46 protein-coding genes, 1 pseudogene and 1 riboswitch (1 of these 48 running past the window's edge) are annotated in these 57,671 nt (G+C 71.1%); of the genes and pseudogenes, 15 read left to right on the forward strand and 32 right to left on the reverse strand.

Annotated elements, in window-relative coordinates:
- Window positions 1-207 precede the first annotated feature (207 nt).
- Entirely contained in the window at window positions 208-1,071 is an 864-nt protein-coding gene (locus tag AB0C02_RS26660; RefSeq protein WP_357551686.1) for a tetrahydrofolate dehydrogenase/cyclohydrolase catalytic domain-containing protein, read from the reverse strand.
- A gap of 11 nt (window positions 1,072-1,082) precedes the next feature.
- Window positions 1,083-1,164: riboswitch (ZMP/ZTP riboswitch) on the reverse strand.
- A 56-nt stretch (window positions 1,165-1,220) separates the two neighbouring features.
- Entirely contained in the window at window positions 1,221-1,640 is a 420-nt protein-coding gene (locus AB0C02_RS26665; RefSeq protein ID WP_357551687.1) for an ankyrin repeat domain-containing protein, read from the reverse strand.
- Between the two features lie 137 nt (window positions 1,641-1,777).
- On the opposite strand from AB0C02_RS26665, the gene AB0C02_RS26670 reads away from it, so the two are divergent.
- The 4 genes from AB0C02_RS26670 to AB0C02_RS26685 all read left to right on the forward strand — a co-directional run bounded on the left by AB0C02_RS26670 (window position 1,778) and on the right by AB0C02_RS26685 (window position 4,889).
- Window positions 1,778-2,305, forward strand: a complete 528-nt coding sequence (locus tag AB0C02_RS26670; protein WP_357551688.1) for a hypothetical protein — start codon at window positions 1,778-1,780, stop codon at window positions 2,303-2,305.
- 227 nt (window positions 2,306-2,532) lie between these two features.
- Window positions 2,533-3,162 carry a hypothetical protein gene (locus tag AB0C02_RS26675; RefSeq protein WP_357551731.1) on the forward strand — a complete coding sequence of 210 codons (630 nt, stop codon included), beginning with the start codon at window positions 2,533-2,535 and terminating at the stop codon, window positions 3,160-3,162.
- A gap of 198 nt (window positions 3,163-3,360) precedes the next feature.
- Window positions 3,361-3,828, forward strand: coding sequence for a VOC family protein (locus AB0C02_RS26680; RefSeq protein ID WP_357551689.1), 468 nt, complete (start codon window positions 3,361-3,363; stop codon window positions 3,826-3,828).
- Between the two features lie 251 nt (window positions 3,829-4,079).
- On the forward strand, window positions 4,080-4,889 hold the full coding sequence (locus tag AB0C02_RS26685; protein ID WP_357551690.1) for a methyltransferase domain-containing protein: 810 nt from the start codon (window positions 4,080-4,082) through the stop codon (window positions 4,887-4,889).
- A gap of 425 nt (window positions 4,890-5,314) precedes the next feature.
- Here the strand turns inward: AB0C02_RS26685 and AB0C02_RS26690 are convergent, their stop codons facing one another.
- The 3 genes and pseudogenes from AB0C02_RS26690 to AB0C02_RS26700 form a co-directional block, all read right to left on the reverse strand.
- On the reverse strand, window positions 5,315-5,494 hold the full coding sequence (locus AB0C02_RS26690; protein ID WP_357551732.1) for a helix-turn-helix transcriptional regulator: 180 nt from the start codon (window positions 5,492-5,494) through the stop codon (window positions 5,315-5,317).
- A gap of 50 nt (window positions 5,495-5,544) precedes the next feature.
- On the reverse strand, window positions 5,545-6,177 hold the full coding sequence (locus AB0C02_RS26695) for a DUF2975 domain-containing protein (RefSeq protein ID WP_357551691.1): 633 nt from the start codon (window positions 6,175-6,177) through the stop codon (window positions 5,545-5,547).
- 545 nt (window positions 6,178-6,722) lie between these two features.
- A pseudogene (locus AB0C02_RS26700) lies at window positions 6,723-6,836 on the reverse strand (IS5/IS1182 family transposase); the annotation flags it as partial.
- 250 nt (window positions 6,837-7,086) lie between these two features.
- Here AB0C02_RS26700 and AB0C02_RS26705 point away from each other — a divergent pair.
- Window positions 7,087-7,692, forward strand: a complete 606-nt coding sequence (locus AB0C02_RS26705; RefSeq protein WP_357551692.1) for a YdeI/OmpD-associated family protein — start codon at window positions 7,087-7,089, stop codon at window positions 7,690-7,692.
- Between the two features lie 145 nt (window positions 7,693-7,837).
- On the opposite strand, the gene AB0C02_RS26710 is transcribed toward AB0C02_RS26705, so the two are convergent.
- The 3 genes from AB0C02_RS26710 to AB0C02_RS26720 form a co-directional block, all read right to left on the reverse strand.
- Complete coding sequence (locus AB0C02_RS26710) at window positions 7,838-8,404, reverse strand: sugar O-acetyltransferase (protein WP_357551693.1); 567 nt, start codon at window positions 8,402-8,404, stop codon at window positions 7,838-7,840.
- Between the two features lie 97 nt (window positions 8,405-8,501).
- On the reverse strand, window positions 8,502-9,317 hold the full coding sequence (locus AB0C02_RS26715) for a hypothetical protein (protein WP_357551694.1): 816 nt from the start codon (window positions 9,315-9,317) through the stop codon (window positions 8,502-8,504).
- Window positions 9,318-9,617: 300 nt separating this feature from the next.
- Entirely contained in the window at window positions 9,618-15,116 is a 5,499-nt protein-coding gene (locus tag AB0C02_RS26720) for a carboxyl transferase domain-containing protein (RefSeq protein ID WP_357551695.1), read from the reverse strand.
- Between the two features lie 338 nt (window positions 15,117-15,454).
- On the opposite strand from AB0C02_RS26720, the gene AB0C02_RS26725 reads away from it, so the two are divergent.
- The 3 genes from AB0C02_RS26725 to AB0C02_RS26735 all read left to right on the forward strand — a co-directional run bounded on the left by AB0C02_RS26725 (window position 15,455) and on the right by AB0C02_RS26735 (window position 20,250).
- On the forward strand, window positions 15,455-17,425 hold the full coding sequence (locus AB0C02_RS26725) for an ABC transporter ATP-binding protein (RefSeq protein WP_357551696.1): 1,971 nt from the start codon (window positions 15,455-15,457) through the stop codon (window positions 17,423-17,425).
- A 171-nt stretch (window positions 17,426-17,596) separates the two neighbouring features.
- Complete coding sequence (locus AB0C02_RS26730; RefSeq protein WP_357551697.1) at window positions 17,597-20,032, forward strand: DUF6493 family protein; 2,436 nt, start codon at window positions 17,597-17,599, stop codon at window positions 20,030-20,032.
- The gene (locus tag AB0C02_RS26735; RefSeq protein ID WP_357551698.1) at window positions 19,999-20,250 is read left to right on the forward strand and encodes a hypothetical protein; all 252 of its coding nucleotides are present in this window, start codon (window positions 19,999-20,001) and stop codon (window positions 20,248-20,250) included. Before AB0C02_RS26730 ends, AB0C02_RS26735 begins: the two co-directional genes overlap by 34 nt.
- Before the next feature lie 63 nt (window positions 20,251-20,313).
- Here AB0C02_RS26735 and AB0C02_RS26740 read toward each other — a convergent pair whose 3' ends face one another.
- A complete protein-coding gene (locus AB0C02_RS26740; protein ID WP_357551699.1) occupies window positions 20,314-20,463 on the reverse strand; it encodes a hypothetical protein in 150 nt (49 codons plus the stop codon).
- Window positions 20,464-21,164: 701 nt separating this feature from the next.
- Between AB0C02_RS26740 and AB0C02_RS26745 the strand changes: the two genes are divergently transcribed.
- Window positions 21,165-21,989: an MOSC N-terminal beta barrel domain-containing protein gene (locus AB0C02_RS26745; protein ID WP_357551700.1), complete on the forward strand. Its 825-nt coding sequence runs from the start codon at window positions 21,165-21,167 to the stop codon at window positions 21,987-21,989.
- Window positions 21,990-22,049: 60 nt separating this feature from the next.
- Here AB0C02_RS26745 and AB0C02_RS26750 read toward each other — a convergent pair whose 3' ends face one another.
- Window positions 22,050-22,301 (reverse strand): hypothetical protein, encoded by a 252-nt coding sequence (locus AB0C02_RS26750; protein WP_357551701.1) that lies wholly within the window; start codon window positions 22,299-22,301, stop codon window positions 22,050-22,052.
- 475 nt (window positions 22,302-22,776) lie between these two features.
- On the opposite strand from AB0C02_RS26750, the gene AB0C02_RS26755 reads away from it, so the two are divergent.
- Complete coding sequence (locus AB0C02_RS26755; RefSeq protein ID WP_357551702.1) at window positions 22,777-23,451, forward strand: uridylate kinase; 675 nt, start codon at window positions 22,777-22,779, stop codon at window positions 23,449-23,451.
- Window positions 23,452-23,748: 297 nt separating this feature from the next.
- On the opposite strand, the gene AB0C02_RS26760 is transcribed toward AB0C02_RS26755, so the two are convergent.
- The 5 genes from AB0C02_RS26760 to AB0C02_RS26780 are packed head-to-tail and all read right to left on the reverse strand — an operon-like array spanning window position 23,749 to window position 29,228.
- Window positions 23,749-24,840 (reverse strand): hypothetical protein, encoded by a 1,092-nt coding sequence (locus AB0C02_RS26760; protein ID WP_357551703.1) that lies wholly within the window; start codon window positions 24,838-24,840, stop codon window positions 23,749-23,751.
- Between the two features lie 34 nt (window positions 24,841-24,874).
- Complete coding sequence (locus AB0C02_RS26765; protein WP_357551704.1) at window positions 24,875-26,032, reverse strand: SPFH domain-containing protein; 1,158 nt, start codon at window positions 26,030-26,032, stop codon at window positions 24,875-24,877.
- Window positions 26,033-26,077: 45 nt separating this feature from the next.
- Window positions 26,078-26,992 carry a sulfotransferase gene (locus AB0C02_RS26770; RefSeq protein WP_357551705.1) on the reverse strand — a complete coding sequence of 305 codons (915 nt, stop codon included), beginning with the start codon at window positions 26,990-26,992 and terminating at the stop codon, window positions 26,078-26,080.
- A 5-nt stretch (window positions 26,993-26,997) separates the two neighbouring features.
- Complete coding sequence (locus AB0C02_RS26775) at window positions 26,998-27,993, reverse strand: sulfotransferase (RefSeq protein ID WP_357551706.1); 996 nt, start codon at window positions 27,991-27,993, stop codon at window positions 26,998-27,000.
- Window positions 27,990-29,228, reverse strand: coding sequence for a glycosyltransferase (locus tag AB0C02_RS26780; RefSeq protein ID WP_357551707.1), 1,239 nt, complete (start codon window positions 29,226-29,228; stop codon window positions 27,990-27,992). Before AB0C02_RS26780 ends, AB0C02_RS26775 begins: the two co-directional genes overlap by 4 nt.
- A gap of 269 nt (window positions 29,229-29,497) precedes the next feature.
- Between AB0C02_RS26780 and AB0C02_RS26785 the strand changes: the two genes are divergently transcribed.
- The 5 genes from AB0C02_RS26785 to AB0C02_RS26805 all read left to right on the forward strand — a co-directional run bounded on the left by AB0C02_RS26785 (window position 29,498) and on the right by AB0C02_RS26805 (window position 36,861).
- Window positions 29,498-30,463 carry a hypothetical protein gene (locus AB0C02_RS26785; RefSeq protein WP_357551708.1) on the forward strand — a complete coding sequence of 322 codons (966 nt, stop codon included), beginning with the start codon at window positions 29,498-29,500 and terminating at the stop codon, window positions 30,461-30,463.
- Window positions 30,456-31,247 carry a sulfotransferase gene (locus AB0C02_RS26790; RefSeq protein WP_357551709.1) on the forward strand — a complete coding sequence of 264 codons (792 nt, stop codon included), beginning with the start codon at window positions 30,456-30,458 and terminating at the stop codon, window positions 31,245-31,247. Before AB0C02_RS26785 ends, AB0C02_RS26790 begins: the two co-directional genes overlap by 8 nt.
- A complete protein-coding gene (locus AB0C02_RS26795) occupies window positions 31,244-32,686 on the forward strand; it encodes a hypothetical protein (RefSeq protein ID WP_357551710.1) in 1,443 nt (480 codons plus the stop codon). The genes AB0C02_RS26790 and AB0C02_RS26795 overlap by 4 nt, the downstream gene beginning before the upstream one ends.
- Window positions 32,687-32,804: 118 nt before the next feature.
- Window positions 32,805-34,700, forward strand: coding sequence for a Xaa-Pro dipeptidyl-peptidase (locus AB0C02_RS26800; RefSeq protein WP_357551711.1), 1,896 nt, complete (start codon window positions 32,805-32,807; stop codon window positions 34,698-34,700).
- A gap of 271 nt (window positions 34,701-34,971) precedes the next feature.
- A complete protein-coding gene (locus AB0C02_RS26805; RefSeq protein ID WP_357551712.1) occupies window positions 34,972-36,861 on the forward strand; it encodes a Xaa-Pro dipeptidyl-peptidase in 1,890 nt (629 codons plus the stop codon).
- Between the two features lie 57 nt (window positions 36,862-36,918).
- On the opposite strand, the gene AB0C02_RS26810 is transcribed toward AB0C02_RS26805, so the two are convergent.
- The 17 genes from AB0C02_RS26810 to AB0C02_RS26890 all read right to left on the reverse strand — a co-directional run.
- On the reverse strand, window positions 36,919-37,521 hold the full coding sequence (locus AB0C02_RS26810) for a TlpA disulfide reductase family protein (RefSeq protein WP_357551713.1): 603 nt from the start codon (window positions 37,519-37,521) through the stop codon (window positions 36,919-36,921).
- Window positions 37,522-37,574: 53 nt separating this feature from the next.
- Window positions 37,575-38,024 carry a hypothetical protein gene (locus AB0C02_RS26815; RefSeq protein ID WP_357551714.1) on the reverse strand — a complete coding sequence of 150 codons (450 nt, stop codon included), beginning with the start codon at window positions 38,022-38,024 and terminating at the stop codon, window positions 37,575-37,577.
- Window positions 38,025-38,156: 132 nt separating this feature from the next.
- Window positions 38,157-40,202: a M6 family metalloprotease domain-containing protein gene (locus AB0C02_RS26820; protein WP_357551715.1), complete on the reverse strand. Its 2,046-nt coding sequence runs from the start codon at window positions 40,200-40,202 to the stop codon at window positions 38,157-38,159.
- A 216-nt stretch (window positions 40,203-40,418) separates the two neighbouring features.
- On the reverse strand, window positions 40,419-41,267 hold the full coding sequence (locus AB0C02_RS26825; RefSeq protein WP_357551716.1) for a sulfotransferase: 849 nt from the start codon (window positions 41,265-41,267) through the stop codon (window positions 40,419-40,421).
- Window positions 41,264-42,811: a flippase gene (locus AB0C02_RS26830; protein ID WP_357551717.1), complete on the reverse strand. Its 1,548-nt coding sequence runs from the start codon at window positions 42,809-42,811 to the stop codon at window positions 41,264-41,266. Before AB0C02_RS26830 ends, AB0C02_RS26825 begins: the two co-directional genes overlap by 4 nt.
- The gene (locus AB0C02_RS26835) at window positions 42,808-43,959 is read right to left on the reverse strand and encodes a Wzz/FepE/Etk N-terminal domain-containing protein (RefSeq protein ID WP_357551718.1); all 1,152 of its coding nucleotides are present in this window, start codon (window positions 43,957-43,959) and stop codon (window positions 42,808-42,810) included. Before AB0C02_RS26835 ends, AB0C02_RS26830 begins: the two co-directional genes overlap by 4 nt.
- Before the next feature lie 45 nt (window positions 43,960-44,004).
- The gene (locus AB0C02_RS26840) at window positions 44,005-45,492 is read right to left on the reverse strand and encodes an O-antigen ligase family protein (RefSeq protein WP_357551719.1); all 1,488 of its coding nucleotides are present in this window, start codon (window positions 45,490-45,492) and stop codon (window positions 44,005-44,007) included.
- 135 nt (window positions 45,493-45,627) lie between these two features.
- Window positions 45,628-46,929, reverse strand: coding sequence for a glycosyltransferase family 4 protein (locus tag AB0C02_RS26845; RefSeq protein WP_357551720.1), 1,302 nt, complete (start codon window positions 46,927-46,929; stop codon window positions 45,628-45,630).
- 140 nt (window positions 46,930-47,069) lie between these two features.
- Window positions 47,070-48,140 carry a polyprenyl synthetase family protein gene (locus tag AB0C02_RS26850; protein ID WP_357551721.1) on the reverse strand — a complete coding sequence of 357 codons (1,071 nt, stop codon included), beginning with the start codon at window positions 48,138-48,140 and terminating at the stop codon, window positions 47,070-47,072.
- The gene (locus AB0C02_RS26855; RefSeq protein WP_357551722.1) at window positions 48,137-49,555 is read right to left on the reverse strand and encodes a nucleotide pyrophosphatase/phosphodiesterase family protein; all 1,419 of its coding nucleotides are present in this window, start codon (window positions 49,553-49,555) and stop codon (window positions 48,137-48,139) included. The genes AB0C02_RS26850 and AB0C02_RS26855 overlap by 4 nt, the downstream gene beginning before the upstream one ends.
- Window positions 49,552-50,745 (reverse strand): metabolite traffic protein EboE, encoded by a 1,194-nt coding sequence (gene eboE, locus AB0C02_RS26860; RefSeq protein WP_357551723.1) that lies wholly within the window; start codon window positions 50,743-50,745, stop codon window positions 49,552-49,554. The genes AB0C02_RS26855 and eboE overlap by 4 nt, the downstream gene beginning before the upstream one ends.
- Entirely contained in the window at window positions 50,745-51,596 is an 852-nt protein-coding gene (locus AB0C02_RS26865) for a TatD family hydrolase (RefSeq protein WP_357551724.1), read from the reverse strand. Before AB0C02_RS26865 ends, eboE begins: the two co-directional genes overlap by 1 nt.
- Window positions 51,596-52,243 (reverse strand): EboA domain-containing protein, encoded by a 648-nt coding sequence (locus AB0C02_RS26870; RefSeq protein WP_357551725.1) that lies wholly within the window; start codon window positions 52,241-52,243, stop codon window positions 51,596-51,598. The genes AB0C02_RS26865 and AB0C02_RS26870 overlap by 1 nt, the downstream gene beginning before the upstream one ends.
- Complete coding sequence (locus AB0C02_RS26875) at window positions 52,243-53,199, reverse strand: sugar phosphate isomerase/epimerase family protein (protein WP_357551726.1); 957 nt, start codon at window positions 53,197-53,199, stop codon at window positions 52,243-52,245. The genes AB0C02_RS26870 and AB0C02_RS26875 overlap by 1 nt, the downstream gene beginning before the upstream one ends.
- On the reverse strand, window positions 53,196-54,065 hold the full coding sequence (locus AB0C02_RS26880; protein WP_357551727.1) for an SCO3242 family prenyltransferase: 870 nt from the start codon (window positions 54,063-54,065) through the stop codon (window positions 53,196-53,198). The genes AB0C02_RS26875 and AB0C02_RS26880 overlap by 4 nt, the downstream gene beginning before the upstream one ends.
- Complete coding sequence (locus tag AB0C02_RS26885) at window positions 54,065-55,210, reverse strand: inositol-3-phosphate synthase (RefSeq protein ID WP_357551728.1); 1,146 nt, start codon at window positions 55,208-55,210, stop codon at window positions 54,065-54,067. Before AB0C02_RS26885 ends, AB0C02_RS26880 begins: the two co-directional genes overlap by 1 nt.
- 263 nt (window positions 55,211-55,473) lie before the next feature.
- On the reverse strand, window positions 55,474-57,671 hold the 3' portion of the coding sequence (locus AB0C02_RS26890; protein WP_357551729.1) for a ThuA domain-containing protein. The gene runs 1,027 nt beyond the window's last position; 2,198 of the gene's 3,225 nt are visible here — the last part of the coding sequence; its start codon lies off the right edge, out of view — the gene reads right to left on this strand; it ends in the stop codon at window positions 55,474-55,476.

Consider the following 57,671-nt stretch of genomic DNA (forward strand, 5'->3'; position numbering starts at 1 on the left):
AGAGTGCAGCCCACCGCGATGCTGGTGCTCGAACCTCAGAAACCGCTCCGGATCTGCCACGCCATCAGGATGCCGGAACTCACCCCGTTGATACCGAACCAGACCGGTGCCGGCTGCGGACGGCACACTCTCATGCCGCTGGTCGGGCGTCCAGATACGTCGATGATTGGATGCGTCTCCCGGACGTGCGCGAGCCGGCTGCGCGCGTTAGGTGGTTGCGCGTTCGGCGGCGGCCACGGCGTTGCGGAACAGCATGGCGACCGTTGTGGGGCCGACGCCGCCGACGCGGGGGGTGATCGCGGAGGCCACCTCGGCGCAGGCTTCGTCGACGTCGGGTAGGAGGCGGCGGCCGGCGTACCGGACACCGGCGCCGATCACCACCGCGCCTGGGCGGACATGCTCCGGCTGGATGATGCCGGGAACGCCGGCTGCGGCGATGAGGATGTCGGCCCGACGGGTGTAGCGCGGCCAGTCCGGGACACCGGTGTGGATCACGGTGACCGCAGCGTTCGCGGTGGGGCGTTTCTGGGTCAGCAGGATCGCCAGCGGCCGCCCGATCGTCGCGCCGCGTCCGAGGATCACCACCTCACGGCCGGCGACGGGGATCCTATGGTGGTCCAGCAACGCTTCGATACCAGCGGGAGTGCACGGTAGAGGGCCTGGCATGCCCAGAGCCAGCCGCCCCATGTTGAGCGGATGCATACCGTCGACGTCCTTGTCGGGGTCCAGCGTCTGCAGCGCGGCGTCGTAGTTCAGGTGGTCAGGGATCGGATATTGGAGCAGGACACCGTGTACGTCCTTGTCGACATTGAAGCCGGCAATCACGTCGAGCAGATCGTCCTGGGTGGCGTCCGCGGGCAGGTGCCGGTGTGGCGAGTCGAAGCCCAACTCCGCCGCCTGCCGCTGCTTGATCCGGATGTACCCGGCGCTCGCGTCGTCGTCGCCGACCAGGATCGTGGCGAGGCTGGGCGTGACGCCTCGTCCCTGCAGGGCGACGACCCGCCGGGCGATGTCGAAGAGCACGGCCTCGGCCACCGGTGCGCCGGGCAGGAGTCGAGCGATCTGGGGCATGCGTACCTCCGAACGGCAGCCCAGGCGGTCGACTCCCGTGACAAGCTCCCCGATGGTCCAACCATCCCCGTGCCGCCAGTCGCTCTGACCAGCAGAATACCCGGCATAAATATCGACCAGCGCTCACACCCCGCGCGCGCACCTGCCGCCTATGGTGGTGTCGCGCCTGCGGCTTTGAGAAGCGCTTCCGTCTCGGAGTGGCCACTTCGGACGGCCCATTCGAGGGGCGACAGTCCGCTGCCGTGGTCTTCGCGGAGGTTCGGATCAGCGCCCTGTGCGAGGAGTTCACGGACAACGTCGTCGTGCCCCCACGCTGCGGCTCCCGTCAAGGGTGTCCCCTCCTCGCCGCGCCCGCTCTCGACGTTCGGGTCCGCGCCGGCATCCAAGAGGATCCGCACCACCACACACTCGTTCTGCACCGCAGCCAGGTAGAGCGGCGTGCTGCCGTCACGGTCTGCCGCATTCGGGTCTGCCCCCGCACGCAACAGCATAAGCACGGCCGGAAGATCGTCACGCAGTAGCGACGCCATCAGGCGGGCGGTGAGCTTCTTGCGCTGTCGGACGTTCACTAGCGTCAGAATAGGCGGTCCGGTTCGTCACGAGTATTCCAGCGCACGGCTCCCGGGCATCCGCTCTGCCGCCGAGCGAGCGGACGTGCTGCAAGTCGTACCTGGGCCGTCTTTGGCTGCCCCCGACTGGAGTAGGGATGCCCGGCTGTGCCGCTGACGAGGCGGTGCGCGACGATCAGCCGGTGCAGCGTTTCGACAGCGTTGGTTGTGACCTGGTGGTGGGCACCGCCGTCCGGGCGACGGTCATGAGCCATGAGCCTTGGGGGGTCATGGCCGAGGTCCTCGGACACGAAACGGTGGGCGCGTCGGTTGACGCCGGCGTCATCGACAGCCCGTCGGGCGCACTTCGGGCACTGCCCGAGGAGTACCCGCCAGTCGGCGAGCAGGTCGACGCGGTCGTCCAGGAGATCAGGCGGTACCACCCGCCCGTCTCGATACGCCTCACGATGCGTGCCGCGGACCTGCGTGAGTTCAGCTGGCCGTGCGGATGCTGCGGGCAGCTCACGATCCTCAGCCCTGGCGGCGACGGCGTCACCGTCGATGTGCGCAGCAGTGAGGGACCGGGATGTGCGTCGTTCGCCGCGCACCGGTCCTGTCTGGCCGACCGCCTCAACCCGGACTTCGACGGCGACCGGGCACGGGTTAACGCCGTGGGGCGCGGCTAACCGCCGCCCCCAGCGATCGGAAACCAATCGCCCTGATAGCGGCACCCACCGCCGGATGCACCCCCACAGACGCACGAGTCACGCGCACGCACACGCCGCCGGCGGGCGCCACGCTCCGTGACGAGGTGCGGTGGGTTGAACGCTCGGCCGTGCCGACGTGAGTGCGTCGGTGCGATGACGAAGGCGCCGATCCGTGACACGGTGACGAGGTAGAGTCTCGCGTCGTGATGGCAGGGCTTGATCAACAGGGTGAGAATGGCCGCCGTCTCGGTCAGGAAGCGATGCGGCGACTGCGCCTCAGATCCGTCTGTGCGATCGACCCCGGACTCACCGACTCGGAACTCGCCCGGATCGAGCAAGAATTCGGGTTCCGGTTTGCCGCCGACCACCGGGCCTTTCTGTCCGCAGGACTGCCGGTGAACACCCGGCCCGAGCCACGCGAGCCGGGCGTGATCTACACACACCCGGAGCCGTGGCCCGACTGGCGTAACGGGGACCGCGACAAGCTCCGCAGTCTGCTGGACTGGCCCAGCGAAGGAGTGCTGTTCGACGTCGAGAAGAACGGCTTCTGGTACGACGGCTGGGGTTCTCGTCCAAGCGGCACCGCCTCGGCATTGGCGACAGCGACGTGCATGCTGGCGGAGGTTCCGAAGATGGTGCCGGTGTATGGGCACCGGTATCTCCCTGGTGAGCCGAGGGCCTTCGGCCACCCGGTGCTTTCGATGTGGCAGACCGACATCATCTACTACGGTTTGGATCTGGCCGACTACATCGACCGGGAGTTCGGCCGCACGGGCCCAGGCGAAACCCCGTGGGAACCGAAGGCGAGCGTCGAGTTCTGGCGCGATCTAGTCTAAGCCGTACTCTCTCCAGCCGTTTCATCCGCCCGGGGCATCCCCAAGCCAGAGCATGTCCGTGGCGAGCGAAGCATGGAAGGTGACGGCGGCGGCGTCGCCAGCATGCGGACGTGGCGAGTTGCGGACGGTCACACGGTGACGACCGGCCTCCTCGTGTCGGTTGGTCTAGGTACTGCGAACGCCTACCGTTGCAGATACATGATCGATACGACGGGAGCACGGCCCATGTCACATGTACGCCGCTTCGACCACGTCGGCATCACGGTTGCAGACCTCGATGTCGTGACCGCCTTCTTCGTGGCGCTCGGCTTGGAGGTCGAGGGCAGGGCGTTCGTCGAGGGCGAGTTCTTGGAGACGGTCTGCGGCATTCCCGACTCCCGCACCGAGATCGTCATGCTGAAGTCGCCCGACGAAGGCGCCCGCCTGGAACTCGCGAGATTCGTGCGGCCCGACTCCGTGCCGGGCTCGCCGGCTGCCATGGCCAACGAGCTGGGATTGCGCAACGTCTCTTTCGAGGTCGACGACTTGCAGGCCACTGTTGATTGGGCAGCGAGCGAGGGCTACGGACTGGTCGGCGGCATCGGCGAGCACGAGGGTGCTTGGCGGATGGCCTACGTCCGGGGGCCGGAAGGGATCATCGTCTCGCTGGCCGAACGCATCGGCTGAGCCTCGCAACGCCCGGATCTGCCGCGAAGCGAGCGTGACGTTACGTGACGGGCCTGCTCGCGCTCGGCGTGCGGTCTTGCCGACGTGCGGATGTTCCTGGGTCCGCCTATGTCGCCAAAGGGTCTGGGGCGATTGGCCGGTGTGTGAGGGTTCGTCGCAGCAAAGACCCGACCCATATGATGGGATCGCCCCTCCACAATCTGAGATACGGGTTAGGTTTGTCGCCCGGACATCAGAAGGCTGGAGACGAGATGGCCGCCGCACCACACGTATACACCCACGGGCATCACGAGACGGTTCTGCGCTCGCATCGATGGCGCACCGCCGAGAACTCGGCGGCTTACCTGTTACCCCATCTCCGGCCGGGCATGTCCCTGCTCGATGTCGGCTGCGGACCAGGCACCATCACCGTCGACCTGGCCACCCGGGTGGCTGCGGGACGAGTCACCGCCGCGGAGATCACCGAACCGGCGCTGCAACTGGCTCGGGCGGAGGCCAGCGCACGCCGGCAGGAGAACATCGACTTCGTCGTCGCCGACGTCCACTCCCTCGATCTGCCCGACGACACCTTCGACGTCGTCCATGCCCACCAGGTCCTTCAGCACGTGGCCGATCCGGTCCGGGCGCTGACCGAAATGCGCCGAGTGTGCCGGCCCGGAGGCATCATCGCCGCCCGTGACAGCGACTACGCGGCGTTCACCTGGTTTCCGCACGTGCCCGCGCTCAACGACTGGCTAACCCTCTACCGACAGGCCGCCCGCAACAACGGCGGCGAGCCGGACGCCGGACGCCGCCTGCTGTCCTGGGCCCGCAAGGCCGGGTTCACCGACGTCACCGCAACAGCGAGCACCTGGTGCTTCGCCGCCCCCACCGATCGGCAGTGGTGGGGGCAGATGTGGGCCGACCGGATCCTGCATTCGGACCTGGCCCAGCAGGTATTGGCCTCCGGTCTGGCCACGGGAGACGACCTACACCGCATCTCTCAGGGCTGGCGGGAATGGGCTGACGCCACGGACGCCTGGTTCACCGTGCTACACGGCGAGATCATCTGCCGGGCCTGACCAAGACGCATCGGCCAGCGGGGCGCTACCTGCCTGGGGCAGACCTACCGCACATCCGCAATCACTGCGATCCGGGCGCTGCGCGTCGCCACGATGTGCCGACGGCAGATTCCCGTCTCCGATGCTCGTCGGAGCTCGAGGCGTGCGGCGGCATCTGAGCCGTGCCGTCAATCGAGGGTCGGGTGTTGGAGGACAACGTGGTCCAGTTCCTGGAACACGTCAGTAGGTACATCGGGTACGAGTACGACGAACTCGACGAAGCCGCTCCCCCACAGGCGCGCTCGAGCACACCGACGACGAGTCCACCGCCGGCTGGTTCCGCTACCCTTCCAGGGAGTACCACCACCCAGAGGGTGGTTCGAAGATCTTTGAAGCGATCTATGCTCTGCGTCCGGTGGTAGCCGCACGCTCGCGGGGAGAGCGGGTCAGTCCGGGTCGAAGGTGAGAAGGTCGCCGGGTTGGCAGGACAGTACTTCGCAGAGTTTCGTTAGTGTGGTGAAGCGGATGGCTTTGGCACGGCCGTTTTTGAGGATGGACAGGTTAGCGATGGTGATTCCGACCTGGTCCGCCAGTTCCGTCAGGGTCATGTCCCGGGCCTCCAACAGCCGATCCAGGTGCACGGTGATGGCGTGTTGTTCCCGGTCGGCGGGTGTGGTCACACCGTCCCCTGAAGGTCGTCGCGCATTTCCGCGCCGATCCGCATGACTCTGGCGAAGGAGAGCAGGCCGGCGGCGATCAGGAGCACTGCCCAGGGGGTGTCCCAGGTGTTTGGCCGGAGCCAGTCGACCTGGTTGGCGACCATGGTGGCCAGCAGTCGGTTGGCGGCTACCGCTTCCACGATCATCCTCGTCAGAGCGCCGGCCAGCAGGAACCAGCCCAGGGTCCGCAGCCGCTTGGCCGTGGCCGGCGTGTAGATGCCGTCCCGTTTCGCACCGCGGATCAACCGGTTCAGCAGTATGAGGGCGCCGATGAACAACGCGCTGCCCGGCAGCATGGTGAGTGTGTACCAGACTCGCTGCCCGACATCTGGATGTGCGACGCCAAGCCGGTAGCCGATGGTGTTGGCCGAGGTTCCGACCCGCAGGATCCACTGCCCGGTCCGAAGGTCGGAGCTGCTGACGATGTCGGGCACGTCGACGTATACGAAGGAATGGCCGATCCCCATGACGCTGCCGCTGCCGAACACCGTCGCGATCGCGGAGATGACCAGTAAGACGCTGGTCGCCGCGAGCAGGAAACTGACCACGGTGGCCACCGGCTCCAGCGGGTTCCGTGACTTGGACTGCACGATGCCCCCTTATCGTTTATCGATGTTATCGAAAAACGATAACATCGATGTGCCCGTGTGTGAAAGTCGCTGACGTCGCCCGGCCGCGCTCGGGGTGCTCAGCTGCGACTGTGGGCTGGATCCTGCTCTGCCAGCGGTCGGCAGGACGGGCAAGCCGTGCGGCTACCCGCGCCAGCACCCGGTCAGCGGTGCGACCCGGACGAGGCATGGCTGGACGTCACTGCCAGGCGTGGGCGCCGACGTCGGCGCTGGCCAGGGTGGCGATGCCGGACCAGTGTCGCCGGCCGTCGGCCGGGCCGGAGCCACCGACGACGAGCACCGGCAGAAGCGACAACCGCCGACGCGATCTTGAGAAGGGTCATTGAGGGGGCGATTCGGAAAGTTAGGTCGCGAGGTCGGCCAGTTCGCTGTCGATGCGGGCGAGTTCGGTGGGTGAGCGTGGTGATCTGCTGGCGTAGCCGGTCGGCGGTCTGACCTGCGGTGGTTTCGCGTTCGGCGATCAGGTCGAGGATCGTGGTGATGTTCACCGGTGTCGCCAGGAAGGGGTCGCGGGTGAGGCGGCGGTGCAGCATTAGCGTGCCGTTGACCTGCTCCACGATCCACCGCTTGCGGACCGGCACGAACCCCTGGCCGCTCTCGGAGCGTTTGACGATCTCGACGTCGAATGCCCAGGACGGCGCCGTGGACCGCGACGTCCTGTTTGAAGCCGGCGTCCACCCAGGCCTACGGCGCTGGCCGCTACCGGCACGTGCGCGAGGAGTCCGATATGCCGGCCCGACGTCGAGACCGTCCTGAGCGTCGAGGTCCTACCCCCGTCTATCGGCCGAGCGACCGGTGCGCCGGCAGCCCGGCGAGTCGGCCTGGCCCACAGGCAGAGGCTGCGACAACGCGCAGCGATAGCCTGCCGTCATGGGGAGCGCCGAACTGGATGAGTTGATCGTCGCGGACGCCGACGCGCTGCACGCGTGGTTGTCGGCCAACCACGCCACGTCGCCCGGTGTCTGGCTCGCCCTGACCAAAAAGGGCGGCACAGTCACGACGCTGAACTGGCAGCAGGCGGTCGACGAGGCCCTGTGTTTCGGCTGGATCGACGGGCAGGCCCGCAAACGGGATCAGGAAACCTCCTGGATCCGCTTCACCCCTCGCAGGCCCCGCAGTTCCTGGTCACAACGCAACGTCGCCCACGTGGACCGGCTGGAAGCGCAGGGGCGAATGCTGCCCCCAGGCCGCGCCGCGGTAGAAGCCGCGAAGGCCGACGGGCGCTGGGCGGACGCCTACGCCCCGCCGTCGGAAGCCGAGGTGCCAGCCGACCTCCTCGCCGCCATCGCTGCCGACCCCGCCGCCCAGGCCATGTTCGACGTACTCACCAAAACCAACCGGTTCGCTCTCATCCACCGCGTCAATGCCGTCAAACGGGCGCAGACCCGCGAGCGGAAGATCGGCGAGTTCGTCGCCATGCTGGCCCGTCACGAGACGATTCACCCGCAGAAGGCCAAGCCTCCGAACTCACTGTAATCGGCATCTTGATGATCATGCGTACTCGTCAGCCGCCGAGCCGGATCGCGAGGCGTACTCGAACGCGCCGGGCTGTACCGTCACGCCGTGCAGGCATGCCGGCAGGCGCTCGGAACTGTCGATGCGCGCGGGTGAGCCGCAAGCCTCAAGTGGTTGCAGGAGACGTCGGCTTGAGACGCTTTCGCTCGACAGCGCTTGTTGCCGTCACCACACTCAGCGGCGGCACATCCTTCGCGACAACGGCGCCCGCGCCGACGACCGAGCCGCGACCGATTGTCACTCCAGGGGTGATCGTGGCTGCGGCGCCGATCCACACATCATCCTCGATGACGATGGGCGCGTGCGTGATGAAGTCGTACCGCTCGTCGACCTCGACCGGGTGGCCGGCCGTGCTCAGAGTCACTCGGGGACCGATCAGGACGCGGTCACCGATGGTGATGCCTCCGTAGTCGAGGAAGAAACATCCCTGATTGATGAACACGCGCTCTCCGAACGATGCTCCAAGCCCATAGTCGCAATAGAACGGGGGCAGGATGGACAGAGAGTCAGGGATCGGTTTACCGAAGATCTCGGTCAGCACCGTCCTGCGCGCGTCGAGGTCGCCAAACGGCAGCACGTTGAGGCGCGAGGTCAGGTTCATGACGAGCTGTACGCGCTCCGCGAAGGCCCGTGACTCATGCGTCCGTGTTCGTAGACGTTGCTCGTTGCGCACGAGGCCATGCTGGCACAGCGAGTCAGAGACCCGGCCGGTGGGTAGCTCCAGACCACTCGTCCTCGACATACTGTGAAGTCTTCGGCGAGAGCGGACGTCACTGCATAGCGGTAGCGGGCGGGTGGTCGAAGGAGGCCGGGCAGCGAAAGACGTACAAGGCATAGCCCCGGCCGATCGAGACGTCGGTGAGGTTGGACGAGGTCTCCGGCTGATCCTCCACCGGCCGCCAACTGTCGCCCGTTCCGTGCCACTCGCTGGAGTCGGCAGTGAACAACAGCGTCATCGCGGTTCCGCACTCGACGCAGTCCATCGGCTGCGGATCGGTCAACGACCAGTTCGCGAAGCCGCCCACCTTCCAACCTGGTGCCAGCGACAAGTCCAGCTGATAGGTAAGGCCGGTATCCTCCTCCCACGCGGTGATCCGGGCATCGAGTTCCTCGGGCAGCAGTCCACCGTACTGGTACTCGCGAATCTGCTCCGGATATACCACGCAGGGCGTCGGTAGGTAGGAGTCGCTGACGACCGGCGGTTCGGGAGCCGCGTCCAAGGGCTGGGTGACATCGCTGCTACGCCGCCAATACAGCCGAACCCGCGGGTTGTAGCCCTCCTCCGGGTGATCCAGCGGGCACCACAACACCTGCAACAGGTCGGCACCGTCCGGGCCGACGAAGTCGGGAACGTCGTTGCGGTAGAGCTGCGCCACGGGCACCAGCGGGGCCGGCTGGTTCGCCAGCTCGTGCGGCTCGGAGAAGTCGGAGTCCGGCAGCTGCGCCCGCTCCTCGGCGGTCAGCTGGTAACGGCCGCCGGTCGCGGCTGCCCGCGCTTCTGCCGCCGCGTAGATCTCCCGGCTGCGGCGGACGGTCGCCGGTGTTTCGAGCTGGCAGATGTAGTGGGCATCGCCGTCGGTGCACACCGGCCACGCCTCGTTGACCGGCCAGAGCAGCGGGCCGCCGACTGAGCTTTCGGCGGTCGTCGGCCTACCGGGACGAGGATGCAGCCGTGTCGCTGTTGTCGAATACCCGCTCAACCCGGGGAAGAGCTTCGTGAGTTCAACCGGTCGGGGTGGCGTGGTACGCGTCATGGCCGGTGATCTTAGGGTTCGGATACGACGATCCCCCGGCGCAGCGTTCGCGGCGATGAACGGCCGCCTGCCCACCACGCCACCCCCGTACGAAGGAAGGTGGTCATCGTGGTGAGCAGGCGGCTCGTCGCGTTACTTGGCCGCGAGGCCCCGTTCGATGGCCGCGATGATCTGCGGACGCAGCTCCTCGGGTCGGATGATGGCGTCCACCGAGCCGACCTCTACCGCGCGCTGGATGCTGTGCACGCCGTCGAACTCGGCGGCCACCTCGGTCAGCTTCTCCGCCCGGACCGTGGCCCGGACGTCCATGAGCTGCGTGACCAGCGCCGCCCGCTCCCCGCCGGTGGCTGCGGCGACCCGCGCCTCCAGTTCGGCCACGCGCGGGTCCTTCGCCGTGCGCGCGTTGACGTCGCCGGCGAACACCACGGCCGCCGCGGGCGCCCCGCCGAGGACGGACGCGAACGAGCCCTCCACGGCGAGCACGGTCATGTTCGGGTTGAGCGCCTTGGAGAACACCACGAACGCGCCGCCGTGATAGCGCGAGATCACGCAGAACACGATCGGCCCTGCGAAGTTCACGATCGCCCGGCCGATCTCCGCGCCGTACTCCAGCTGGAGCTGCCGCATCGACTCTGGCGAGCCGTCGAACCCGGACAGGTTCGCCAGTACGACCAGCGGCCGGTTCCCGCTGGCCGCGTTGATCGCCCGCGCGGCCTTCTTGGACGAGCGCGGGAACAGGGTGCCCGCGGTGTACGTGTCCGGGCCGTCGGTGGGCGGGAATCCGCGCCGTGGCACCGACCGGGACTCGATGCCGAGCAGGCACACCGGGATACCGCCGAGGTGCACGTCCTGCACGACCGCGGTCTCGGCGTCGGCCATGCCCGCCCAGCGTTCCAAAATCGCGTGGTCCTGGTCGGCCAGGGCTCGCATCACCGTACGGATGTCGAACGCCTTCTTGCGGTCGGGGTTGCGCTCCCGGGAGAAGATCTCGCCGACGGTCGTGAAATCGCTGTCCGGCACCGCGTGCGGGTAGTCGGAGATGTCGCGGTCGACCGGGTCGGCGGTCACCGCCCGGCGCGGCCGGGTCTCACCGGGCACGACGTAGGTGTGGTCGTAGTGGGTCATCAGCAGATCACGGGCGGCCCGCAGGTCCGGCGCCCAGTATTGAGCCTGGCCGTTCGGCCCCATCACCCGGTCGTAGCCGCCGATACCGAAGTTGTCCTCGGCCGACACGCCGCCGGAGAAGTCCAGCGACTGCTTTCCGGTCAGCACCATCGCCGAATCCGGGGTCATCACCAGGATTCCCTTGGTGTGCATGAGCATCGTGGCCTCAGCGTTCCAGTACGGCTGGGCGCCCACGGTGATCCCGGCGACGATGATGTTGATCTCGCCGCCGTCCTGGGTGAACTCCACGATGCGCTTGAGCGCGGCGGCCACCCAGTCCATGTTCTCGGTGCCCGAGCTCATCGAGATCCGGGCGCCCGCCGACAGCGCGAACCAGTCGAGCGGTACGCGCATCCGCTCGGCCAGGTCGAGCGCGGCGATCACGCGCGCGCATTCCGGCTCGGCCAGCGCGCCGAGTGCCTTGGTCGGGTCGCCGAGCAGCGCCACCCGAGTGACGCCCTCGGGGTACCGCTCGGTCGGCGTGCTCACCACACCGGCGACGATGCCCGCCCTGTTCCGGCCCTTCGGCCGCTCGACCGGGACCAGCTCACCGGTGTCGTCCAGGTCGTACTCGGTGAAGCTGCCGCGCTGGCCGGCCAGCATCTCGGTCAGCTCGTACGGGTACGTCGTGCCGCGCCGCCGCGCCGCGAGCACCTTCTGCCGGTAGTCGTCCAGCGGCTGGATCGGCTCGGTCGGCGGCTCGGTCATCGACACCCGCATGCCGGCGTCGTAGGAGATCTGGACCGCGATGTCGGTCAGCTCGCCGGTGGCCCTGTCGCGTTGCCGGCCGAGGAACAGGACCTCCTCCAGGCCCGCACCGGCCGTGATCGGCAGCACGCGCTGGGCGACCGCGTTCAGCTCCTCGATGGTCAGCTCGTTCGGCGGCCAGACGTAGATGGTGATCCGGTTGGTGTCGAACCGCTTCTTCGCCGGTCGCTGCGCCTGGACCTTGCGGATCGCGTCGAGGCACGCGTCGAGCGCGCCTTCGACCGCGGGCAGCGCGAGGATCCGGCCGTCGGCGTCGCGCAGCGGGGTCAGGTCGCGGACCTGGGCCATCGCCGTCAGCCGCTCGTCTGCCGGGTTGTTCGGGGCGACGCAGTGGAAGAGGTAGACCTCTTCGTCCGCGGACGGCAGACGGGTCAGGTCGAAGTTCCGCAGCCTCGGCAGCTGCAGGCGCTCGGCGATCAGCGGGTGCAGGCCGCGGATGACGCGGTCCTCCCCCAGGCCGGGCCGGAACGTGAACTGGTGGTGCATCGGCGTGCCGTTGGGCCCGGCCACCGACATCGTCACCCGCTGGAGCACGTCCAGCAGCCCGGCGCGGTCGAGGACCTCCCGCAGGGTGGCGGCCATCGTGTCCACGTCGGGCTGGTCGGCCCAGGTCAGGTACACGTCGGCGACCGACGGCTCCGGGCGCGGCGTCGGACGGGCCGAGCCAGAGCCGTCGCCGGAGTCCGCGGTCGACAGCCCGGCGATCTTGTTCAGGGTCGCGGGCAGCTCGCCGAAGTCGCTGGCCACCGCGATCAGCCGGAAGCGCTCGCCGTCGCGGTCGTACTCGGCCGTGAAGAACGACTGCCCGGCCACCTCGACGGGACGCGCGTCGCTCGCGCCGCGGTTGCCGTAGTAGCGGCGGCTGAGCACTTCGAGCATCGGGCCGTGGTCGGCGCCCGGCTTGCCGATGCGCTGGCCGAGCAGCCGGACCAGCGGCTCGGGGGAGGCGACCATCTTGCCGATCCGCTCGGCGCGGTCGGTCGCGTCGGGGTTCTTGTCGAGGTGACGCAGGTGGCCGCGGACACTCGCGTACACCTCGGCACGCTTGCGGCGCAGCATCGGCTGGGCAGCCCAGCGGAACACGATGCTGCGGGCCAGGTCGCCGACCACCGGGAACCGGAGCTGGGTGGCGAAGATCAGATGCTCCAGCGCCTGGCCGACCAACTCGCGCAGCTCGTCGCCGGGAAGCGGCTCGGTCAGCCACTGCTGCAGCAGCGTGACGATCACCGAGACGTCGGCCGAAGTCCGTCGCTGCGCGAGGAAGATCCGGAAGACGGCCTCTTCCAGCGCGGGCGTGCGCTCGAAGTCGTCGACGCCGTAGTGGGCGAGCACCCGGGCGAGCCGGTTGCGGAAGGTGTCCGGCAGCGCGGCGCGCTCGACGTCCAGGCACTGCAGGTAGGCGTGGAGGTATTCGCGCGGGCTGTGCACCCGGCTGTGGGCCTTCGTCTCCTCGCCGACCGGCCGGTTGCGGCTGAGTTCGGACAGGTCGGCGAAGACCTGGAGCAGCTCGACCTCTTCCTCGAGCGGTCGGTGGCTGAGCTCGGCCCGCGCGGCCAGGTAGGTGGACAGCGCCCGACGCTCGTCGCGGGGGTCGAGGTCGTAGCCGAGCAGCAGGCTGCGCAGGTCGGCGATGCCGCGCGCCACCCGGGCCTCGGCGGACAGGCCGGCCGGCTCGGGCGGCAGCTCCAGGTCGACGGCCTCGGCTTCCGCGGCCTCGCCCGCGGCCTGGTCGCCGATCGGCTCCAGGCGCAGCAGCGGCGCGCCGGTCTCTACCTGGCTGCCGACGGAGACCTGGCATTCCCGCAGCTTCGCCTTGAACGGCGCGCGCAGCACGGTCTCCATCTTCATGCTTTCCAAGACGAGTACGGGCGCGCCCGCCTCGACCTCGTCCCCCACTTCGAGCGGCGTCGCGACGACCAACGCGGGCGCGGGGGAACGCAGCACGCCGCCCTCGTCGCGGCTGACCCGGTGCGTGGTGCCGTCTACCTCGACCAGGTGGATCGGCCCGTGCGTGTCGGTGACGAGCCGGAAACGCCGGCCGTTGACCAGGATCCGGCCCGTGTGCTCGTCGAATCGCTCAAGCTCGACGTCGACGGTCGACGCGTCTCCGATGCCGACGCGGAACCGGCGCGACCCGGTCTGCGCGACGGTCACCCGGTAGCTCGCGCCGCGGAGCTTGAGGTCGATCGGCCGGCCGCTTTCGTGCTGGACCTGCGGGCGGCCGCCGTGTGCGGTGGACAGCAGCCGCTGCCGCTCTACGAGCGCTTCGGCCTCGTACGCCTCGATGGCGGCGGCGGCCAGCGCGATGCCGGAGTGTTTGGTGGACACCAGGCGGCCCTGCGCGCGGACCCGGTCGATCCAGCCGGTGTCCGCGCTGGCGTCGATCACCTCGGGCTGGTCGAGCAGGTCGAGCAGGAAGCTCTTGTTGGTGGCGCCACCCTCGATGATCACCGTGGTCTCGGCGACCGCGCGTCGCAGCCGGCCGAGCGCCTCGTCGCGAGTGCGGCCATAGGCGATGATCTTGGCGATCATCGAGTCGAAGTCGGCCGGGATCACGTCGCCTTCGCTGACCCCGGTGTCCACCCGGATGCCGGGGCCTGCGGGCAGCGCCAACCGGGCGATCCGGCCGGGCGACGGTGCGAAGTCGCGGTCGGGGTCCTCGGCGTTGAGCCGGGCCTCGACGGCGTGTCCGGCCTCGGTCGGGATCCGCTCGCCGAGCCGACCGCCGGCGGCCACGTGGAGCTGGGCCTTGACCAGGTCGAAGTCGGTGGTGGCCTCGGTGATCGGGTGCTCGACCTGAAGTCGGGTGTTGACCTCGAGGAAGGCGAACAGCTGCTCGCCGGGGTGGTAGAGGAACTCCACGGTGCCCGCGCCGCAGTAGTTCACGGCCAACGCGAGCCGCTCGGCCGCCGCCTTCAGCTCACGGGTCTGCTCGGGGGCGAGCACGGGAGAGGCGGACTCCTCGATGACCTTCTGGTTGCGCCGCTGCACCGAGCAGTCCCGGACGCCCAACGCCCACGCGGTGCCCTGGCCGTCGGCGATCACCTGCACCTCGACGTGCCGGGCGCCGGTGACCAGACGCTCCAGGAACACCACGCCGCTGCCGAACGCCCGCTGGGCCTCCAGGCTCGTGCGCTCGTAGGCCTCGGTGAGCTCCTCGTCGCTGCGGACGACCCGGATGCCCCGGCCACCACCGCCGGCGGTCGCCTTGAGCATCAGCGGATAACCGATCTCGGCCGCGGCGCGCTTGGCCGCGTCCAGGCTCTCCACCGCGCCGCGGCTCCACGGCGCCACCGGAACGCCGACCTCCTCGGCGATCAGCTTCGCGCCGATCTTGTCACCGAGGGTGCGCATCGCCTCGGCGCTCGGGCCGATGAAGGTGACACCGACCTTCTCGCAGAGCTCGGCGAAGGCCGGATCCTCGGCGACGAAGCCCCAGCCCACCCAGACCGCGTCCGCGCGGGTCTCGACCAGGGCACGCTCAAGGATCCGGTGGTCCAGGTACGGGCGCGCCGACGCAGGCCCGAGGCAGTAGCTGTCGTCCGCCTCGCGAACGAAGGTGGCGGTGCGCTCGGCTTCGGTGTAGAGCGCGACGGTCTCGATCGGCGGGGCGTCGGTCTCGGCGTTGAGCTCGCGAACGGCGTGGATCAGCCGCATGGCGGCCTCTCCCCGGTTGACGATGGCGATGCGGCTGAACACCGAGTAACCCTCCCAAAGGTTTGTGCACAACACAACGAGGACCCCTCGAGGCAGGGGTCCTCGTCACAACGATCGTTGCTACCGGCGGGTATGGAAATGTCGGACCCACCACCGGAGGAGGGCGAAGTTTGTGGACACCCGCCAAAGGCGCGCGGGGCGAACACCCGGTCACCACCTCGTCACGCTGCCCGCGCTCGCGGCGACCCTCGCGGTTCCCCACGCACACAACAACAACTGTCGGTGCCGGAGCAGATACTACGTGCGACGCAGGCGTGCCGGTCACCGGTCGCCGGCCGCCCCGACCGAACAGAGAGCCCGCGACCCTGGGAGGTAGGCCCATGGCAGAGACCGCGACCACGACCGGGAAAGAAGCCCCAGCCGAGCCGTCGAGTCGACCGCGCGCCGACTCGGTGTTGCCGGAGCTGCGGGCGATGTGGTGGGAGACGGGGGTGCGGGCACGGGCGGAGGCCGGCCTGTTCGCGGTGTTCGCCGAGTTGCCTCGGCTGGTCCGGGCCGCTCTCGGGGTCAGCTGGCGCGCCGACCGCGTCCGCACGTTCGTGGTCGCGGCGACCACGGTCGGGGCGGGAGTGATGGCGGCGTTCGGGCTGCTGGCCACGCAGCGGGTGCTGGTCGAGTTGTTCGCGGGGGGCCCGACCGCGGACAAGGTGGTCGCGGCGCTGCCGGCCCTGGCGGTGCTGGCCTCGGTGACGGCCGTGCGGGCGGGCATGGCCACCGCGATGGGATACGCCCAGAACGGCCTGAGCCCGAAGGTGGACCGGGAGGTGGAGCGCGCGCTGTTCGAGGTGACCACCGCCGTGCGGCTGGAGGCGTTCGACGCCGACGCGTTCGCCGACGACATGGAACGCGCCTCCCGAGGCGCGGACTCCACCACAGCGCTGGTGCAGTCGTCGATGAACCTCCTCGCCGGGTTGGCCGGGCTGCTCGCCGTGGCGGTCGCCGTGGTGGTGATCCATCCCCTGCTGCTGGTGGCGCTGCTGGTGGCCACGGTGCCGAACGCCTGGGCGTCGCTGCGGGCCGGGCATCTGCGCTACCAGACGTACGCGGCCGGCTCGGTGCGCCGGCGCCGGTTGTGGCTGCTGCACCGGCTGATGGCCGAGCGGGACTCCGCTCCCGAGCTGCGCACGTACGGGCTGCGCCGGTTCCTGCTGGACCAGTACGACCGGGTGATGGGCGTGGAGACCGGCATCCAGCTCGCGCTGGCCCGCCGGGTCACCACGACCACCACCGTGGGCTCGATGATCGCGGGGGTGGCCACCGCCGTGGTCTACGTGCTGCTCGGGCTGCTGCTGGTCAACGGGCAGATACCGCTCGCCGCCGCCGCGACCTGCGTCGTCGCGGTGCAGTCCGCCCAACGGTCCCTGGCCGTCGTCACCTTCCAGATCGACCGCGCCTACACCGAGGGTCAGCACTTCCGCGACTACACCGGGTTCATGGCCCGCGCCGTCGCCTACCTTCCCGCCGAGGACACCTGCTCGCCGGCCGCGGCGCCCGACCGGCTGCGTGAGATAGCCATCGACGACGTCAGCCTCCGCTACCCCGACCGGGACTCCCCCGCCGTCAACCAGGTGACCCTGACCATCCGAGCGGGCCAGACCGTGGCGTTCGTCGGCGAGAACGGCTCCGGCAAGTCGACCCTCGCCGCGATGATCGCCGCGCTGCGGACCCCCACCGAAGGAACCATCCGCTGGAACGGCCGGGCCCTGTCCGACTGGGACGTCGACGCACTGCGCGCCCGCATCGCGGTCGTCACGCAGGAATACCACAAGTGGCCCTTCACCGCCGCGACGAACATCGCCCTCGGCGACATCGCCGCCGAGCCCTGCCAGAACCGCATCGAGGCCGCCGCCGCCCGCGCCGTCGCGCACGACATGATCACCGAACTGCCGCACGGGTACGAGACGCTGCTCGACCGCACCTTCGCCAACGGCCAGGACCTCTCCGGCGGCCAGTGGCAGCGCATCACCGCCGCCCGCGGTTTCCTCCGCGACGCCGAACTACTCGTCATGGACGAGCCGTCCTCCGCCCTCGACCCGCGCGCCGAGGATGCGCTCTTCCAGGCCATCCGCGACCGGCAGGGCCGCGCCACCACCATCCTCATCACCCACCGGCTCGCCAACGTCCGCCACGCCGACCGGATCTACGTCCTGCACCACGGCAGCCTGGTCGAGGCCGGCACCCACGACGAGCTCATGGCCGCCCACAGCAGATACGCCGAGCTGTTCAACCTCCAGGCCGCCGGCTACGACACCACCCGGACCGCGCTGCCGCACCAGACAACCGTCGCCTGACTTCGGACTTTGGCACGCGGCATCGGCGTGTCGCGGGCGAGGCGGCACCTTCCCTGAGACCGATATGCCTCTGGCCGCAACGGAGGCCGGGCGGCGCCGGCGGCCGGGCCGTCGTTGTCGGTGGGTTGGCCTACCGTCTGCCGGCGTGACCGTGAAGATCGAGGTGTCGGCGTGAGGCGCGCGGAGCAGGAACTGTTTGTCAAGAGCACGGTGCGCCGGCGGCGGGAGCTGGCGGCGGGTGGCACCGGCGACCTGTTCGAGCTGGTGAAGGCGGGCTCCGCCGACCTGGTCGCGGCGGCGCTGGCGGGGCTGCCCGAGCCGCGCCGCCGGGAGATCGGCGTCGCGTTGACCGACTGGTTCCGGCGGCAGGACTCCTCGACCTGGTGGTCGAGGGGCGCGAGCACCGCCCTGGCGGTCGCCGTGGTCGGCTGCCTGCCCACCGCCGCCCAGGCCGCGGCGATCCTCGGCCGCAGCTCGGTTGACCCGGACGGCGAGCGGGCGGCGGCGCTGGTGTCCGGCGCCGCCGCCGAGCGTGGCGTCACCTGGCTCGGCGACCTGGGCCACCGGCTGGGCGCCAAACTCGGCCGGCAGGCCTGGGTCCAGCGGTGGCGTTTCGTCGCCGCGCTGCTGCGCGACGTTGGCGCGGAGCCGCCGACCAACGACGCTGTCGTGCAGCTGTGGCTGACCGAGGTGGCGTTCCCGGAAGGCCGCACCGGGCGTCCCGTGCCGCTGGTCGACCGGCTGCGGGCGGACCCGTTCCGGGCGGCCATGCTGCCCCGGCTGTTCGAGGTGGACGGTCTCGGCACGACCATGATGTTCGACGAGGTCGTCACCACCTGGGAGGACCGGCGGCGGCACGCCCTGCCGGCCGCGCTGGCGCAGCTGGCTGCCGAGGGCACGCTCGATCGGGCGTGGCTGATCGACAGGTCGATCGGGCGGCTGCTGCGCGGCGACCGGCCCGCCGCGCTGCGCGCCTTCACCGTCCTGCTCGACCTGCTGCGGCCCACCACCACCGAGGTCGCCGCGCGTACCACCGACTACCTGCGCCTGCTCACCGACGCGCCGGCCCCGGTCGCCACCATGGCCCAGAAGGCGCTACGGGAGCTGCCCGACCTGGCCCTGGAGTCGATCCTCGACGCCTCCCGGGACGTGCTGCACCGCCCGGACAAGGCGCTGGCGAAGGCGCAGCTCACCTGGCTCGACCGACTGGCCCGGCAGCACCGGGACCGGGCCGCGGAGATCGCCGAGGTGATCGCCCTCGCGGCCGCGCACCCCGCCGTCGAGCTGCGGGATCGGGCCGGCGCTCTGGCCGCCCGGCACGGCCTCGACCCGGTCGCGGTCAACCCCGGCCCGACGGTGGCCAGGCCGCGCGGCGACGACCTGCCGACGCCCGCGCCGCCCGCGCCCGCGCCGCCCCCGATCGCCGACATGGACGAGCTGGCGGAGGAAATCGCCGCCCTGCTGGGTACGCCGTCGCAGGGCACGCCGCTGGACCGCGTACTCGACGGGCTGGTCCGGCTCACCGCGATCGACGCCGTCCGGGTGCACGCCGCCCTGACGCCGGTGATCGAACGCCGGCACTGGTCGTGGGGCAACGAGCACCGCTGGGATCCGCTGTGCCTCTGCGAGGTGGTGGTGGACGTGCTCAGGACGGCCGGCGCCGACCACCAGCCCCGGCGGCGCAGCCGGTGGCAGTCCCTGCTCGCCGCCGTCCGCCGCAACGACCGCGGCCCGGCCCTGGTCGCCACCGACCCACGGGTGCCGCCGGTGCACCGGCTGCTGCGGGCCCGGCTCGCCGAGATCGGCGCGCAGGTCGGCGATCCCGGGCGGCCGGGGCTGCTCGCCACTCCGACGTCGGCCAACGGCCTGCTCGACCCGTTGGCGCTGCTGGAGCGGCTGGCCGCGTTGGGCGACGACCGGGCCCCTTGGTCGTGGGACTTCGCCCAGGCCCTGCTGCGGCTGCCCGCCGACACCGACGACACGGTCGCCGACAAGGCCGCCGCGCTGGGCACGCCGGCCGGGGAGCGGCTCGCCGAATGGCTGCGCGACGGCGGGCTGCCGCAGCCGGTGACGCGGGCCACCACGGTCACCCGCCGGCCCCGCAAGTCACGCTACGACTGGGAGTTCGAGCAGCTCGCGGAACGGCGGCTGCTGGTCGAGCTGCGCCCAACCGACGGGTACGAGGACCCGCTCGGGCTGCTCACCGCCGACCCGGCGCCGATCGGCGTCGAGTACGGCGGCTGGGTCAAGCTGTGGCCGTCGGCGCTGCCCGGGCACCGCAGTGTTGTCGCCGCGTACGCCCTGCCGGTGGTGGCCGCGAGCGCGGACATGGACCAGCAGGGCGGCACCGCCGTGCTGCCGCTGTTGGCCGAGTGTGCCGGCTCGGGCGGGGTGGCTCTGGATCTGGCGGTGGCGTACGGGCTCGGGGCCCGGCACGGGGCGGATCGCATCGCCGCCCTGGACGCCCTGCTCACGCTGGCCGGGGCGGGGCAGCTCGACCCGACCGGTGCGGGCCGGCGGCTCGGGGAGCTGGTCGCCGTGGGGGCGGTGAGCCGACCCGGGTGTGCGAACCGTTGCGTGACGTCGCCCAGGCCGGGGCGCCGTTGACCGTGTGGCGGCTGCTGGCCGCCGCACTGCCGGCGCTGCTCGCCGCGCCGGGCCCCCTGCGCGGCCTGCCCGACCTGCTGACCCTGGCCAGCGAAACGGCGTCCGCCACGGGCGTCCGGATCGAGGTGCCCGGCCTGGCCGACGTCGCGGCACGCGGCGGGTCGAGCCGGCTGGTCACCGAGGCCCGTCGGCTGCACCGCGCGCTCGCCGCGGCCTGACCTGGCGGACACGACACGGGCGGGTGCGGGGCTCTCGCGCCCACACCCGCCCGCGCAGCCCATTCACCGGAGTCGGTGGCCCAAGAGCTGGAGCTGCCCTCCACCCGGCAGGCTGGCGGCGACCCCGGTCGTCGATCCGACGGCCACCGCCTTGAGGGTGACGGCGCAGTTGTTCCCGGTCGCGCTGTTGTACATGAGGTAGACGTCGCCCACCTTGATGCCGTCGGAAGCGACGATCGACCGGTGCCCGTCGGAGACCGGGGTTCAGCGGGTGCCCCCTGCACACGTGGGCTACGACGCCCAGCTTTCTCCGGCACCCGCAAGCGCCGGCGGGGTGACCCCCGCGCGTGCGGGGACGACGCCTGCGTCCAGTACGAGGGACAGGTCATGTACGGGTGACCCCCGCGCATGCGGGGACGACCGCTGATACCACCCGCCGACTCAAGTGACACCTATTGCCGGTCGCTCTTACCACCGCCTGGAGCTCCGGCCGAGTCGAAGGCAACGTAAACCGGATCAAAATGCTTATTATAAAAGGCAGATGTATGGCCGCGCGAACCCCGACCTCCTACGCCACCGGATCATCCTCTCCGACCGACATCAACGAACAGCGATCACCACGGCCGCGCCAGAGCCACTTCGTACCTGACCGTTGACAGACACCTGGGACCACGAGCCACCGAAGTCGTTGCTGCAGGCTGATGTCGCAGTGTACGGGTCCGTCGCGGCGCGGGCCGGTGACCCGAACGTCGCCACCGCGACAGCTATCGCGAGAAACCGAGGTTGACAGTCATCGCGCCAGTGTGCGCACGCTATCCTCCAAAGCTCCGGCGCGAAATGCGCCCAGATCCACATCAGATGATGAACGTACCTGATCCGGTATCAACCCTGGCATTTGGACTATGGTCAAAGTCATGCGCCTCGCCGCCGTGCACCTCTACCCCGTCAAGTCCTGCGGTGGCATTGAAGTCGGGCAAGCCACGGTCGAGCCCTGGGGGCTGCGCCACGACCGGCGCTGGCTCGTCCTCAATCCGGACGGCGGCTGCCTCACCGCGCGCGACGAACACCGACTGCTCGGCGTCACCGCGGCGCCAACCCCTGGTTCGATCACCCTCACGGGGCTGGACGGCGCCACCCTCACCGTCCCCGAACCGACGGACGGGCAGCCGGTCGCCGCTCCCCTCTCCCGGCTGGACACCCTGCGGCTCGCCGACGACGAGGCCCACGAATGGCTGTCCACCCAACTCCAGCGCCCGCTACGGCTGGCGTGGCTCGACGACCCCCGACGCCGACCGGTCGCGACCGAGCACGGCGGCCGGTCCGGCGACCCGCTGAACCTGTCCGACACCGGCCCCCTGCACGCCACCACCCTGCCCTCCCTCCGCCGACTCGACGAGTGGATGAGCGAGGGCGCCGCCGAGCGCGGCGAGCAGGCACCCCAGCCCCTGCCGATGGCGCGGTTCCGACCCAACGTGGTCATCGACGGGCCGTTCGAACCCTTCGCCGAAGACCGCTGGGCCACCCTCCGCATCGGCGAGGTGCGCTTCCGTTTCGCCGACCGCTGTGGCCGCTGCCAGCTGACCCTGATCGACCCGGACACCTTCACCAGCGGCAAGGAGCCGATCCGCACCCTCGCCCGCCATCGCAAGGAGCATGGGCAAACCTGGTTCGGCGTCCAACTGGTCCCCCTGACCACGGGCGACTTCCGCGTCGGCGACGAGGTCAGCGTCGAGTCTTGAACTCGGCTCCGAAGGAGTCGAGCGGCCGGAGCCGGACGGGCAACGCGAGCAGGCCGTGCGTCATCGGCCCCTGCCCTCGGTGACCTGCCGCTCCCGAGCGGTCAGGGTGTAGGCCCGGACCAGCACGTCGGCCAAGTGGGTCTGTCGGGCCGGTTCGAGCACGATCGCCACCCGGCCGGCGGTGTCGCCCTTGAGCGCCGAGCCGTGCAGCAGCAGCCAGCCACCTCCGCGCCGAGCAAGGCGGGCCTGGGCCGGGGCACCACCCTCCGCGCGTACGCGGCAGCGCGGGCCGTAGCGCACGGACGGCGGCAAATCCGTGCACGTGACCTTGGCTTCGGGCTGCGACGGCCGCTGACAGAATGCAGGCGTGGTGACCGCTCTTGATCGGTCACCACGCACGGGACGGCGGCATGTGCGGACACCCTGCGTTGGGTCCGGGTGCACTAGGTTTGGAGGCCGGCCTGCCCCACGCGCGGCGCCGGTACCGCGCGTCACCGAATCCAGGGGTGGCAGCACCGTTCGAGTCGGGCCAGGCTCCGGGGAGCCCGCTCATGGTGAGCGGGCTCCCGAAATGGCCCAGCCTGGCACCAACCACTGAACTGCTAACCGCGCGGATCGCGGCTAGATGAGGATGCCGACGATGAGTCGGATGTCGATCCCGGATATGTTCGACGGATGGACGACCAGTTGCCCAGCGGCGGTATCGAGCGACGCCACAGGTGCTGACTGCCACTCGGCAGACGGGTTTCCCGCGGTTGTCGGCCGAGCGGGTAGGACGGGGCAGGACATGGACCAAGGCACCCGCGACGAGATGCTCGGCCGACTGGCTGAGGCAGTCGGGGCCGTCACAGTCACACACCCGACGCGGGTTGCCATCGACGGGCCGCCCGCCGCCGGCAAGACCACGCTCGCCGACGAGCTGGCCGTCGTCTTGCGTACACAGGGCCGCGACGTCATCCGCGCGACAATCGACGATTTCCTCTTCCCCCGGGCACAGCGCTACCCGCGCGGCGAGTACTCGGCCGAGGGCTGCTACTTCGACACCCACGACTACGAGGCGCTGAACCGGGTCCTGCTCGATCCGCTCGGCCCGGGCGGAGATCGACGCTTCCAACAGACGGTCTACGACCGCACGGCGGATACCGCGCTGTCCCCACCGGTCACGACTGCCCCCGTCGACGCCGTGCTGGTCTTCGACGGCGTCTTCCTCATGCGCCCGGAACTGATTGATCGATGGGACCTGCGCATCTTCGTGTCGACCGCGCTCGAAAAGACCGTGGATCGTGCAGTGATCCGAGAGCGCCGGTTGTCATCTCGGGCCGAAGTCGAACGGCGCTGGCGCGAGCGTTACATCCCCTCCCAACAGTTCTACTTCGCTACGGTCCGCCCGACCGATCACGTCGACATCATCGTGCACAACGACGAGCCCCAGCAGCCGGTCTGGGCGCCCCAAACGCACTGACCGAACTCAATTCCGCCACTTGTTTCATTGACCTACGAAGTAGCCCGGGCAGGGCCGCAAGACCGACGCCACCGACGCCCACTCCGTCGCGCTGGTCGGCACCCGCATGGCTGCTGGAGCTGATTCCCGGTGGTGCGAAGAAGAGCGTGTCCGCCGCGCGCCTCATCTGCAGCTGGCCAACGTCCGGCGGGCCCGGTCGACCTCTGGCTCCAGTTGGCTTGACCGGGCGGACATGGTACGGGCGGGGTGCGGGGCTGTCGCCCGCCGCACCCCGCCCGTGGGACTTCCGTCTGCGGTTCAATGGCTCCGCACGTACGCCCACAGGAGCACCGCGACCACCGCCAGCGCGGCCAACACCGCAGCGGTGATCTTGGCGGCGCTGTACGGGCGTTCGCCGGTGATCTCGCCCGTCCGGGCGTTGATCAGAATCTGGTACGAACGGCCGGCGTGCAGGTATGCCGCGATCCACACCGGCAGCAGCATCAGCTTGTACATCACGGCCGAGTAGGTGGTGTTCACGGACGTGACCCGCTGCTCGTCACCGCCAATGTCCTGCTTGCAGTCCTGCTCGATGACCGGCGCCATCCGGTTCTTCGCCTCCACCAGCCCCACCTCGGGATCGGTGTCGTACCGCAGCGCGTGGTAGCCGGCCAGGTAGTCCCCGTGGTAGGCGACCGCCTCGGTCAGCGGCCACGGGGCCAGGCGGTCCAGCTGCTTCTGCGGCAGGGTCGTCGTGGCGGGCACCAGCACATCATCGAACTTCCGGCGGACGGTGCCGCTCGCCGAATACCACCGCGTGTGCCGTACCTCCCGGGTGCGCGTCTCCTGCTTGCCGTCCACCGTCACGGTGTACGTCTCGGTGGTGTAGTAGTACTCGCCGCGCTGGCCCTGGTAGTCCGAGACGGTCCGCGCGTCAAACGTCCAGTGCGGCAGATAGGTGCCCTTGAGCGTCTCCGCCACACTGACCTTCTTCAGGCTGTTCGGCGCGAACCAGCGGCTGCGGCACCACCGGCCCAGGGCGGTGCGTACGCCCGCCTGGTCCACGGCGAACGGCAGCACCGCCTCCGGGGCGATCAGCTCGCCCGCCGTGGCGTCGGCCACCAGCGGGGTGGCGCAGAACTGGCAACGCTGGGCGAGCGCGTTGCTCTCGGTCCGGGCACCGCAGCCCGGGCACACGAAGGTGTACGCGCCGACGCTGGCCGCCGGCTTGTGCGGCAGCGTCGCCAGCTCGGTGTACGCGTGCTCGCGTACCGCACGGCCGGCGCCGGCGATCTCCTGCCGGTGCCCGCAGTACGGGCACTGCAGCACCGCCGTGCCCGGCGCGTACTCCACCCGCGCACCGCAGCCCCCGCACTGGTAGGACGGCGGGGAAACTGCCGTGTCGCTCATCGGGGCCCCCTTCCGCTCTCGCGGCCCGGCCTGCTCACTGCGGCGGCAGCGGCGGCGGGACGCTGGCCAGCACCGGCGCGAGCTCCGGCACCTGTCCGGCCGGCTGCCATTGCGCCATGCCGGTCCGCCAGACCAGCGTGTCCGGGCTCAGCGTGCCCTCGCCCACCTGCTCGGCCAGCCCGCCGAGGTCGTACGGGCCGTGCCGCTGCCCGGCGACGCCGATGAACCACTGGGTCTGGTTCGGCAGTGGTGGCGGCTCGGCGCCGCCCGGCTGGGCGGGAGCCGGCGACGGCTGCGCCTGCGGGCCGCCCGCCATGGACCTGCTCATCTGCTGGCCCATGGCCATGCCCATGCCCAGCCCCATGCCGGTGCTGGCGCCGCCGCCCGGGTTCTTCGCCGCCTCCTCGATCGCGGTGGCCGCCTGGTACTGGGTGAAGCGGTTCAAATCCCCGACCGCGCCCATCTCGGTCCGCTTGTCCAGCGCCCGCTCCACCTCCGGGGGCACGGAGATGTTCTCGATGACGAACTTGGGGATCGCGATGCCGACCTCGGCCAGCTCCTCGGTGAGCACGCCGGCCAGCCGCCGGCCGATCGCGTCCTGGTGCGCCGCCAGGTCCAGCAGCGGCACCCCCGCCGAGGCGAGCGCCCCGCCGAGCCGCCCCACCATGAGCTGGCGCAGGTATTCCTGCACCTCCTCGGTGCGGAACTGCGGATCCGTGCCGACCAGTTCCCGCAGAAGCCGCTGCGCGTCCACCACGCGTAGTGCGAAGGCGCCGAACGCCCGCACCCGAACCACACCGAACTCGGCGTCCCGCAGGATCACCGGGTTCTGGGTGCCCCACTTCATGTCGGTGAACTGCCGGGTGTTGACGAAGTACACCTCGGCCTTGAACGGCGAGTTGAAGCCGTACTTCCAGCCCTTGATGGTGGACAGGATGGGCAGGTTGCGGGTTTCCAGCGTGTAGTGGCCGGGCGGGAAGGCGTCGGCGATCTGCCCCTCGTTGACGAACACCGCCGTCTGGGACTCGCGGACGATGAGCTGGGCGCCCATCTTGATCTCGTTGTGGTACCGGGGGAAGCGCCAGACGATCGTGTCCCGGCTGTCGTCCAGCCACTCGACGATGTCGACGAACTCACCCCGGAGCTTGTCCATCAGCCCCACCGCGTCACCCTCCCCCTCGCTGCCGAGCACCTCGGCGTCGCGACGATAACAAGTGCCCACAACCCCCGGCCGAGGTCAGTCGACCGGGTAGCCCCACTCGACGAGCGGCTTCTCCAGCACCCGGTCCATGGCGGCGAGCTGCGCCGCCGTCAACTCGTCCCGGTAGGCCGCCTCCCGAGCGGCGGGGAACTCGTACCGGCTGAACCCCTTCTCGTACGCGGGCGACCAGTCCAGGCCGAGGAAGTCCAGCATCCGGCCGACCTGTTCGCGTGGCGCGGCGATCACGTCTTCGTAGCGCACGTCGAGCCAGCGGTCGGCCGGGTGCGCGGCGCGCGCGTCGGCGAACGCGGTCATCAGCATCTTCCAGCCGAGCGCGGCCAGCACCGGGAACGACCGGCCGGCCTCCTCCCACTCCTCTCGCAGGTCCGGTGGCAGCGGGCCGTACAACCACTGGTCCGGCCCGCGCCAGCCGTCCCACCAGCCCATCTGCAGCCAGGAGTTGGCCACCGCCCGGCCGTCCCGGATCACGTTGACCACCCGTAGGTCGGGGTAGGCGGCGTGCAGGAAGCCGGTTCGCGGCCATCCGGTCACGTGGTGCACCAGCAGCCGGCAGCCCTGCCGGCCGATTCGCGCGTCGAAGAAGCCGCGCAGCCGGCGGGCGATGTGGGGCGTCAGGTCGTCCGCGACGAGGTCCCGGCAGGGCTGGGAGAAGCCGGCGAACACGTACCGGTCGAGCAGTTGGTACGCCTCGGACGGCGCCACCCGCAGCCGGCCCCGTTCAAGGATCCGGCGGCTGTGTCGCAGCGAGGTCATGCCCGGCGGGCGGGGTGCCGAGCGCCGGTAGAGCGGGCCGTTGAATCGACCGGAGAGGTTGAGGCGGGGCAGCTTGTCGTCCAGCCCGGAGACGAAGCCGACCGCGGGATGCCGGGACAGTAGTTCCTGCACCAGGGTCGACCCGCATCGACCGGTGCCCACCACGAGGGACAGCACGGGGATCAGTCCTCCTGATGCTTGACGGATGGGACGGCGACCGGGGTCGGCGCCGGTGGCACGGGCGGGCGGCGCAGCGGGTAGCGGAAGCGGCGCAGCGCCGGCGCGGTCAGCGCGGTCACCACCGCGTACGCGGCGCGGGACAGTCCGCCGATCCACTCGGTGTCGCCGGTGATCGGCACGGCGCCCACCCGGTGCCGGGACGGGTTGCCGGCCACCGAGTGGGTCGGCGTGAGCCGGACCGCGCCGGTGGCGGTGAACGGCAGGTCGGTCGGGTTCAACCCGGCGAAGCGGGCGATCGCCCGGATCGTCTCCTGCGGGGCGGCGACGAAGTCCTCGTACCGGATCCGCAGGTAGCGGTCGGGGTGGCGGCGTTCCCACAGTCGTACGGTGGCGGTGTTCCACACCAGCCAGAGCAGCGCCGCCTTCCAGACCGGCGGTCGGTTCATGAGCCGGGCGTCGCCGTCGCCGTCCAGGCCCCGCCGACGCCGCCAGGAGAAGGCGGTGGCCCGGGGGTCCCGCACCACGTGCAGGACGCGCAGGTCGAGCCCGGGCAGCGTGCCGAGCAGGGCGCCGTACGGCGGCAGCTTCGACGAGTCCACGATCAGCGTGTCGGTCGGCCCCGAGCCGGCGTGTGTGGCGATCGCCGTGTAGAGGGCGGCGATGGTGTCGTCGTCGGGGTGCCCGGCGACCGGCGGCCGGCCGTGGCGGTCGCGGCGCAGCAGGCGGGGCAGCCCGCGCAGCCGCAGCCGCCGGCGCAGTCCGGCGGCGATGCGCGCCGGGTCGGCGGGCGGCAGCGCGGCCGTCACGGAGGTCCACAGCGGGCACTCGCGGAAGGGTCGCCCGCAGCCGCAGGGGCGGTTGTCCACGGCGCCGCGCTGCCACAGGTAGCGCAGCTCGCCGGCGGCGAAGACCCCGTCGAGCTGGCCGAGGATCGTGGTGACCAGGGTGCTGCCGCTGCGGCCGCTGCCAGCGAGGTAGAGCACCCGTACGCCGCTCATCGGGCCAACTTCGCGGCGGCGAGGGCGTACGCGTCGCGCAGCCGGGACAGGTGGGCCGCCGGGGTGAAGTCCCGTTCGATCTTGGCGCGGCCGGCGTGGCCCATCGCGTGCGCGCGGTCGAGGTCGGCGAGCATCCGGCGCAGCGCCGTGGCGAGCGCCGGTGGGTCGTCGGCGGGTACGACGTCGCCGTCGACTCCGGGGTCGATCAGTTCGGGCAGGCCGCCCAGGTCGGTGCCGACCACCGGCACGCCGCACCCGAACGCCTCCAGTACCGCCATCGGCTGGTTCTCGTGCCACCGGGAGGGCACGGCGACGACCGCGGACGCGCGGACGAGGTCGTGCAGGCGGGACTTGTCGAGCCGGCCGTGGAAGTGGATCCGCCCGGGTGCCCGCCGCTGGGCCAGTTCTTCCAGGGCCGGTCGGGCCGGGCCGTCCCCGGCGATGTGCACCGGCGTCCCGTCGGGCAGCGCGGCGACCGCCTCGATCAGCACGTCGACGCCCTTCTCGGCGGACAGCCGGCCAGCGTAGAGCACGCCACCGCCGGGGGTGTCCTTGACCGGCAGGGCGTCGACGTCGACGAAGTGGTTCACCACGTGCATGCGGTCGGGGTAGACGCCGGCCCGGCGCATCACGTCGGCCAGGAACCGGCTCGGGCTCACGAAGACCTGCACCGGTTCGTACGCCCGCAGGGTCCGGTGCAGCCACGACTCGACGGCGAGCAGTGTGCTCGCGGTCAGCGAGCCGTCCTTGCACCGCCGCCGCGCCGCCGTCAGCGGACCGGCGGTCACGCAGGCGTCGCAGGGCGCGCCGTGGTCGAGCAGCTGGTAGCTCGGGCAGGCGAGCTTGTAGTCGTGCAGGGTCAGCACGCAGGGCACGCCGGCGGCCCGCGCCGCGGCGAGCACCGACGGCGAGAGCTGGTGGTAGATGTTGTGCAGGTGCACGACGTCGGGTCGGAAGTCGTCGATGACCCGGGCCAGCCCCCGCCGGCTCTGCGGTGACCAGACCATGCGGGCGGCGGCGGCGGCGCGGGGGCGCAGGCCCCGGGGCGCGGGTTCCAGCTCCACGTGGGACGGGAAGTGCTGGGCGTACGCGAGCGGTGACTCGTTGTCGGGGTGGGTCATGCCGAAGTACTCGACCTCGTCGCCGGCTGCCCGCTGTAGTTGCGCAAGATCGAGCAGGTAGCCCTCGGCGCCGCCCCGGCGATAGAGGAACTTGTTCACATGCAGCACACGCATCGGTTCGGCCTGCTCACGTCGATCCGCCGGGTCGCCGATCCCGGATGGTGACACGGGGCGGTGGGGGTGCCGCCAGCGCCACACGCTATGCAGGACTCGTGCGGCGCGTCCAGTTCGTGATCTCCGATTGTGACTGAAAAGATGATCTCTGTCTGCCCGTACGGTCCGCAACCTGGCCTTTCGCCGTGGCCTGCGTATAGCCTGACTGCGGCCCGCCCTCGCCCAGCCCGGCCGATGCAGCGGCTGGTGACCTGACCCGTGGAGGACTTGTGGCCCATTCCGACGACGAACCCTCCGCGCTGGCCTACACCGCGAGGCGCATCGCCCGGCATGTGCGATGGGTCCGCACGGAAGGGCTGCGACGGCTGATCGAGGAGGACCGGCTCAACCCGGTCGAGCGGGCCGGTATCGCGGTCGCCAAGACTCGGTGGCGGCTGCGCCACGGTGTGCCGGCCGGGCAGGCGCGGCCGGTCTACCTGGTCGGTCTGCAGCGCTCCGGCACCAACATGCTGGTGCGGGGCCTGGACAACGCCCCGGAGTTCGAGGTCCGCAACGAGAACGACCGGCGCGTGTTCCACCGTTTCCAACTGCGCGCCGACACCGTGCTGGCCGCCACGATCCGGCGCAGCCGACACGCGTACGTCCTGGTCAAGCCGCTGTGTGAGAGCCACCGGGTGGACGAGCTGCTCGCCCTGCCCGGCGTCGCCCCCGGCCTGGCGGTGTGGGCGTGGCGCGACGTCGACGACCGGGCCCGTTCCGAGGTCGCGAAGTTCGGCGACGCCAACCTGCGGGCGCTGCGGGCGATCGCCGACGGCAGCATCGGCGGCCGCTGGCAGGGCCAGCGCCTCGACGCCGAGACCTACGAGCTGGTACACGGCTTCGACTACGACCGGATGGACCCGCACACCGGGGCCGCGCTGTTCTGGTACGTGCGCAACAGCCTCTACTTCCGGCTCGGCCTGGACCGCCGCGGTGACGTGCTGCTCAGCTCCTACGAGGCGCTCGTCGCCGACCCGCAGCGGCAGCTGGCCCGGCTGTGCGCGTTCCTCGATTTCCCGTACCACCCCCGGCTGGCCGCCCACATCGCGCCCCGCGCCCCGCGGCGGCGGCCCCTCGCGCTGGATCCGCGGGTGCGGGCGCTCTGCGACGAGTTGACCTCGCGGCTCGCCGCGGCGGCCGACGCCCCCATCGCCACCCAGCCCATCCCGAGCGCAGCGAGGCAGAACCGTGACTGATCCACTTCCGTCCCCGGCGCCGGGCGGCGCGCCCATCTTCCTGGTCGGCTGCCAGCGCTCCGGCACCACCATGCTGCGCCTGGTGCTCGACTCCCACTCGCGCATCAGCTGTGGGCCGGAGACCCGTTTCCTCCCTGATCTGCGCCGCGCCGTCGGGCGGGACTGGGAGCGGCTGGCCCGTTTCGGCTTCTCCCGGGAGGACTGGCTGCGGCGCATCGCCGACTTCTTCGGCGGCATCCACGCCGACTACGCGGCGACGCGCGGCAAGACCCGCTGGGCCGACAAGACCCCGTTGTACGCACTGTCGATCGACTTCGTGACCGAGGTCTTCCCCGACGCGCAGATCGTGCACGTCATCCGGGACGGCCGGGACGTGGTGGTCTCGCACCGCAAGCGCTTCGGCTACTGGTCGGCGGTCAAGTGCGTGGTGAAGTGGCCGCGCTACATCCGCATCGCCCGCGCGGCGGGACGGGCGCTGCCCGCCGACCGCTACTACGAGCTGCGGTACGAGGACACCGTCACCGAGCCGGAGAAGGCGATGCGGGGGCTGTTCGAGTTTCTCGGCGAGCCGTGGGAGGACGGCATCCTCGACTACGGCGACAAGCAGCACGACGTGGCCCAGAAGTACACCACCGAGGCACAGCGGCGGCGGGTGGCGGCGGGCACCGACAACTCGATCTACGGCTCGCGGGTGGGCACGTACCGTCGGGAGCTGGATCCGTTCCTGCGCCTGCTGTGCTGGATCTTCTCCGGGCGTACGCTGCGCGAACTGGGCTACCGATGAGGCGGGCGCTGCGCGCGTCGGCGCTGGCCGCGGCACTGCTGGTCACCGGCTGCGGTGGTGGCGGTGGCGATCGCGGGCCGGCACCGGTGCCCACCGTTTCCGCGCTGCCCACGCCGACCGACGACGACGGCGCGGCCAACCAGTTCGGCGCGCACTGGGACTGGTCCCGCTACGACCAGTTCAGCCCCTACCTGCGCCAGCTCGCCGGGTCGGCCACCTATCACGAGCTGAGCTGGTGCGACATCGAGCGGGCCCAGGGCCAGCCGGACTGGTCCGCGGTGGACCGCATCGCGCAGCGCACCCGGGATCTCGGCATCACGCTGAACCTGAAGATCCGCATCGGAACGTGCTGGGCGACCGGCGGCACCGCCCAGCACACCCGGGGTGAGGCCGGCAAGACCGAGTCGAGAATGCCCCAGAACCTCGACGCCTACCAGGCGTTCGTCCGTTCCGTCGTGACCCGCTACGCCCCGTATGGGGTGCGGCAGTACGCCGTCGAGAACGAGGTCAACGCGCCGCAGTACTGGGCCGGTAGCCCGGACGAGTACGCCCGGCTGGTGCGGGCCGCCGCCACGGCGGTGCACGCCGCCGACCCGCAGGCCCGGGTGGTCGACTCGGGGATCAGCAGCGTGGCGTACGGCTTCGGCATCGTCGACCGGCTGTTGCAGGCCGGGCGGGCCGACGAGGCGGTCGCCGCGTACCAGGCGTACTTCCAGCGCCGGGTCGGCACCCGGGGGCAGAAGATCCCGGCGGTGCAGGACGTGGCGCGGCTGCGGAAGGCGCTGGCCAACGAGACCAACGCGCGCAACGTGGCGTTTGTCGCCGTCACCGAGCAGTTGATCGGGGCTGGGGTGGTCCAGGTCCGGCAGGTGCACTTCTACGAGCACCTCGACGGGGTGCCCGTGCTGCTGGACTATCTGAAGGCGCTTACCCCGGCCGAGGTGCCGGTGGAGGCGTGGGAGGTCGGCCAGTTCTGGCGCGACGCCACCGACGACGACGCCGGCCGCGCCGCTGAGATGGTCAAGGTGGTCTGCCAGCTGGTGGCGGGCGGCGTACGGCAGGCGATGTGGCTGCCGCTGGCCTACAACCCGAACAACCGGGCGGGCAGCGAGGTGCGCTACGGCCTGCTCGACCCGGACGGGACCGAGCGGGAGGCCGGCCGGATGATGGCGGCGCTGGTGGCCGCCGGCCGAGGGGCGACCGTCACGCCGGTCACCGCGGGCGGGTTGGCCGGGGCGGCCTTCGCTCGTCCGGGCGAGACGGACCTGGTGCTCTGGTCGACCACCGGCGCGGAGGTGACCGTCTCCGGCGTGTCGGACCTGGGCAGCGGCACGGTCGGCGCACCCGCGTCGGCGGCCGGGCAGGTGCGGGTCGGCGCGACCCCGGTGCTGCTGCGCTCGGGCCGGCCGCTCGCCGACGTCCTCGCGGCGCTGCGCTGATCGCACGCCTTTTCGACCGGCGTCGAACGGCGGCGGGGCAACGTCCGACACGTGTACGTATCCCCGCCGCCCGACCGCGCCATAGCCTACGCACTCCGGGTCAAATTAAGGAGTGTGCATGCGTCGTAATGCCAGACTTTGGCGCGCGGCCCTCGCGCTGCTTCCGGTCGCGGCGGTCGCCGTGCTGGGATCGGCGCCGCAGGCGCTGGCCCAGCAGCAGGCGGCACCGTCGATCGTGGTCAGCGACGGGGTTACCCAGCCCGTCTTCGGCTACGCGAACGCCATCCGCGAGCATTTGTTCGTCGAATCCACGTTCGACAGCGACGGCGACGGTCTGCGGGACGTCATCTCGTTCGACGTGATCCGCCCGGCGGCCACCGCGAACGGGCTCAAGGTGCCGGTGATCATGGACGCCAGCCCCTACTACTCGACGCTGTGCCGGGGCAACGACTCACAGTGCAAGCACTACGACGGCGACGGCCTGCTCGACCTGTGGCCGCTGTTCTACGACAACTACTTCGTGCCGCGCGGCTACGCGATCGTCCTGCTCGACATGGTCGGCACCAACAACTCGACCGGTTGCCCGACCACCAACGGCGAACCGGACAACCTCAGCGCCAAGCAGGCGATCAACTGGCTCAACGGCCGGGCCACCGCCCGCAACGCCGCCGGCGAGGTGGTCAAGGCGGACTGGCACAACGGCAAGACCGGCATGATCGGTAAGTCGTACGACGGTTCGCTGGCCATGGCGACCGCGGTGACCGGCGTCAAGGGCCTGACCACGATCGTGCCGATCAGCGGCCCGAGCGAGTACTACGACTACACGCGCAGCAACGGTGTGGTCACCCGGGGCAGCCACTACGTGGCGTCGTTGGCGAACACGGTCACCAACCCGGAGCGGCGGGCATACTGCAAGCCCGTGCGGGACGCGATGTCGGCGCTCGACGGTGACGCGACGGGCGACTACAGCGCCTTCTGGAACGAGCGCAGCTATGTGAAGAAGGCCGACAAGGTCACCGCCAGCGTCTTCCTCTACCACGGTCTCAACGACGACAACGTCCGCCCGGACCACTTCAGCAAGTTCTGGTACGCGCTCGCGGAGAACAACGTGCCGCGCAAGCTGTGGCTGTCGCAGGAGGGGCACGTCGACCCGTTCGACTCCCGCCGGGCGGTCTGGGTCGCCACCCTGCACCGCTGGTTCGACTTCTGGCTGCAGGGCGTGCAGAACGGCATCATGGACGAGCCGCGGGTGGACATCGAGCGGTCCGCCGACGTGTGGGAGACGTACGCGGACTGGCCGATCCCGGGCAAGGCGGACACCGAGGTCTTCTTCCAGCCCGGCACGACCGGTGCCGGTGGCCTGGGTCTGGTGCCGACCGCGAAGCCGGCGACCGGGAAGTTCCAGGACAACCCGACGCAGACCCAGAACACCATGATCCTCAACCCGGACGCGGTCCAGGCGAACCGGCTGGCCTTCCTCTCCGAGCCGCTCACCGCGCCGCTGCACATCTCCGGCACGCCGACCGTGCAGCTGCGGGCCTCGGCCGACCAGACCGCCACCAACTTCGGTGCGATCCTGGTCGACTACGGCCGGGCGGAGCGGGTCGCCCACACCCAGACCGGTGAGGGCATCATCACCCTGACCACCAAGGACTGCTGGGGCGAGGGCACCGCGATCGACGACGGCTGCTTCCGGCAGACCGCGAAGCGGGTGGCGGTGGCCGACCAGGAGCTGGTCACCAAGGGCGTCATGGACGGCCTGAACCGGCAGTCGATCCGGGTCGAGGTGCCGCTGGTGCCGGGCGAGGCGTACAACTTCACCTTCCCGCTGCTGCCGGAGGACTACGTCTTCCAGCCCGGCCACCGGGTCGGCGTGATCATCGTGGCCAGCTACCCGCAGTACTCCAGCCAGGCCAAGCAGACCCGCGCCAAGATCGACGTGGCTCTGAAGAGCAGCAAGATCACCCTGCCGATCGTCGGCGGCACCACCGCCGCGCGCGCCGCCGGGCTCTGATCCGATCGGTACCGCAACGGGTGCCCCCGGCGAACGCCGGGGGCACCCTCTGTTTGCCCGCCGGACGGTTGAACACATCGGGTACGCCCGCCAGATCCTGATCGGCTGGTCAGTCGCCACCGGATAGTCGAACCGGTATGGCGGCGCGCTGATCGCGCGACGTTTTCAACCGGCGTCGAACGGCGGCGGGGCAACGTCCGACACGTGTACGTATCCCCGCCGCGGGGCTGGCCCATACCCTACGCACGCTTGGACAACTTAAGGAGTGTGCATGCGTCGTAATGTCCGACTTTGGCGCGCGGCCTTCGCGGTGCTTCCGGTCGCGGCGGTCGCCGTGCTGGGAGCGGCACCGCAGGCCCTGGCCCAGCAGCAGGCGGCACCGTCGATCGTAGTCAGCGACGGGGTTACCCAGCCCGTCTTCGGCTACGCCGACGCCATCCGCGAGCGGGTCTTCGTCGAGTCCACGTTCGACAGTGACAACGACGGCCTGCGGGACGTCATCGCGTTCGACATCATCCGGCCGAAGGCCACCGAGAACGGGCTGAAGGTGCCGGTCGTCATGGACGCCAGCCCCTACTACTCGACGTCCTGCCGCGGCAACGACTCGCAGTGCAAGCACGACGACGGTACCGGCCGGCTTGACCTGTGGCCGCTGTTCTACGACAACTACTTCGTGCCGCGCGGCTACGCGATCGTCCTGCTCGACATGGCGGGCACCAACAACTCGACCGGCTGCCCGACGACCGGTGGGGAAACCGACAACCTGAGCGCCAAGATGGCGATCAACTGGCTCAACGGCCGGACGGCCGGGCGCAACGCGGCAGGTCAGACCGTGAAGGCGACCTGGCACAACGGCAAGACCGGCATGATCGGCAAGTCGTACGACGGCGCGCTGGCCGAGGCGACGGCGGTGACCGGCGTCAGTGGCCTGACCACCATCGTGCCGATCGGCGGCGTCTCCGAGTGGTATGACTACACCCGCAGCAACGGCCTGGTCACCCGGGCCAACCACTACCCGGCGTCGCTGTCCAACACGGTGACCAACTCGAGCCGCCGGGCGTACTGCAAGCCGACGCGCGACGCGCTGTCCGCGCAGGACGGCGACGCGACGGGCGACTACACGTCGTTCTGGAACGAGCGCAGCTACGTCAAGAAGGCCGACAAGATCAAGGCCAGCGTCTTCATGGTCCACGGCCTGAACGACGACAACGTCAAGCCGGACCACATGAGCAAGTTCTGGTACGCGCTCGCGGAGAACAACGTGCCGCGCAAGCTGTGGCTGTCGCAGGAGGGGCACGTCGACCCGTTCGACTTCCGCCGCGCCGAGTGGGTTCGCACGCTGCACCGTTGGTTCGACTTCTGGCTGCAGGACGTGCAGAACGGCATCATGGACGAGAACCGGGTCGACATCGAGCGGTCCGCCGACGTGTGGGAGACCCACGCCGACTGGCCCGTGCCCGGCACCGTCGGCACCGACATCTTCCTCAAGACCGGCCCGAACGCCGGCTCGCTCGGCCTCGTGCCGGTGGAGAAGCCGGCCACCGGCAAGTTCCAGGACAACCCCAGCCAGAGCCAGACCACCATGGTCAACAACCCGACCACGGTGACCGCAAACCGGCTGGCCTTCCTGTCCGCGCCGCTCACCGCGCCGCTGCACATCTCCGGCACGCCGACCGTGCGGCTGCGGGCCTCGGCCGACCAGACCGCCACCAACTTCGGCGTCATCCTGGTCGACTACGGCCGGGCGGAGCGGGTCGCCCACACCCAGACCGGTGAGGGCATCACCACCCTGACCACCAAGGACTGCTGGGGCGAGGGCACCGCGGTCGACGACGGCTGCTTCCGGCAGACCGTGAAGCGGGTGGCGACCACCGACCAGGAGCTGGTCACCAAGGGCGTCATGGACGCGCTGAACCGCCAGTCGATCCGGGTCGAGGTGCCGCTGGTGCCGGGTGAGACCTACAACTTCGACTTCCCGCTGCTGCCCGAGGACTACGTCTTCGAGGCCGGTCACCAGATCGGGGTCATCGTTGTGGGCAGCTACTCCGGCTACGGCCAGGTCAAGCAGACCCGCGCCAACATCGAGGTGGCGCTGAAGAGCAGCAAGATCACCCTGCCGATCGTGGGCGGCACCACCGCCGCGCGCGCCGCCGGGCTCTGATCCGATCGCACAACGATGGGCGCCCCCGGCATTGCCGGGGGCGCCCATTCCCGTTCGTCAGGGGGCGAGGATCTGGGTGCGCAGCGCTTCGTCCAGCGCCGCCGCGTCCACCCCGCCCGGCCAGCCGCGCAGCAGCCGACCGCCCTTGCTGATCAGGGCGATGCCGGGGGGCTCGCGCATCGCATACGACTGCCAGATCGCCATTTCCGGGTCGGTCGCGACCGGATAGTCGACCCGGTGTACGCGCAGGAAGTCGGCGAGGGCCTCCGGCTTGTCCTCGCTGGCGACGCCGACGAAGACCACCCGGTCCCGGTAGGTGCGGGCCAGGTCGCTCAGCGCGTCCTGCCGGTCCGCGCAGGCGGTGCACCACGAGGTGAAGAAGACCAGCACGACCGGCCGGTCCGCCCACAGCCGCGCGGCCTCCAGCGAACTGCCGTCGGTGAGCGTGGCGGTGAACTTCGGCGCGGTCGGCGCCGAGGCCGGCGGCTCGCGCAGTGCCAGCCCGTCCGGCACCGGGCCGGGCAGCGCCGCGGCTCCGCCGGGAACGGCGGTGGCGGCGGCTCCGCCGGGGACCGCCGTGGCGGGTTCGCCGGGGTCGGGGCTCGAGCAGCCGCCTACCGCCAGCGCGGCGACCAGCACGACCGGCAGCCATCTGTTCACGTAACCACCACCAGGATTCGCTTCATCGGTACGACGACGACCGTAGCGGTGCCTCACGGGACCACCGCCACGAGCGACGGGCCCTCGGCGTTGTCCCGGTCGACCGTCAGCTCGATCGGCCGCTGGTCGCCGACGGCCAGCCGGTAGTCCGTACGCTCCGGAACGGTGACCGGAATGGCGAACGCGCAGTACGTCGGGACCCGCTTGACCTCAAGGTCCTCCTCGAAGGCCGGCATGGAGGTGCCGGACGGCAGCTCACCGCGGACGAGAGTGCGCCCCTCAGCATCGGTCAACCGGTACTCGGCCGACCGGTGCAGGTAGACGTACGGGCCGGTGCCGGCACAGTCGACGCCGGCCTCTCGGATGTTGATGTCACGTACCAGCACCCGGACGGTCATCGGCGAGGTTGCCTCGACGGCTGCGCCCCGGTCACAGCCGACGCCGGCCAACAGCACCGACGTCAGAATAAGCAGCTTGCGGCCCATGACAGGCAATCGCCACATCTGTTCTCCCGAATTGCTTGCCCGGGATCGGATCCGGTTCCCGGATACACAGAAAGACCTGGGGTCCCCGTCGGAATCGGCGTTTCCGACGGAGACCCCAGGTGGTCAACTCACCCCGTCACCGGGGTTGGATCACTTGCTGACCTGGCAGGTGGCGGTGGCGGTCTTGGTCGGGTCGCTCTCGGACGTGGCGGTCAGGTGCACGTAGCCCGTGGCCGCCGCAGTCTTCGTCGCGCCCACGGAGACCTTCACCGTGGTGGACTTGTCGAACTTCGCCGTCGCCAGCTCGTTCGGCAGCCAGACGCGCCACCCCTCGCCGGCCACGTCCGCCGAGAGGCGGTACACGTCCGACTTGAGGTAGGCGTTGACGTTCTCCGGGTGAGACTGGCCGCCGGCCGAGAAGGCACCGGTGTTGGTCAGCTCGAAGGAGCAGTTGACGCCCTTGTTCGTGGGCTTGGTGGCCGGGGTGCTGACGTAGCCCTCGCCGAGGGTCACGCCGTGCTTGCTCGGCCCGCCGTTGCCGTCCAGCGACTTCACCGCGACCGTGTACGACAGGATCCCGTTGCTGTCGCGCTTGAGGTCGATGATGTAGAAGTGCAGCCGGTTGGCCTCGTCGATGTACTCGTACTGGCTGCCCGTGCTGGCGCCCGCGTGGAACAGGGCGTCGGACAGCTGCCGGTAGTCACCCATGGTGATCTTCTGCGGGGTGCCGTCCGGCTTGTAGAAGTCGATCATGTCGATATCCTGCGGGTTGGCGTCGATCACCCACTGGAACGGTGCGCTGTCCGCGTTCTTGGTCTTGCTGAGCAGCACCCCGGAGTCCGGGGTGAACGAGTCCGCGCCCATCCGGTCGACGACCTCGACGGTGTAGTTGTTGTAGCTGCCACCGTCGCACAGCGGGTTGGTGTTGATGCTGCAGGACGGCGACCGGTCCTGGTTCATGGCGATGTTGATGCCGGTCAGGCCCGAGCCGGCGTCGACGGCACGGGCGGTCACCTGGGCGACCACCATGCCCGAGGAGCCCAGCGCCTCGCGGGAGAGCCGCAGCAGGTGCTCCTCGCCGAGCAGACCGATCTTGACCTTGTCACGCACGGTGTGCAGCGAGCCCATCGAGCCGCCGTTGACCGGCGGGATCTGCCACCGGCTGTGCGGACCGCCCGGCCCGTTGAACGAGCCACGCGACATCATGCTCCAGATGCCGGTGTACGCGCGGCGCAGCGGCGTGCCGTACGGGTTGTTGTAGTTGTCGCCGATGTTGAGCAGGTGGGTCAGCTCGTGGGCGTAGACGCCCATACCGGAGCTCTCCGCCTGGGTCGACGAGTTACCGCTGGCGTTCGGCCAGATCGTGGCCGCCGACTTCCAGGAGGTCCACTCGACGTAGCGGGTCTTCGCCCAGTTCGGCATGGTCGGGTCCGGCGGACCCCAGGCCGCGGGCACGTCCTCCTTGTTCTGGAAGAGCATCTGCCCGAACTCCTGCCAGGTCGAGGACTCGTCCTGACCGGAGGAGAGGATGAAGATCAGCTCGTACTGGTTGGCGACCTCGTTGCCGACGGCCGCGCGCCAGGCGGCCAGACCGTCGGTGCGGATGTTCTTGTTGCAGGTGTCGCCGGACGGGCACATGCCCGGGTTCATGTCGTTGGTGATGCCGTACTGGTAGGACTTGGCCGGCAGCGTGTACGGCCCGAACCCGGTCAGGTCAACGCCGTACCGCCCGTTGGAGTCCTGCATCCAGTACTCGTGCAGGGTGTGCCCCTTGTTGAGGCTGTTCGGGGTGTTGAGGAAGTCCTGGTAGAACTTCGGCACCTGGTCCCGCGCGATGTTCGCCGCGGTCGACTGCGGGTTGCCGAAAATGGTCGACTTGGCCCGCTGGGTGACGACGAACGGCTGGTCGGTGTAGTCGAGCGTGACCAGCGCGATCTTGAAGTTGCGGATCGACCCCTTGACCTTCGGGTCGGCCCAGTTCTTGTTCGGGACGGGCTTGTAGTCGTCCCAGGTCATCGCGTCTGGGTTCTGCCAGTACTGCGGGTCGACAACCTCGAACGGGCCGGTGCCGCCGGCCGCATTGCCCGGCGCGGCGGAGGCCGGCACGGTCGCGACGGACGCGGCCAACGCGGTCGCGACCGCGGCGATCAGCACCGAGCGCCGCGCACGCGAGCCTCTCCTTGTGACCAGATGCATCAAGTCACCCTTCGCTCATGGTTAGGAAGCGCGCGGACATCTGGTCGAACTCAAGATCTCCGTTGAGCGCCTGCTCGCGAATCTATGAGCCGAGGCATCCGAAAGTCACCGTGCATCTGTCGGCAGGTGTCCTGGCCACTTCCGACACGTGACGGAGCAGGGCGGACGGACGCGCCGATCCGCCCACCGGAACCGGCCCGTCGACCGCCCCGACCGTCAGGCCGACGCGGGCCAGGTCTGCGACCAGCCGAGCAGCGCGGCGAGCCGGGCGTTGTGCGGGGCGAACTCGGCGGTCAGCTCGGCGCGTAGCGCGTCGGTGAGCTCCGAGGGGCCGCGATCGACGCGCCGGGTGTGCTGGGCGAACGCGGGCGGCGTGAACGGCTCCAGGTCGAGGAAGCGCAGGGTCTGCGCGTAGACGCCGGCCGGGTCGGCGTACAGGTCCTCGCTGCGCAGCACGAGCAGCCGCTCGCGCGGCACCTGCGCGTACCACCGCTCCAGCTGCTCGGCGTAGCGCCCCCGAGCCGCGTAGGAGTGGTTACGCAGGGCCGCGTGCGCCGCCCTGGTGTCCGGGCCGTCCCGCAGCGCCGTCGCGAGCCGCTCCGGCTCGGCCCGCAGGGCGTCGGCGAACGACAGCGGCTCCGCGCCGTACGAGCGGGTGTGCAGGTAGTGGGAGTAGGCCCGCTCGACCGGGTCGCGCAGCAGCGCGACGAACCGCGCCCCCGGCAGGGTTTCCGCCACCCGCCGCGGCACGCTCGGATGGAAGAGGTAGTACGGGCTCGCCTCGAAACTGTGCTGCCCGGGTGCCGCCGCCGGGAAGTGCGCCCGGTACCAGCGCCGGCCGCGACCATGGTGGAGGCTGAAGAACTGCAGCTCCTTGCCGGTCGCGGCGCGCACCTGCGGATGGGCGGCCAGGTAGTGGTAGAGCGAGGTGGTGCCGCACCGCTGCCCGCCGATGATCAGGAAGTCCGGCAGCGCGCCGGGCGCGAGCACCCGCCCCCACGCCCGGGCGCTGCGCACGGTGCGGCGCAGCCGGTCGACCGCTCCGCGTCGGCCGCCGGGGCTCACGGCGTCACCGCCGCCGCCTTGGCCCGGCCCGGCCGGCGCACCAGGGTACGCAGCACCATCACGTCCTCCCGACTCAGCCCGAGGGCAAGCACCCCGCCGAGATACGCCGCGGCGATGACGGCCAGGCCGACGACGGTCTGCGTCAGCGAGCCCGGCACCAGCCAACGCACCCCCATCCCGGCGAGCAGGGCGATCGCCCCGGCGCCGAGCCCCTTGAGCATGCCGGCGCTGACCGGCAGGGCCCGGACCAGCGCCCGGACCTGCAGCACCCGGGCCACGTTGACCGCGGCCAGCGACACCGCCCACGCGACGGCCGCCCCGACGATGCCGTACGCCGGGATCAGCCAGAGGTTGAGCAGCACGTTGAGCAGCAGCGCGGCCAGGTTGTCGTACATGTTGACGGCCACCCGGCCGGACATGTTCAGCACCGTGCCGCAGGGCCCGGTGGCCGTGTTCACCAACTGGCCGAGGGCGAGGATCATCGTGACCGCCGCGCCGGCGGCGAAACCGCCGCCGAACAGCCGCAGCAGGTCGCCGGGGAAGACCAGCAGCGCCACGAACGCGGGCAGGGACAGCCGCACCACCCAGCCGGTCGCGGCGCGGTAGATGCGCCGCACCTCGTCCATCCGCTCCTGGTGGTAGAGGTAGGCGAGGTGCGGGCCGAACGAGGCGTTGATCGGCGCCAGCACGAAGATGGCGATGGTGACCAGCCGGGTGGCCACGTTGTAGACGCCGACCTCCTGTATGCCGACGTTGAAGAAGCCCAGCAGCAGCGTGTCGACCCAGATGAGCCCGGTCGACGACAGCGACGACACCCAGCTGACGGTGGAGAAGCTGAACAGCTGCCGGGGCCGGTACGCCGGCCGGGCCGGCTCGACCGTGCGCAGCAACCGGCGCAGCGCGCCGAGCGCCAACACGGCGGCCGACCAGGCGGCGCCGACGAGCGCCCAGTACGCCCCGGTCAGGCCCGCCCCGGTGACCAGGGCCAGCGCGGTGAGGGCGAGCCGGGTCGCCGGCTCGTACACCTGCCCGATGAGGGTGAACGGCCGCTGGGTGCGCCAGCCCCGGGTGGCCGCGAGCGCCGCCTCGCAGATGGTCGACGCGGGCAGGGTCAGCGCCACCAGCCGCAGGCCGGTGGTGAGCTGCGGATCGTTCAGGGCGGCGGCGAGCCACGGCGCGGCGACGGCCAGCCCGGCCGCGATCACCGCGGCCGAGCCGGCGGAGATCAGCAAGCCGAGCCGGATCGTGCCTCGGACGCTGGCGGAGTCGTCGTCGGCCAGGTGCACCGCCACGAAACGGGTCAACCCGGCCCGGAAGCCGGAGAGTGAGAGCAGCCCGAACAGCGCCAGCACGGCGTAGCACTGGGCGTACCGGCCGACCTGCGTCATGCCCAGGGCCCGGGCCAGCAGCAGCATGATCACGAAGACCGCCGCCTGGCTGAGGATCGCCCCGATGAGGTTCAGCCCGCCGCCCCGGGCGATGCCGCGCAGGTGCTGGTCGCCGGAGTCGGTGGACGCCTCGGCCGGCGCGCTCGCCGCCGTCACCTCACGACCCTGCCCGGTCGTTCGGACTCCCCACCGACCATGGCCACGTTCACCTGGCGGTACGAGCGGTCGGCCGGCCCGCCCACGCCACGGTTCATCCCGCCGCGCCGGCTGTCGGTCTCCTCGCGCGGGACGGCGGGCAGCACCAGCGTGGTTGCGTCGGCCCCGGTGCCGGGCGTGCCGGGGGCGCCCGAGCCGGCCGGCTTCCGTCTCGCGGCGCGCACCCGGGACAGCAGTTCGAGGAACGCGACAAGCACCACCGCGATCAGCACACCGGCCCCGGCGACCGGCAGCGCGGTGCGCAGCAGGACCGTCGAGCGCGACACCCGGTCGACCTCACCGACGCTGGTGACCTGTTCCGGGTCGGCCGCCTGGATCTGCGCGCGCGCCGACTGCAGGCCCTGGCGCGCCTGCGCGAGGGTGCTCGTCGCGGCGTCCCGCTGGGCGATCAGCACCTGGTAGTCGGGGAGCTTCGGGCCGATCTCGTCGAGCCGCTTCTGCGCGGCGGCGATGGCGTCGGTGACGGCGGCCACCGCCCGGCCGTTGCCGACCGCCTGCATGTTCAGCTGCTGCTGCCGCAGGCTGGCCAGCTCGCTGAGGGTGGCCTGGTAGAGCTTGTCCGGCTGGGACACCTTGTGGGTCTTCTCCCAGTCACCGATGGCCTTGGTCGCCGCGGTCACGTCGGCGCTGGCCGCCTCCACCTCCTGGGTGGCGATGTCGACCTGCGAGGAGAACAGGAAGGTCAGCGCCCGCCGGGAGGCCGCCGACAGCACCGGGGTCACGGTGTCCCGCTGCGTCGCGGTGTAGCGGATCTCGAGCTGGCTGCTCGCGCCGACCTGGACGACCTTCAGCCCGTCGCGCAGGTCGCCCGCGGCGACCCCGGTGTCCGTGGCGACCTGGTCGATCACCTTCGGCGAGGTCACCGCCGCGCTGAACGCCGCGACGAACTGGTTCGCCGCCTGCTGCCCGGTGAACTGCTGGGCGGCGGCGCCGCCGACCAGCGCCGGGGCCGCCACGTACGCGGTGCCCGCGTACTGCTGCGGCGCGGACAGCACGATGGCTGTCGCGATGCCGGTCGCCGCGACCGGCACGCCCACCAGCACCCACAGCCGCCGCCGCGCGAGCCGCAGGTAGTCGAGGATTTCCACCCTAGTGTTCCCCAATCCCGTATGTGAGTGACCAGATGCCAGCGCTCACGGCGCGGGCTGCGCACCGGGCGAGGCCACCGCGCCACGAGTGCCGGCGCCCGAACGGTAGGCGACCGTGCTGGCCGCCGCCGCGAACGCGAACAGATACCACAGTGTGACCACATTGGAGATGACGTTGGAGGCCGCGCTGACCGCGACGAACGCTACCGCGCAGCCGAGGAAGCCGACCGCGATGCCCCGTTCGAAGCTGCCCGGCGGCGCGCGGCGCAGGGCCAGCCGACCGGTGTGCAGGCTCATCAGCATCATCGCGAGGTAGGCGAGCAGGCCGACGAGCCCGGTCTCCACGTACGCCCGCAGGAAGTCGTTGTGCGGCTTCTTCGCCTCGTCGGTCTCCCGCTGCGTCATGTTCGGGCCGATGCCGGTGACCGGGTTGTGGTTGGCCAACGTGACGATCTGGGTCCAGTAGTCCATTCGCCAGGCGAGGGTGTTGCCGGTCGGGCCGCCGCCGACCGTGCCGGCGTCGGCGAGCTGACTGAACCGGTCGGCGACGGCGGGCAGCAGCAGGCCCCCGCCCACCGCCGCCACACAGAGCATGACGAGCATCCGCTTGCTGCGATGCAGGATCGCGACCACGAACAGGCCGAGGGCGGCGCCGATGATCGCGCCCCGGGTGTTGGTCAGCAGCAGGAAGACCAGCGAGAAGGCGAGCAGCACGGCCATGGCGCCGCGCAGCCACCGGTCGAGGTACCGGTAGACGGCGAAGCCGAAGATCACCATGAACATCAGGTAGCGCCCGAAGGTGGTGGACTGGCTGAACGGGCCGCTGATCCGGGTGAAGCTGCCCTTGACCTCCGAGGGCGGGTCGCCGAGCAGCGACATGACCAGGGTGTAGCCGAGCGCCAGCGCCAGCGAGGCGTAGCAGGCGAGCAGGAACCGCCGCACCGCCCGGGTGTTGGGCATGAGCTGTTCCAGCACCACGAACATCAGCACCACGGTGATGATCCGCAGCGCCTCCAGCAGGCTGGGCGTCGGGGTGTTCGCGCCCAACGCGCTGACCAGGCTGGTAGCGGCGACGAGCAGCAGCGACCAGCCCAGCGGCGAGCCGCGCAGTCGCCCGTCGCGGCGCAGTTGCGCGGCGAGCCAGAGGCCGGCGGCGAGCAGGAAGAGCACGGCCAGCAGGGTCGACAGGTCCGCCGCGCGGCTCGCCTGGTCGACGTCGGGCCGGCCGGCGGTCGGGCCGCTGAGCTTGAACAGGTCGACGCAGGAGCGCACGGCGAGCATGAGCATCACGTACGCGGCGAACCGGGTCATGGCGAGCACGGCCACCGCGACACCACCGAGCACGGCGAGCGGCATCACCATGGCGGCCTTGCCGCCGGAGCTCATCGAGACGCCGATGACCACGGCCATTCCCGCGCAGGCCGACGCGGCGAGCGCGGTGAGGACCCGGCCGGGTCGGGCGACGCCCGGACCCGGCCGCCGCGCGGCGTCACCGGACCGCGTCGGACGCGGGTCTGGGTTGTCGAGAGTCACTGATTCCACTGAACGTCGATTCGCCTGCCTGCCGGCCGCGATCACGCGCGGCGCCGCCCGCCGTGCGGCGGAAGATCGAATCAATCTAACCCGGTCGGCGGGCGGGCAGAATGGGCCGATACGCGGACCCCGGCATCAGCCGGCTTTCGCGGCCCGTTCGACTCTGCTGCGGCCGGCGGGCCCGACCAGGTCGAGATAGAGCCGCTCCAGCTCGCGAGCGGCGGCGTCCCAGGTGTACTCGCCCTGGACGCGGTCACGCAGAGTCCGGGCGCCGGCACGCTCGGCGGGCAGGTCGGTGAGCATCTCGCCCAGCACTCGCACCAGGTCCTCTTCCGCCCCGTCCCGGAACATTCGCCGCCCAGGGCCGTCGGTACCGAGCACCTCCACGTGCGGGGAGATGTCGCTGGCCACCACGGGCAGCCCGTACGAGGCCGCCTCCAGCAGGGTCAGCGGCAGCCCTTCCAACCGGGACGGTTGCACGAACCCGGCCGCGTGCGAGTACAGCTCGGCGAGCAGGTCGCCGTACGCGAATCCGGTGAACACGATGCGTGAGTCGTCCTGCGCCGCCGTGCGCAGCTGCGCCACGAACTCGTCGGTGAACGACGACCCGCCGACGATCGCCAGTTTCATCTCGGTCGGCACCTGTCGGAACGCCCGGATCAGCAGGTCCGCGGCCTTCTCGGGCACCAGCCGGCCGACCAGCAGCAGGTAGTTGCCGGGCGTCAGCCCGAACCGCGCGGCGAGGTGTCGCGCCGGCACGCGCTTCGGAGCGGTCACCCCGTTCGGGATGTATCGGGCGGAGCTGCCGAATTCAGTGTCGTAGTGTGCGGCCAGGCCCCGCGACACGGCCACCCGCTCGTCCGGCACCCGGCCGCTGAGCCAGTGCGCCGTGCCCAGCACCGCGCGGGCTGCCGGCCCCCACTTGGCCCGCTGGTTGTCCAGGCCGTGCACGGTCAGCACCACCTTCGCCCGCGACAGGTAGCGCGGCAGCGGCGCGACCAGCCCCGGACCCAGCCCGTGGTAGTGCACGACATCCGGTCGCTGCCGGAGCGCCGCGAGGGTCGAGGTGGTCGAGTGCACGATGGCGTCCAGATGCTTGCTCGGCACCGTACGCACCTGCCGCAGCCGCACCCCCCGGTACTCGCCCAGCGACGCCGAGTCGTAGCTCTGCCGGCAGTAGACGGTGACCTCGTGGCCGAGCGCGACCAGTCGGCTGGACAGCTCCTCGACGTGCCGTTCGATTCCGCCGTACGTGGCCGGCATGCCCTTCTGGCCGACCATCGCGATGCGCAGTGGACGCCAGCCGGCGGCCCGGCCGCCACGCTGCCGGGGCACGACGGTGGTGCGCTTCGCGGGATGACGGTCGGGGGCATCGTCCGGATCCACCTGATCCGGGCGGTTGGCTGTCGCGGTGGTGCGCGCGGCGCGGGTAACCACTGTGCCTCCTCGAACGCGTCGTTGCGTGACGCCACCGAAACTCGTGGTGACGGGGGTCACCGCTGTGCCCGGGACGCTAGATCATTTCCGGCGGATCTTCGATGAACCTTAAGGTCAAGGTCCATCGACTGTCCGGTCAGTCAGCTCTGCCGGTCGACCACAGATCCAGCCAGGGCGGTCAGGGCGGTCCTGACCTCCGCCGGCACCGGGGCGGCAGCGAGAGCCACCAGCGCGGCCTCGGCCCGGATCCGGATCATCTGCTCGATCTGGTCCCGCGCGCCGGTCGTCTCGATGATCGACCGCAGCTCCGCGGCGCCAGCCGCGTCGAGCTCCGGATTGCCGAACAGCGCCCGCAGCCGCCCGGCCTGCCGTCGGTCGGCGCGGTCGCGGGCCAGGGCCATCATCACCGTGGGCTTGCCCTCCCGCAGGTCGTCCAGAACCGACTTGCCGGTGACGGCCGGGTCGCCGAAGACACCCAGCACGTCGTCGCGCAACTGGAACGCGTCGCCGAGCGGGTCGCCGAACGCCACGTACGCGGCGTGCAGCTCCTCCCCCGCCCCCGCCAGCCCGGCCCCGATCTGCAACGGTCGGGTGACCGTGTAGCGGGCCGCCTTCATCCGGATCACGGTCAGCGCGCTGGCCACCGATCCGTCCCCGACGCCGGAGACCAGGTCCAGGTACTGTCCGGCGATCACCTCCGTGCGCATCGTGGCGAAGGCCTCGTAGCCTCGGTGGACCTGATCCGCCGGCAGGCCGGACTCGTGGAACATCTGGTCGGCCCAGGCGGCACACAGGTCACCGCAGAGCAGGGCCGCGCTGTGCCCGTACGCCCCGGGATCGCCGCGCCACGCCAGGCGGGCGTGCAGGTCGGCGAAGAGCCGGTGGACGGAGGGCTCGCCCCGGCGTCGGTCGCTGCCGTCCATGATGTCGTCGTGGATCAGCGCGAACGCGTGGAACAGCTCCAGCGCCGCCGCGGCCGCCACGATCTCCCGGCCGTCGGGCTGGCCGGCGCCGCGCCAGCCCCAGTAGCAGAACAGCGGTCGCAGCCGCTTCCCCCCGGCCAGCGCGAAGCGGCGGATCGTGTCGAACACCCCGCGCGGCGCGCCGTCCGGCCAGCCCGGATCCTGCCGGTCCAGAAACGCCGCGAGCTCCGCGTCGCACCGCGCGCGCAGTCCGTCGATGTCGGTCCGGCTGGTCACCTCGACGGTCATGCGGTCACCGCCCGCGGGCCGCCGTCGACCGGCCCCGGCCCGACACCGGACAGCTCCAGCAGCAGCCCCTTGACGTCGGTGGCGGCGACGCTGTCCCGGGCGGCGGCCGGGTCCGAGCAGATCAGCACCGGTGCGTCGAGCGGGTCGTCCGGCAGCCGGCCGTGCGAGCCGCGCACCGCCCGCGCGCCCGCGTCCAGGCCGACCACGTTCATCAGGTAGCGCATGCCGATCTTCTTGCGCAGCAGGGCGAGCCCGGCGCGCGCCTTGGCCGCGCCCGGGTCGGCCGGGTCGAAGAACAGCTCGGCCGGGTCGTAGCCGGGCTTGCGGTGGATCTCCACCAGCCGGGCGAAATCGGGCGCCCGCGCGTCGTCGAGCCAGTAGTAGTAGGTGAACCAGGCGTCCGGCTCGGCGACCAGGACCAGTTCGCCGGAGCGCTCGTGGTTCAGGCCGTGTGCGGCCTTGCCCGCCTCGTCGAGCACCTGGGCGACCCCGGGCAGCCCGGCGCAGAGCTTCGCCACGGCCGGCACGTCGGCCGGGTCCTTGACGTAGACGTGCGCCACCTGGTGGTCGGCGACCGCGAAGGCCCGCGACGTCCACGGATCCAGGTACTCCATGCCGGCCTGGGTGTAGACGGTCAGCAGCCCCTCGGCGCGCAGCAGTCGGTTGATGTCGACCGGGCGGGAGACGTCGGTGATGCCGTACTCCGACAGCGCCACCACGGTCGTACCGCGGGCCGCCGCCGCGTCCAGCAGCGGAGCGAGCACCCCGTCCAGTTCCGCCGCCGCGGCGGCGGCCTGTCGGCCGCTGCTGCCGTAGCGCTGCAGGTCGTAGTCCAGGTGCGGGACGTACGCGAGGGTGAGGTCGGGCGAATGGGTTGCCATGATCTGCTCGGTGGCGCGGCAGATCCACTCGGACGAGGCGATGCCGGCCCCGGCGCCCCAGTAGCTGAACAGCGGGAAGGTGCCGAGCCGGTCGGTGAGCGCGTCGTGCAGCTGCGGCGGGTGGGTGTAGCAGTCCGGGTCCTTGCGCCCGTCCGCGTGGTAGATCGGTCGCGGGGTGACGGTCCAGTCGACGTCCGCGCCCATCGCGTACCACCAGCAGACGTTGGCCACCGTGTAGTCCGGCTTGACCCGGCGGGCGGCGTGCCACAGCTTCTCCCCGCCGACCAGCGCGTTGTGCTGCCGCCACAGGAAGACCTCGCCGAGATCGCGGAAGTACCAGCCGTTGCCGACGATGCCGTGCCCGGCCGGGGTCTCGCCGGTGAGGAAGGTGGACTGCACCGAGCAGGTCACCGCCGGCAGCACCGTGCCCAGCGGCGCCTGGAAGCCGCGGTCGGCCAGCGCGGAGAGCCGGGGCATGTACCTGAGCAGCCGCGGCGTCAGCCCCACCACGTCGAGGACGAGCAGCGGGCTCATCGGGTCACCTCCGAGTACGACGGCGAGGTCCGGTCCGCTGCGGGCCGGCTCTCGAGGGACAGGCCCAGCGCGCACAGTTCGTCGCGGGCGAAGGCGAGCTCCGCGGCGATGCCGCCGGCGAGCTGCTCGGTGGTCTGCGGGCGGTGCGCCGCCGGCAGCACCCCCCACGTGTACGTCTCCACGTCGAGGTGGTCGCAGCCGGCCGTGTCGCCGCCGAGCAGCTCGCCCAGCGCCGCCCGCAGCACCGGCACGGTCGAGGTGAGCGGCGCGGCCGGCGCGGCGTGCAACGGCACGTGGTAGTGCACCCGCCACGGGCCGGGCAGGTCGGCGTCGAGCGCCGCGTCGAGGTCGTCGGCGGCCGGGCCGTGGACGCTGCGGGTCTGGTGCAGGAAACGTGGCTCGACGTAGCCGCGCAGCACCTCCGCGTCCCGCTGCGGCGCGTCGGCGCCCAGGGCCGCCGAGACCTGCACCTTCACCACCGGCAGGCCGGCAGCGCGCAGGGTGGCCAGGGCGGCCGCGGGGTCCTCCCAGGCGCACGCGAGGTGCGCGAGGTCGAGGCAGATCCCCAGCCACTCGGTGTCGACGGCGGGCAGCCAGCGGGCGGCGTCGGCGGTGCTCTCCACGACGCAGCCCGGCTCCGGTTCGAAGGCGACCCGGACCGGGCGTCCGCTCTGCCGTCCGAGGTCGGCGAGCCCGGCGGCGAGCCGGTCGAGCTGCCGCGCGCAGGCGTCGGCGCGCGCGGTGTCCCACGGCTCGCGCCAGGCCAGCGGCAGGGTGGAGATCGAGCCCCGGGCCGCGTCGTCGGGCAGCAGGTCGACCAGGATCCGGGCCAGGTCGAGGGTGTAGTCCAACCGTTCGGTCGTGCTCCAGTCGGGGTGGTAGACCGCGTGTTTGACCACCGGCGCCTGGAACGAGCGGTAGGGGAAACCGTTGAGGGTGACCACCTCCAGCCCCCGCGCGGACAGCTCCCGGCGCAGCCGGCGCCGCTGGCCGGCGTCGGCGGCGAGGGCGGCGGCGACCGGCGCGGCCAGCCACAGCCCGAGCCCGAGCACGTCGGCGTCGAGCCGCTCACGCACCGGGCGGGCGTACGTGTCGAGTTGCCCGATGATGCCGTCGAGGTCCTCGGCCGGGTGCACGTTGGTGCAGTAGCTGAGGTGGACCAGCTGCCCGTCGGCGTGGCGTAACCGCATCAGCTGCCTCCCCGTTTGATGGAGCTGCCCTCGAAGGTCGCGGCGACCTCGCCGAGGTCGGACAGGTCGAGGCGGCCGGACTGGCCGTAGAACTCGACCGGGTTGCGCCACAGCACCCGGTCCACGTCGTCGGCGGTGAAGCCGGCGGCGAGCATGGCCTCGCCGGTGGCCCGGGTCAGCAGCGGGTCGGAGCGCCCCCAGTCGGCGGCGGAGTTGACCAGCATCCGCGCCAGGCCGTGCTCCTTGAGGATCTCCACCATGCGCGGCGGGGACATCTTGGTGTCCGGGTAGATGGAGAAGCCCATCCAGCAGCCGGCGTCGTGCACCTGGCCGACGGTGACCTCGTTGAGATGGTCGACCACCACCCGGCCCGGGTCGATGCCGGACTCGGCGACCACGTCCAAGGTGCGGGTGGTGCCGCGGGCCTTGTCCCGGTGCGGGGTGTGCACCATGGCCGGCAGCGCGAACTCGATCGCCAGGGCGAGCTGGGCGGCGAACGCCTCGTCCTCCTCCGGCGTCATCGAGTCGTAGCCGATCTCCCCCACCGCGACCACCCCGTCCTTGGCCAGGTAGCGGGGCAGCAGGTCGAGCACCTCCCGGCAGCGCGGGTCGTTCGCCTCCTTCGGGTTGAGCGCGATGGTGGCGTGGTGGCGGATGCCGAACTGGCTGGCCCGGTAGGGTTCCCAGCCCACCAGCGAGTCGAAGTAGTCGGCGAACGCGCCGACGTTGGTGCGCGGCTGCCCCAGCCAGAAGGCCGGCTCGACGACCGCGCGCACCCCGGCGGCGGCCATCGCCTCGTAGTCGTCGGTGGTGCGCGACGTCATGTGGATGTGCGGGTCGAAGATACGCATCACGCCTCCGTGGTTCTGGTGTTGCCGGCTGCGGTCGTGCCGCCGCCTGTGGTGAGCCGGTCCAGCAGGGCGAGCGCGTCCGCGGCGGTGTCCCGGCCGGCCGCGCGCCGCTCCTCGGTCAAGCCGCCGAGCATGGTCGCCACCTCGGCGTCCGCGCGCTCGTCCAGACCGTCGACGACGGACAGCGGCACGCCCATGAACACGCACTTGAGCACCGCCTGGCGCCACGTCGGCTGGTCGAGGTGGCGGGCGTACGGGCCGAGCGCGGCGGCCACCAGCCGGGTGTCGTTGGTGCGGATCGCGTCGTGCAGCAGCGGCACCGCCTGCGCGCCGATCGGCAGCAGCGGCAGGGCCTTGAGCACGGCGCGTTTCTCGTCGGCGTCCCCGTACCGGTAGCCGGCCTCGGCCTCGGTCGCCGCCCGGTCGGCCGGCAGCGCGCACAGCAGCAGCGCCCGCGCGGCCTCGTCGGCGTGCCAGCCGGGCGCGGCGGGCAGCGGCCCGCGCCCGCAGTGCCGCCCGGCCGCGGGGAAGAGCCGTCCCACGGCGTCGGGCTCTGCGGCAACCCGCGCGAGCGCCTCGTCCAGCCACCCCGGATCGGGTACGCCGGGTGCGTCGGCGAGCGCGGCGCGGAGGTCGTCCGGGTCCATCACTCCTCCTCTCCGGGAGCCGATCCGCTCGGCTTTCCCGTGGGCAACGGTTGGTGTCCGGTTGTCGGACGTCGGGGGTCTGCCCCCCGGGTGGGGGCAGCATCGGCGCGCTCGGCCTGCCGTAGGAAGTCGAGGGACTCGGCCGCGACGGTGGGCGCGGCGTGCGAGTGGCGGGGCAGTTCGACGGCGACCAGTCCCCGGTAGCCGGCGTCGGCGAGCGCCCGCAGCACCGGCGGGAAGTCGATCTCCCCCGCGCCGAACTCCAGGTGCTCGTGCACCCCCCGGCGCATGTCGTCGATCTGCACGTTCACCAGGTGCGCGGCCACCTCGGCGACGCAGTCGGGCACCGGCAGCGGCTCCAGGCACCGGCAGTGTCCGATGTCGAGGGTGATGCCGAAACCGGGCGGGGCGTCGAGCCGCTTGCGCAGGGCCCGCCAGTCGGCGATGTCCTGCACGAGCATGCCGGGCTCGGGTTCGAATCCCAGCGGCACGCCGGCCGCGGCGGCGAACTCCACCACCTGGGAGCAGCCGGCGACGAGACGGTCCCAGGCCACCGGCTCGGACACCGTGGCCGGGCGCACGCCGGCCCAGAACGACACCGCCTCCGCGCCGAGGTCGGCGCCGATCGCCACCGCCCGCCGGAGGAACTCCACACGCACGGCCGGCTCGTCGTGCAACAGGGTCGGCGCGTGCTTGTGCCACGGGTCGAGCAGGTAACGGGCGCCGGTCTCGATGACCACCGCGAGGTCGAGGTCGCGCAGCAGGTCGGCGACCTCGGTGACCCGGCGGGGCAGGTCGGCGGCGAACGGGTCGAGGTGGCTGTGGTCGAGGGTGAGCGCCACGCCCCGGTAGCCGAGCTCGGCGATGACCCGCAACGCGTCGGGCAGCCGGTGGTTGGCGAAGCCGTTGGTGCCGTAGCCGAAGCGCAGGCCGCCTGTGCCGTCGGGCCCGCTCATGTCGGTGACACCAGGCGGGCCAGGCGGCGGCCGAGCGGGGCGGCGGCCGCGACGGCGAGCCCGGCCACGGGCGCCCCGGCCCGCGCGGTGAGCGCCCCCTGCAGGGCGGGCAGCCCGGTGATGCCGGCGCCGACCGCCGCGCGGATCCGCTCGGCGGTGGGCTGCGCGGCGGCGCCGGCCTGGGCCCGGCCGTACTGCGCGGCGTACCAGGCGGAGAGCGTGCCCGGCACCGCCCGACGCCAGCCCGGCGCGCCGGCACGGCGGCCCGCGGCTGCGGTGACGGCGGCGAGCGCCGCGGTGCCGGCCAGGGTGACGGCCGGCAGCCGGGCGTCCGCGCCGGTGACCTCCCGGCGGGACAGCTCGGTGACCGTGTACGTGTGCGCGGCCACCGTGAGCGCAGCGGGCAGCGCCCGACCCGGGCGGCCAGGGCTCGCACCGAGCAGCACGTCGAGCCCACGGCAGGCAGCCATCGTCGCCGGCCCGGCCGCGGTGTTCTTGGCCTTCAGGTCGTACGCCCAGACCGCCGCCGCCAGCGGCACGGCGACCGCCAGCGCCCGACGACCGCCCGCCGCCCCGGCCAGCGCCAGACCGGCGGCGGTCAACCCGGCGGCGATCCCCAGCGCGGCGGGGGCGGACACCCGCCCGGACGGGATCGGCCGCTCCGGTCGCTCGATCGCGTCCAGCCCCCGGTCGGCCCAGTCGTTGGCGGCCATCCCGGCCCAGTAGAGGCAGACCGAAGCGCCGGCGAGCGCGGGAGTACGCGGGCTCAGCACGCCGGCCGCCGCCGCGCCCGCCACCACGTCGCCGGGTACGGAGAGCGCGGCGGGTGCGCGGACGAGGTCGACGAGGTCACGCAGCCGGCCCATCAGTCGGTCCCCGCACCGAGGGTGCCGACGAACTCGACCAGGGCCTGCCACTGATCGGTCAGCGCGTGCGCGCTCGCCCCGATCGGATCCTTGAAGAAGAAGGCCAGCTCGGGCAGGGGTCCGCTGCGCCCGGCCCGGTGCGCGGCGGCGGTCAGTCGAGCCAGGTCCAGCACGAGCGGGGCGGCGAGCGCCGAGTCGCAGCCGTGCCAGGTGAAATCCAGCCGCATCGCGGTGTCGAGGAAGCCGGAGAAGGTGACCAGGTCCCAGGCCGTCTTGAAGTCGCCGAGGTCGTCGACGAAGTCGATGCGGGTGGTGCCCTGCGGCTGGTAGCCGAGCGTCTCGGCGAGCACCCGCTGCTTGCTGGCGGTCTTCGCGGCGTTGGCGGCCGGTTCGGCGAGGTTCGCCCCGTCGCCGCCACCGAGCAGGTTGATCCCGGACCAGCTGCGCACCCGCAGGTTGCGCAGCGCGAACATCGGGGCGAGCACGGACTTGAGCAGCGTTTCGCCGGTCTTGCCGTCCCGCCCCCCGTAGGGCGTTCCCATCCGGTGCGCCAGCTCGTCGAGGGCGGGCAACCGCGCCCCGGTCGACGGGGTGAAGTCCACGTAGGAGCAGTTGGCGTGGAAGGCCGCGTACGCGACGAGCGCGCTCGGCGGCAGCACCGCCTCGGTGCTGGCCAGAGCGCGCTCCAGCGCGGCCAGGTCGGCATGCGCCGGGTGCGGTGGTGGCAGGGGTTCGGTGTTCGCGACGTTGATCACGACCACGTGGTCCAGTCGGTGCCGTGTCCGGAACGCGGCCAGGTCGGCGGCGACGAGCCGGGCTGTCTCGGCCTGCGTGCCGCCGGCCGGCAGCTGATGCACCTCGCGCTCCACCGCCGCCAGCTCGTCGTGCAGCGCGTCGACGAGCCGGGCCGGCACCACGCCGGCGGCCGCGAGCGCCTCGGCCTTCTTGACCAGCGGGGTCGGCGCGATGTCGTGCCCGCCCATCACCAGGTCGGCGAAGCCGGGCAGCGCCGGGCTGCGCAGCTCGGGCAGCTCGGTGACGCAGCCGATCGGCTCCGCCATGCCGGCGCGCAGCGCCAGCGCCCCGACGATGCTGGTGACGGCGACCGAGCCGCGCGCCCCGACCAGCCATACTCCCGTACGCATGATTTGCCTCCCTGCCTGCATGGGCCCTGTCCGCCTGGCCGAGCCGAGGTGGCACCACCGCGACGGCGCCGTCGTCGGCGTCGATGACGCCGTCGCGGGCTCGGTCGGCCAGGCGGACAGGGCAGTGGTAGACAGGGTCGGTCGGCGTCTCGACCCTGTCTCCCCCGCTGTTCCTTGTGCTGTCTGTGCTGATGTGCTGATGGTTCGGGTGGTGCCCGGTCGGGCGGGTGACGCCTCACCCGCCCGACCGGCTCGTGGTGCTGTTACGGGGTCGCCTTGCCGAACTCGACCCAGTTGAGGTTGAAGAAGTTGCTGGTCGGTCCGCCGGTGGCCGGCTTGAAGACCAGGTACACCGTGTGCTCACCGGCCGCGTGGCTCAGCGGCACCGTCTGGCTCTGCCAGGTGTTGGTGCTTCCGGTGGAATTGACGATCGCCGTGGTCACCAGCTGACCGGTCGGCGAGTCCAGCCGGATCTCGACCGTGCCCTGCGGCTGCCCGACCCGGTTGGCCGCGCCACCGGCGACCCGGAAGGTCAGCGAGCCGACCTGACCCAGGTCGATCGGGCGGAACCCGAGGTGCGCATTGTTCTGGATCTGGGTGACGTGCAGCACGCCGTCCACATCGTTGGTCACCGCGCCGGCGACGCCCTTGACCTCCTGCGCGTTCTCCGCCTCCTGGCGCCAGGTCTGCACCGTGATCTGGTTGACGTCGGACAGCGGCGGCTGGCCGTTCGCCCCGAGGTCGGTGTAGGTGGCGCTCAGGCCGAGGAACAGGTAGCCGCCCGCGTGGTCGGCCTCTTCCGCAGTGGTCTGGAACGTGCCGGAGCAGCCGGTGGTGGTGCTGAGGCCGTGGCCGTGCGAGTCATGGCCGAGCACCGAGGACACCTGCACCCGGTTGCAGTCGATGTCGCCGTCCTCCGGGTCGGTCACGTCGACCGTCCAGGAGATCTTGTCGCCCCACTTGAAGAAGGAGCCGTTGGCCGGCGAGGTGATCTTCACGGTCGGGGCGGTGTTACCGACGACGATCTCCCGGATCGCCACCGCGGACCTGCCGGTGGAGTCGGTCACGGTCAGCTTCGCGCGGTAGACGCCGTTCTCCGTGTAGGTGAAGCTCGGGTTCGCCTCGGTCGAGTCGACCGTGCCGTTGCCGAGGAAGTCCCAGGCGTAGGTGATCGTGTCGCCCGGGTCCGCGTCGTTGGAGCCGTCGCTGTTGAACCGTACGGTCAGCGGAGCCTGGCCGGACGACGGCGTCGCCGCCGCCTTGGCCACCGGGGCGCGGCCGTTCTTGACGTAGCGCACCATGGAGAGCTTCGCCTCCGGGTTGGCCCGGAAGAAGCCGTTGCCGTACTCCAGGACGTAGAGGTGCCCGTCCGGACCGAACTGCATGTCCATCGGGTTGGCCCAGGTGAAGGCGGTCAGCAGCGGGTCGATACCCTGCAGCTTGCCGCTGCCGTTGGTCTGGAAGCTGAACAGCTTGTTCCGGGTGAACTCACCGAAGACCACGGTGTTGTCGAAGTACTCCGGGAACTTCGTGTCCGACTCCAGGTTCGGGTCGTACTTGTAGATCGGGCCGCCCATCGGGCCGACACCACCGCTGCCCAGCACCGGCCAGTCGTTGCCGCACGCCACAGTCGGGGTGGACAGGTAGTCGCTCGGGCAGGGAGTGAAGGCGTTGAAGGTGTAGTTGAGCTGCGGCTGCTGCACGGCCGGCAGCACACGCAGGCCGGTGTTGCGCGGCGACTCGTTGACCGGCGCGGCACAGTTGTACGGGCCGTGCGACGTCTTGGTCGCGAAGTTGTACTTGATGTGCGGCAGGTCCGGCGAGTAGCAGTACGGCCAGCCGTAGTTGCCGGCCTTGTTGGTGCTGATCCACCGACCGGTGCCCGCCGGGCCACGGAGGGCGTTCGACACCTTGGAGTCCGGCGAGTAGTCACCGATGTAGACGAAGCCCTTGGCGTCCACGTCGATCCGGAACGGGTTACGCAGACCCATCAGGAAGATCTCCGGGCGGGTCTTGCCGTCCCGGTAATCCGCCGGCGGGAACAGGTTGCCGGCCGGAATGCTGTAGGTGCCGTCCGCCTTGACCTTGATGCGCAGCATCTTGCCCCGCAGGTCGTTGGTGTTGGCGGCGGAGCGCTGCGCGTCGTAGGCCGGGCCCTGGGTCGGCATCTCGTTGACCGGGGCGAAGTTGTCCGATCCGCTGGCGTTGGTGTCGTCACCGGTCACCAGGTAGAGCAGGCCCTTGCCGTCGAACTTGATGTGGCCGGCCACGTGGCAGCAGGCGCCACGGTCGGTGTCGACCCGAAGGATCTTCTGCTCGGTCGACAGGTCCAGGTGCGGCGTCGGCGTCTCGACCAGCTTGGCCCGGGAGAGCTGGTTGTAGCCCTTGTAGATGTCCCAGGCGCGCGGGTCGTTGCTGGTCGCCGGCGCGTCCGTCATCGGCGTGTTCAGCTTCGGCGCGT

Origin of the sequence: Micromonospora sp. NPDC048999, assembly GCF_040649295.1 — a bacterium.
In the GTDB taxonomy this organism is placed as follows: Bacteria; Actinomycetota; Actinomycetes; order Mycobacteriales; family Micromonosporaceae; genus Micromonospora.

Coding starts and splice junctions, on each gene's coding strand:
- AB0C02_RS26885 (WP_357551728.1), bottom strand. CDS start 55,210: ATGCGTACGGGAGTATGGCTGGTCGGGGCGCGCGGCTCGGTCGCCGTC.
- AB0C02_RS26775 (WP_357551706.1), bottom strand. CDS start 27,993: ATGAGCGGCGTACGGGTGCTCTACCTCGCTGGCAGCGGCCGCAGCGGC.
- AB0C02_RS26755 (WP_357551702.1), top strand. CDS start 22,777: ATGGACCAAGGCACCCGCGACGAGATGCTCGGCCGACTGGCTGAGGCA.
- AB0C02_RS26855 (WP_357551722.1), bottom strand. CDS start 49,555: ATGAGCCCGCTGCTCGTCCTCGACGTGGTGGGGCTGACGCCGCGGCTG.
- AB0C02_RS26865 (WP_357551724.1), bottom strand. CDS start 51,596: ATGCGTATCTTCGACCCGCACATCCACATGACGTCGCGCACCACCGAC.
- AB0C02_RS26675 (WP_357551731.1), top strand. CDS start 2,533: ATGGCAGGGCTTGATCAACAGGGTGAGAATGGCCGCCGTCTCGGTCAG.
- AB0C02_RS26725 (WP_357551696.1), top strand. CDS start 15,455: ATGGCAGAGACCGCGACCACGACCGGGAAAGAAGCCCCAGCCGAGCCG.
- AB0C02_RS26760 (WP_357551703.1), bottom strand. CDS start 24,840: ATGAGCGACACGGCAGTTTCCCCGCCGTCCTACCAGTGCGGGGGCTGC.
- AB0C02_RS26880 (WP_357551727.1), bottom strand. CDS start 54,065: ATGGGCCGGCTGCGTGACCTCGTCGACCTCGTCCGCGCACCCGCCGCG.
- AB0C02_RS26705 (WP_357551692.1), top strand. CDS start 7,087: ATGGGGAGCGCCGAACTGGATGAGTTGATCGTCGCGGACGCCGACGCG.
- AB0C02_RS26795 (WP_357551710.1), top strand. CDS start 31,244: ATGAGGCGGGCGCTGCGCGCGTCGGCGCTGGCCGCGGCACTGCTGGTC.
- AB0C02_RS26745 (WP_357551700.1), top strand. CDS start 21,165: ATGCGCCTCGCCGCCGTGCACCTCTACCCCGTCAAGTCCTGCGGTGGC.
- AB0C02_RS26800 (WP_357551711.1), top strand. CDS start 32,805: ATGCGTCGTAATGCCAGACTTTGGCGCGCGGCCCTCGCGCTGCTTCCG.
- AB0C02_RS26875 (WP_357551726.1), bottom strand. CDS start 53,199: ATGAGCGGGCCCGACGGCACAGGCGGCCTGCGCTTCGGCTACGGCACC.
- AB0C02_RS26680 (WP_357551689.1), top strand. CDS start 3,361: ATGATCGATACGACGGGAGCACGGCCCATGTCACATGTACGCCGCTTC.
- AB0C02_RS26805 (WP_357551712.1), top strand. CDS start 34,972: ATGCGTCGTAATGTCCGACTTTGGCGCGCGGCCTTCGCGGTGCTTCCG.
- AB0C02_RS26870 (WP_357551725.1), bottom strand. CDS start 52,243: ATGGACCCGGACGACCTCCGCGCCGCGCTCGCCGACGCACCCGGCGTA.
- AB0C02_RS26850 (WP_357551721.1), bottom strand. CDS start 48,140: ATGACCGTCGAGGTGACCAGCCGGACCGACATCGACGGACTGCGCGCG.
- AB0C02_RS26660 (WP_357551686.1), bottom strand. CDS start 1,071: ATGCCCCAGATCGCTCGACTCCTGCCCGGCGCACCGGTGGCCGAGGCC.
- AB0C02_RS26780 (WP_357551707.1), bottom strand. CDS start 29,228: ATGCGTGTGCTGCATGTGAACAAGTTCCTCTATCGCCGGGGCGGCGCC.
- AB0C02_RS26815 (WP_357551714.1), bottom strand. CDS start 38,024: ATGTGGCGATTGCCTGTCATGGGCCGCAAGCTGCTTATTCTGACGTCG.
- AB0C02_RS26685 (WP_357551690.1), top strand. CDS start 4,080: ATGGCCGCCGCACCACACGTATACACCCACGGGCATCACGAGACGGTT.
- eboE (WP_357551723.1), bottom strand. CDS start 50,745: ATGCGGTTACGCCACGCCGACGGGCAGCTGGTCCACCTCAGCTACTGC.
- AB0C02_RS26820 (WP_357551715.1), bottom strand. CDS start 40,202: ATGCATCTGGTCACAAGGAGAGGCTCGCGTGCGCGGCGCTCGGTGCTG.
- AB0C02_RS26670 (WP_357551688.1), top strand. CDS start 1,778: ATGCCCGGCTGTGCCGCTGACGAGGCGGTGCGCGACGATCAGCCGGTG.